Source organism: Arthrobacter sp. Ha26 (assembly GCF_059091705.1).
The window spans coordinates 1-57,038 of record NZ_JBNHGX010000009.1 but is presented as its reverse complement, the minus strand read 5'-3'; the positions used below and the strand labels follow the sequence as shown (position 1 = coordinate 57,038).

The 57,038-nt window shown below is 62.7% G+C and carries 52 protein-coding genes and 3 pseudogenes (1 of these 55 running past the window's edge); 37 read left to right on the top strand and 18 right to left on the bottom strand.

Features of this window, described 5'->3' with window-relative positions; genetic code table 11:
* The 9 genes from AC5RVY_RS18150 to AC5RVY_RS18110 form a co-directional block, all read left to right on the top strand.
* A protein-coding gene (locus AC5RVY_RS18150; RefSeq protein WP_493956091.1) for a cyclase family protein crosses the window boundary here: on the top strand, positions 1–370 show its end. 542 nt of this gene lie to the left of the window's left edge; 370 of the gene's 912 nt are visible here — the last part of the coding sequence; its start codon lies beyond the left edge, outside the window; the stop codon is at positions 368–370.
* Between the two features lie 40 nt (positions 371–410).
* Positions 411–1,190: an SDR family NAD(P)-dependent oxidoreductase gene (locus tag AC5RVY_RS18145; RefSeq protein ID WP_493956090.1), complete on the top strand. Its 780-nt coding sequence runs from the start codon at positions 411–413 to the stop codon at positions 1,188–1,190.
* Positions 1,191–1,280: 90 nt separating this feature from the next.
* Positions 1,281–2,462, top strand: coding sequence for an ABC transporter substrate-binding protein (locus AC5RVY_RS18140; RefSeq protein WP_493956089.1), 1,182 nt, complete (start codon positions 1,281–1,283; stop codon positions 2,460–2,462).
* Between the two features lie 26 nt (positions 2,463–2,488).
* Positions 2,489–3,253 carry an ABC transporter ATP-binding protein gene (locus tag AC5RVY_RS18135; RefSeq protein ID WP_493956088.1) on the top strand — a complete coding sequence of 255 codons (765 nt, stop codon included), beginning with the start codon at positions 2,489–2,491 and terminating at the stop codon, positions 3,251–3,253.
* 1 nt (position 3,254) lies between these two features.
* A complete protein-coding gene (locus AC5RVY_RS18130; RefSeq protein WP_493956087.1) occupies positions 3,255–4,025 on the top strand; it encodes an ABC transporter ATP-binding protein in 771 nt (256 codons plus the stop codon).
* Entirely contained in the window at positions 4,022–4,906 is an 885-nt protein-coding gene (locus AC5RVY_RS18125; protein WP_493956086.1) for a branched-chain amino acid ABC transporter permease, read from the top strand. The genes AC5RVY_RS18130 and AC5RVY_RS18125 overlap by 4 nt, the downstream gene beginning before the upstream one ends.
* Complete coding sequence (locus AC5RVY_RS18120) at positions 4,903–6,048, top strand: branched-chain amino acid ABC transporter permease (RefSeq protein WP_493956085.1); 1,146 nt, start codon at positions 4,903–4,905, stop codon at positions 6,046–6,048. The genes AC5RVY_RS18125 and AC5RVY_RS18120 overlap by 4 nt, the downstream gene beginning before the upstream one ends.
* A gap of 254 nt (positions 6,049–6,302) precedes the next feature.
* The gene (locus tag AC5RVY_RS18115; RefSeq protein ID WP_493956084.1) at positions 6,303–7,808 is read left to right on the top strand and encodes an NAD-dependent succinate-semialdehyde dehydrogenase; all 1,506 of its coding nucleotides are present in this window, start codon (positions 6,303–6,305) and stop codon (positions 7,806–7,808) included.
* A gap of 255 nt (positions 7,809–8,063) precedes the next feature.
* A complete protein-coding gene (locus tag AC5RVY_RS18110; RefSeq protein WP_493956083.1) occupies positions 8,064–8,582 on the top strand; it encodes an acyl-CoA thioesterase in 519 nt (172 codons plus the stop codon).
* A 405-nt stretch (positions 8,583–8,987) separates the two neighbouring features.
* Here the strand turns inward: AC5RVY_RS18110 and AC5RVY_RS18105 are convergent, their stop codons facing one another.
* Both AC5RVY_RS18105 and AC5RVY_RS18100 read right to left on the bottom strand, forming a co-directional pair.
* Positions 8,988–10,019, bottom strand: coding sequence for an SGNH/GDSL hydrolase family protein (locus AC5RVY_RS18105; RefSeq protein WP_493956082.1), 1,032 nt, complete (start codon positions 10,017–10,019; stop codon positions 8,988–8,990).
* 26 nt (positions 10,020–10,045) lie between these two features.
* Positions 10,046–10,975 (bottom strand): IclR family transcriptional regulator, encoded by a 930-nt coding sequence (locus tag AC5RVY_RS18100; RefSeq protein ID WP_493956081.1) that lies wholly within the window; start codon positions 10,973–10,975, stop codon positions 10,046–10,048.
* A 120-nt stretch (positions 10,976–11,095) separates the two neighbouring features.
* On the opposite strand from AC5RVY_RS18100, the gene AC5RVY_RS18095 reads away from it, so the two are divergent.
* From AC5RVY_RS18095 to AC5RVY_RS18055, 9 genes are all read left to right on the top strand, one after another.
* Positions 11,096–12,715, top strand: coding sequence for a flavin-containing monooxygenase (locus tag AC5RVY_RS18095; RefSeq protein ID WP_493956080.1), 1,620 nt, complete (start codon positions 11,096–11,098; stop codon positions 12,713–12,715).
* Positions 12,712–12,885 (top strand): hypothetical protein, encoded by a 174-nt coding sequence (locus AC5RVY_RS18090; RefSeq protein WP_493956079.1) that lies wholly within the window; start codon positions 12,712–12,714, stop codon positions 12,883–12,885. Before AC5RVY_RS18095 ends, AC5RVY_RS18090 begins: the two co-directional genes overlap by 4 nt.
* 192 nt (positions 12,886–13,077) lie before the next feature.
* The gene (locus tag AC5RVY_RS18085; protein ID WP_493956078.1) at positions 13,078–14,232 is read left to right on the top strand and encodes an acyl-CoA dehydrogenase family protein; all 1,155 of its coding nucleotides are present in this window, start codon (positions 13,078–13,080) and stop codon (positions 14,230–14,232) included.
* Entirely contained in the window at positions 14,229–15,197 is a 969-nt protein-coding gene (locus AC5RVY_RS18080; protein ID WP_493956077.1) for an acyl-CoA dehydrogenase family protein, read from the top strand. Before AC5RVY_RS18085 ends, AC5RVY_RS18080 begins: the two co-directional genes overlap by 4 nt.
* 115 nt (positions 15,198–15,312) lie before the next feature.
* Positions 15,313–16,077, top strand: coding sequence for an SDR family NAD(P)-dependent oxidoreductase (locus tag AC5RVY_RS18075; protein WP_493956076.1), 765 nt, complete (start codon positions 15,313–15,315; stop codon positions 16,075–16,077).
* Between the two features lie 74 nt (positions 16,078–16,151).
* The gene (locus tag AC5RVY_RS18070; protein ID WP_493956075.1) at positions 16,152–17,297 is read left to right on the top strand and encodes an acyl-CoA dehydrogenase family protein; all 1,146 of its coding nucleotides are present in this window, start codon (positions 16,152–16,154) and stop codon (positions 17,295–17,297) included.
* Positions 17,290–18,303, top strand: coding sequence for an acyl-CoA dehydrogenase family protein (locus AC5RVY_RS18065; protein WP_493956074.1), 1,014 nt, complete (start codon positions 17,290–17,292; stop codon positions 18,301–18,303). Before AC5RVY_RS18070 ends, AC5RVY_RS18065 begins: the two co-directional genes overlap by 8 nt.
* A 38-nt stretch (positions 18,304–18,341) precedes the next feature.
* Complete coding sequence (locus tag AC5RVY_RS18060; protein ID WP_493956073.1) at positions 18,342–19,241, top strand: amidohydrolase family protein; 900 nt, start codon at positions 18,342–18,344, stop codon at positions 19,239–19,241.
* A gap of 1 nt (position 19,242) precedes the next feature.
* A complete protein-coding gene (locus AC5RVY_RS18055) occupies positions 19,243–20,847 on the top strand; it encodes an AMP-binding protein (RefSeq protein ID WP_493956072.1) in 1,605 nt (534 codons plus the stop codon).
* A gap of 120 nt (positions 20,848–20,967) precedes the next feature.
* Here AC5RVY_RS18055 and AC5RVY_RS18050 read toward each other — a convergent pair whose 3' ends face one another.
* On the bottom strand, positions 20,968–21,759 hold the full coding sequence (locus tag AC5RVY_RS18050; RefSeq protein WP_493956147.1) for a FadR/GntR family transcriptional regulator: 792 nt from the start codon (positions 21,757–21,759) through the stop codon (positions 20,968–20,970).
* 201 nt (positions 21,760–21,960) lie between these two features.
* Between AC5RVY_RS18050 and AC5RVY_RS18045 the strand changes: the two genes are divergently transcribed.
* The 16 genes and pseudogenes from AC5RVY_RS18045 to AC5RVY_RS17970 form a co-directional block, all read left to right on the top strand.
* Positions 21,961–22,764 (top strand): SDR family NAD(P)-dependent oxidoreductase, encoded by an 804-nt coding sequence (locus AC5RVY_RS18045; protein WP_493956071.1) that lies wholly within the window; start codon positions 21,961–21,963, stop codon positions 22,762–22,764.
* Positions 22,765–22,766: 2 nt separating this feature from the next.
* Positions 22,767–23,747 (top strand): NAD(P)H-dependent flavin oxidoreductase, encoded by a 981-nt coding sequence (locus AC5RVY_RS18040; protein ID WP_493956070.1) that lies wholly within the window; start codon positions 22,767–22,769, stop codon positions 23,745–23,747.
* A 99-nt stretch (positions 23,748–23,846) separates the two neighbouring features.
* The gene (locus AC5RVY_RS18035) at positions 23,847–25,031 is read left to right on the top strand and encodes a thiolase family protein (RefSeq protein ID WP_493956069.1); all 1,185 of its coding nucleotides are present in this window, start codon (positions 23,847–23,849) and stop codon (positions 25,029–25,031) included.
* 84 nt (positions 25,032–25,115) lie between these two features.
* Positions 25,116–25,877 (top strand): 3-hydroxyacyl-CoA dehydrogenase, encoded by a 762-nt coding sequence (locus AC5RVY_RS18030; protein WP_493956068.1) that lies wholly within the window; start codon positions 25,116–25,118, stop codon positions 25,875–25,877.
* A gap of 26 nt (positions 25,878–25,903) precedes the next feature.
* Positions 25,904–26,686 carry an enoyl-CoA hydratase/isomerase family protein gene (locus AC5RVY_RS18025; RefSeq protein WP_493956067.1) on the top strand — a complete coding sequence of 261 codons (783 nt, stop codon included), beginning with the start codon at positions 25,904–25,906 and terminating at the stop codon, positions 26,684–26,686.
* A 181-nt stretch (positions 26,687–26,867) separates the two neighbouring features.
* Entirely contained in the window at positions 26,868–27,641 is a 774-nt protein-coding gene (locus AC5RVY_RS18020) for an electron transfer flavoprotein subunit beta/FixA family protein (RefSeq protein WP_493956066.1), read from the top strand.
* A 15-nt stretch (positions 27,642–27,656) separates the two neighbouring features.
* Positions 27,657–28,631: an electron transfer flavoprotein subunit alpha/FixB family protein gene (locus tag AC5RVY_RS18015; RefSeq protein ID WP_493956065.1), complete on the top strand. Its 975-nt coding sequence runs from the start codon at positions 27,657–27,659 to the stop codon at positions 28,629–28,631.
* A 71-nt stretch (positions 28,632–28,702) separates the two neighbouring features.
* Positions 28,703–29,638, top strand: coding sequence for a cytochrome b/b6 domain-containing protein (locus tag AC5RVY_RS18010; protein WP_493956064.1), 936 nt, complete (start codon positions 28,703–28,705; stop codon positions 29,636–29,638).
* 39 nt (positions 29,639–29,677) lie between these two features.
* Complete coding sequence (locus tag AC5RVY_RS18005; RefSeq protein ID WP_493956063.1) at positions 29,678–30,814, top strand: acyl-CoA dehydrogenase family protein; 1,137 nt, start codon at positions 29,678–29,680, stop codon at positions 30,812–30,814.
* A gap of 2 nt (positions 30,815–30,816) precedes the next feature.
* Positions 30,817–31,881 (top strand): enoyl-CoA hydratase/isomerase family protein, encoded by a 1,065-nt coding sequence (locus AC5RVY_RS18000; RefSeq protein WP_493956062.1) that lies wholly within the window; start codon positions 30,817–30,819, stop codon positions 31,879–31,881.
* A 57-nt stretch (positions 31,882–31,938) separates the two neighbouring features.
* Positions 31,939–32,850, top strand: coding sequence for a 3-hydroxyisobutyrate dehydrogenase (mmsB, locus tag AC5RVY_RS17995; protein ID WP_493956061.1), 912 nt, complete (start codon positions 31,939–31,941; stop codon positions 32,848–32,850).
* Complete coding sequence (locus AC5RVY_RS17990; RefSeq protein WP_493956060.1) at positions 32,847–33,623, top strand: enoyl-CoA hydratase; 777 nt, start codon at positions 32,847–32,849, stop codon at positions 33,621–33,623. The genes mmsB and AC5RVY_RS17990 overlap by 4 nt, the downstream gene beginning before the upstream one ends.
* A gap of 62 nt (positions 33,624–33,685) precedes the next feature.
* Complete coding sequence (locus AC5RVY_RS17985) at positions 33,686–35,185, top strand: aldehyde dehydrogenase family protein (RefSeq protein WP_493956059.1); 1,500 nt, start codon at positions 33,686–33,688, stop codon at positions 35,183–35,185.
* A gap of 2 nt (positions 35,186–35,187) precedes the next feature.
* Positions 35,188–36,438 (top strand): CaiB/BaiF CoA transferase family protein, encoded by a 1,251-nt coding sequence (locus tag AC5RVY_RS17980; protein WP_493956058.1) that lies wholly within the window; start codon positions 35,188–35,190, stop codon positions 36,436–36,438.
* Positions 36,435–37,256 (top strand): enoyl-CoA hydratase/isomerase family protein, encoded by an 822-nt coding sequence (locus tag AC5RVY_RS17975; protein ID WP_493956057.1) that lies wholly within the window; start codon positions 36,435–36,437, stop codon positions 37,254–37,256. The genes AC5RVY_RS17980 and AC5RVY_RS17975 overlap by 4 nt, the downstream gene beginning before the upstream one ends.
* A 368-nt stretch (positions 37,257–37,624) precedes the next feature.
* Positions 37,625–37,869: pseudogene (locus tag AC5RVY_RS17970) on the top strand (NAD-dependent succinate-semialdehyde dehydrogenase); the annotation flags it as partial.
* Here AC5RVY_RS17970 and AC5RVY_RS17965 read toward each other — a convergent pair.
* The 8 genes from AC5RVY_RS17965 to AC5RVY_RS17930 all read right to left on the bottom strand — a co-directional run bounded on the left by AC5RVY_RS17965 (position 37,869) and on the right by AC5RVY_RS17930 (position 45,004).
* Positions 37,869–38,192 carry a Gfo/Idh/MocA family protein gene (locus AC5RVY_RS17965; protein WP_493956056.1) on the bottom strand — a complete coding sequence of 108 codons (324 nt, stop codon included), beginning with the start codon at positions 38,190–38,192 and terminating at the stop codon, positions 37,869–37,871. The pseudogene AC5RVY_RS17970 and the gene AC5RVY_RS17965 overlap by 1 nt on opposite strands.
* A 435-nt stretch (positions 38,193–38,627) precedes the next feature.
* Complete coding sequence (locus AC5RVY_RS17960; RefSeq protein ID WP_493956055.1) at positions 38,628–39,950, bottom strand: glutamyl-tRNA reductase; 1,323 nt, start codon at positions 39,948–39,950, stop codon at positions 38,628–38,630.
* A gap of 420 nt (positions 39,951–40,370) precedes the next feature.
* On the bottom strand, positions 40,371–40,712 hold the full coding sequence (locus tag AC5RVY_RS17955; protein WP_493956054.1) for a hypothetical protein: 342 nt from the start codon (positions 40,710–40,712) through the stop codon (positions 40,371–40,373).
* Positions 40,713–40,795: 83 nt separating this feature from the next.
* Positions 40,796–41,530 (bottom strand): SDR family NAD(P)-dependent oxidoreductase, encoded by a 735-nt coding sequence (locus AC5RVY_RS17950; protein ID WP_493956053.1) that lies wholly within the window; start codon positions 41,528–41,530, stop codon positions 40,796–40,798.
* 244 nt (positions 41,531–41,774) lie between these two features.
* Positions 41,775–43,025, bottom strand: coding sequence for an NAD(P)/FAD-dependent oxidoreductase (locus AC5RVY_RS17945; protein ID WP_493956052.1), 1,251 nt, complete (start codon positions 43,023–43,025; stop codon positions 41,775–41,777).
* Positions 43,026–43,054: 29 nt separating this feature from the next.
* Positions 43,055–43,393 (bottom strand): 2Fe-2S iron-sulfur cluster-binding protein, encoded by a 339-nt coding sequence (locus AC5RVY_RS17940; RefSeq protein WP_493956051.1) that lies wholly within the window; start codon positions 43,391–43,393, stop codon positions 43,055–43,057.
* The gene (locus AC5RVY_RS17935; RefSeq protein WP_493956050.1) at positions 43,390–43,641 is read right to left on the bottom strand and encodes a ferredoxin; all 252 of its coding nucleotides are present in this window, start codon (positions 43,639–43,641) and stop codon (positions 43,390–43,392) included. The genes AC5RVY_RS17940 and AC5RVY_RS17935 overlap by 4 nt, the downstream gene beginning before the upstream one ends.
* 22 nt (positions 43,642–43,663) lie before the next feature.
* A complete protein-coding gene (locus AC5RVY_RS17930) occupies positions 43,664–45,004 on the bottom strand; it encodes a cytochrome P450 (protein WP_493956049.1) in 1,341 nt (446 codons plus the stop codon).
* Between the two features lie 425 nt (positions 45,005–45,429).
* Here AC5RVY_RS17930 and AC5RVY_RS17925 point away from each other — a divergent pair, with 425 nt between their 5' ends.
* Positions 45,430–45,693 carry a hypothetical protein gene (locus tag AC5RVY_RS17925; protein WP_493956048.1) on the top strand — a complete coding sequence of 88 codons (264 nt, stop codon included), beginning with the start codon at positions 45,430–45,432 and terminating at the stop codon, positions 45,691–45,693.
* A 742-nt stretch (positions 45,694–46,435) separates the two neighbouring features.
* Here AC5RVY_RS17925 and AC5RVY_RS17920 read toward each other — a convergent pair.
* Genes AC5RVY_RS17920 through AC5RVY_RS17905 form a run of 4 tightly spaced genes read right to left on the bottom strand, consistent with a single transcriptional unit; the run spans position 46,436 to position 50,678 of the window.
* Positions 46,436–47,572: a bifunctional 2-methylcitrate synthase/citrate synthase gene (locus AC5RVY_RS17920; protein WP_493956047.1), complete on the bottom strand. Its 1,137-nt coding sequence runs from the start codon at positions 47,570–47,572 to the stop codon at positions 46,436–46,438.
* Positions 47,573–47,598: 26 nt separating this feature from the next.
* The gene (prpB, locus tag AC5RVY_RS17915) at positions 47,599–48,504 is read right to left on the bottom strand and encodes a methylisocitrate lyase (protein ID WP_493956046.1); all 906 of its coding nucleotides are present in this window, start codon (positions 48,502–48,504) and stop codon (positions 47,599–47,601) included.
* The gene (locus AC5RVY_RS17910) at positions 48,505–50,025 is read right to left on the bottom strand and encodes an MmgE/PrpD family protein (RefSeq protein ID WP_493956045.1); all 1,521 of its coding nucleotides are present in this window, start codon (positions 50,023–50,025) and stop codon (positions 48,505–48,507) included.
* Between the two features lie 11 nt (positions 50,026–50,036).
* Positions 50,037–50,678 (bottom strand): GntR family transcriptional regulator, encoded by a 642-nt coding sequence (locus tag AC5RVY_RS17905; protein WP_493956044.1) that lies wholly within the window; start codon positions 50,676–50,678, stop codon positions 50,037–50,039.
* Positions 50,679–50,971: 293 nt separating this feature from the next.
* Here AC5RVY_RS17905 and AC5RVY_RS17900 point away from each other — a divergent pair.
* Positions 50,972–51,172 (top strand): annotated as a pseudogene (locus AC5RVY_RS17900) (aminotransferase); the annotation flags it as partial.
* Between the two features lie 1,209 nt (positions 51,173–52,381).
* Here AC5RVY_RS17900 and AC5RVY_RS17895 read toward each other — a convergent pair.
* Entirely contained in the window at positions 52,382–52,927 is a 546-nt protein-coding gene (locus tag AC5RVY_RS17895; protein WP_493956043.1) for a TetR/AcrR family transcriptional regulator, read from the bottom strand.
* Positions 52,924–54,894, bottom strand: a complete 1,971-nt coding sequence (locus AC5RVY_RS17890) for an MFS transporter (protein WP_493956042.1) — start codon at positions 54,892–54,894, stop codon at positions 52,924–52,926. Before AC5RVY_RS17890 ends, AC5RVY_RS17895 begins: the two co-directional genes overlap by 4 nt.
* Before the next feature lie 1,226 nt (positions 54,895–56,120).
* Between AC5RVY_RS17890 and AC5RVY_RS17885 the strand changes: the two genes are divergently transcribed.
* A complete protein-coding gene (locus AC5RVY_RS17885) occupies positions 56,121–56,585 on the top strand; it encodes a hypothetical protein (protein ID WP_493956041.1) in 465 nt (154 codons plus the stop codon).
* A 351-nt stretch (positions 56,586–56,936) separates the two neighbouring features.
* On the opposite strand, the pseudogene AC5RVY_RS17880 reads toward AC5RVY_RS17885, so the two are convergent.
* Positions 56,937–57,038 (bottom strand): annotated as a pseudogene (locus AC5RVY_RS17880) (IS481 family transposase); the annotation flags it as partial.

Here is a 57,038-nt window from a genome sequence, read left to right as displayed (position 1 = left end):
CCAGGGGATCCAGCTCCGTCGCGGTGACGCTGTCCTCATCCGTACCGGCTGGCTCGAGCTGTTCCTGGAGACCAACGAGATGCGCCTGGACCAGCCCGGGCTCTCCTTGGAGGCGGCACGGTTCCTGGCGGAGAAGGACGTCGCCATTATCGGCGCCGACAACACATCCGTCGAGGTCCAGCCCTGGAGTGAGGGCGTGTTCCTCGGCGTACACATCGAGCTCCTCGTCAAGCGGGGGATCCATCTGATCGAACACGTAGTGCTCAGCGGGCTCTCGACGGACAAATGCTACGAGTTCCTCTTCGTCACGGCTCCTCTGCGGATTGTCGGCGCCACTGGCAGCCCCGTCAGTCCGATCGCGATCGGCTGACCGGCAGCCAGCGGCTGAACCAAAGTTGGGAGAAACTGCAGTGCAACCTCATGGTGCAAGCTATCCGGAACTCGCCGGAACGACTGCGGTGGTCACCGGCGCTGCCCGCGGCATCGGCCAAGCACACACCATCGCCCTTGTGCGGCAGGGCGTCAACGTAGTCGCGGGGGACGTCAACCTCGAGTCAGTGTCCAAGACAGCGACGCGGATCAACACCGACTACGGAGACGTGGCATCTGTCATCCCGGTTCGCATTGACGTCTCTTCCCGGGAGGACCACACGGTCTTGGCCGAGCGCGCCCTGCAGGAATTTGGCCAGCTCGATCACTGGATCAACAACGCCGGCGTCTTCCCGCAGGGCCCCGTCCGGGAGATCACGGCACGGGAATTTGATACGACTGCGGGTATCAACGTCAACGGAGTTTTGTTCGGTGCCCAGGCTGCCTCGACGGCAATGGACGGCCGCGGCGGATCCATCGTTAATATGGCCTCCATTGCTGCCTTCACGGTCCGCAAGGGAAGCGCGGCCTATGCCGTGACAAAGGCGGCGGTGGATCACCTGACACGCTTTCTCGCCGTAGAGCTTGGACCCGAAGGCATTCGAGTCAACGCCATCGCTCCTGGGATCATCGAAACCCAAATGACGGCGTGGGTCCGCGAGAGCAAAAACGTCGAGGACGCTGTCCTGGAGACGATACCTCTGCGGCGCATGGGGCTTCCCGCCGATGTTGCTTCTGCGATGCTCTTCCTCGTGTCCGACTCCTCCCGCTTCGTCGCCGGCCACACGCTCGTCGTGGACGGAGGAGGACGACATCGGTAGGATTGGGACCTTCCATAAACGCTAATCATTATAATAATTAAGATATACAGTCTGCAGCATTCAAACTTACGTCGATGAGGACGGACGAAAATGAAAAAGAAGAGAACCCTGCACCAGATCATAGTGGGGCTGTCCGCCGCGGCACTGGTGCTGACGGGTTGCGCCAGCAGCACAGGGTCCGTTGCGGGCGGCGACAACAAGGAGATCGTTGTCGGGGCGCTCACGTCACTGTCGGGCGCAAACTCGCCCTCGGGCAAGAACTGGCTCGAGGGGTTCAAAATCGGGCTTGACCATGCCACCGGCGGAACGGGCAAGGTCAATGACACCAAAATCAAGGTCGAGGAGGTCGACGACGGCACTGACCCCAACAAGGCCATGACCGAGGCTACGGCCCTCGTCGGCCGCGGGGTAAAGATCCTTGCCGGCACCCAGAGCTCCGGCATCGCCCTGAGCCTGGCGAATTTCGCGCAGGAGAACGACATTCTCTACATCACCGGCAGTGCGAACTCCAACGCCATCACCGGGGTCAATAAAAACACCTTCCGCGGATCCCGCCAGGCCTCCCAGGATGTGGCAACCATCATCAATGGTCTCGGCGACACCGTCAATGGTGCGAAGATCGGCATCCTCGCGCATGACATCGAATACGGCAAGAGCCTGATTGAGACGACGAAGCAGATTGTCGGCGGCCGGGCGGCCTCCATCACCGAGGTGCTGGCCCCCTTTCCGACTGCCGATGTCGCCCCGTACGTCCAGCGCATTAAGTCCGGAGACTTCGACATCGTGATTCCGTTCTGGTCCGGCGACGTCACCCCGATGTGGCGGGCACTTAGCCAGCAGGCCGTCTTTGATCGCTCCAACGTCATCTCCAATATCGGCATGAGGCCCACCTGGCCGACGTACGCGGAGATCACCTCACCGAACTTGTCCCTGTTCACGTCCTACGTGGAAGGTGAAGTTGACAACGATGCCGCGAAGGCGCTGGATGCAGGCGTCAAGGCACTGGGTCATGAAGTGGACTATATCCATGCGGACGGGTTCCTCGCAGCCCAGATGGTTGTTCACGCCATCGGCCACAGCGGCGGAGATACCACCGCCAATATGGTCTCCGCTCTGGAGGACTACTCCTTCGACAGCCCCCGCGGAGCCACCACGATTCGTGCCAAGGACCATGCACTGATCGCCCCCATGGTCCTCATGCACTTTGATGCCGGGAAGGCCGTCGTGGACAAGGTTATCCCTGGCGAGGCCGTCGCCCCGTCCCTGCCGTAGTCCCGCACGTCAACCGAAGGAAAACAATGAGCCCCGTAACGACGGACCAGATTCTGGCGACGGACAAACTCTCGTGGAGTGTCGGAGGAATCGATATCATCCGCGGCGTTTCCCTCCGGATCCGTCGTGGCGAGTTCCTCTCGGTCATCGGACCGAACGGCGCCGGAAAAACAAGCCTCATCAACTTGATTTCCGGCGTCGTCCGTCCGACGGGCGGGGCCATCCACTTCGGAGGCACGGACATCACGCGGCACGGCCCTGCGACGCGGGCCAAATCCGGCATTGCCCGGTCGTTCCAGACGTCCAGCGTCTTCGCCGGGCGGACCGTCCTTGAAAACGTCAGGCTGGCCGCCCAGGCAAGGATTGGCGGCAGCGGATCGCTGATCCGCAGGCCCCGGCCCGATGACGAGGCAACCAGGCTGGCCTCGGCGACACTGGGGCGCTCCGCGCTTGGCCACGTGGCCGACAAGTTGGCGGGCGCGCTGACCCACGCCGACAAACGCAAACTGGAGATGGCCTTGCTGGCGGTCCAGCGGCCTTCCTTGCTGTTACTGGACGAACCGACCTCCGGGGCCGCGGCCGAAGAGATCGATGTGCTCATCGACATTGCACGCGACATCCACAGCGGAGGCAACACCGTGGTCATGGTCGAACACCACATCGAACTGGTGGCCAGCATCTCTGACCGCATTGCCGTCATGCACAACGGCCAGCTGCTGATGGTCGACACGCCGGACGTCGTCCTTGCCGACCCGTTGGTCAAAAAAGCGTATCTGGGAGAGGGACTGTGAAATGACAAGCAGCGAGACGTTGAAACCGCCTGTGACCGAAACGGCGGCCGCCCTCACGGTCAGGAACCTCGATGTTCACCGTGGTGAGGCCCATATCCTGCGCGATGTGTCTTTTGACGTCCCCCGAAACTCCGTGACCGCTCTCCTGGGCCGCAACGGGGCAGGGAAAACGACAACGCTTCTGGCCCTGGTTGGTCTCCTTGCATCCAAGGGCAGTCTCGTGATGGGTGGCGCGGACCTCCAGCCGCTCAAGGTCGATGAACGGGTCCGCCGCGGGATCGGCTACGTCCCCGAAGACCGCGAAATCTTCCCGGACCTGACGGTGGCAGAAAACCTTCGCCTGGCCATGCGGGGCCCGGACTCCCCGGACCGCCTGAAGGAAGTGCTTCGCCTCTTCCCCATCCTGTCTGAACGAGCCCAGCAACGAGCCGGAACGCTTTCCGGGGGGCAGCAACAAATGATCGCGGTCGGCCGGGCGCTGCTTAACGACAACGAAATCCTGCTGGTCGATGAGCCGAGCAAAGGGCTGGCCCCGGCCGTCGTTACAGAGGTTGTGATAGCCATCGAGCAGGTCAAAGCCGCCACAACAATTCTTCTGGTCGAACAGAACCTCGCTGTAGCCGCGAGGCTGGCCGATTACGCCGTCGTCTTGGACCAGGGGCGGGTTGTCTACACCGGGACCATGGAGGATTTCACCAGGGACACCGAAGCGACGTCCCGCTGGCTGGGCGTTGACATCAAACCGAAGTCCATAGAGGGCCGCAAACCATGACTGACGTAATTTCATTGTTGATCTCCGGGCTCGGACTGGCCGGCATCTATTTCCTCCTGGCCTCAGGCCTCTCGCTGATTTACGGCCTGATGAGGGTCCTGAACCTCGCCCACGGGGCAATCTTCGCAGTAGGGGCGTTCGTGGGTTGGGCGGTCCTCGCGTACCTGCCGATCGAACCTGACTGGCTGCGCTTCGTGGTCGCACTTCTGCTGGCGGCCGCCGTCGGGGCGGCTCTGGGTGTCCTCATCGAACGGGGGCTGCTCTCGCACCTGTATGGACGGCCTTACGCGCAGATGCTGATCACTCTTGGGCTGGCTTTTGCCGCGACGGCTTTCCTCGGAGGGTGGCTGGGCCACGATCCGCTGACGCTGCAGCAGCCGGTCTGGTTCGACCAGATCACAGTCATCGCCGGCAGCCGGGTCGTCAACAGCCGGCTGGTCATCGTGGCCATCGCCCTGGCGATCTTCCTTGCCACCGTGGTGTTCCTGCGGCGCTCCAAACATGGCCTGATCATCCGCGCCGGCGTCAACAACCGTTCCATGGTCCAGGCCCTGGGAATTAACGTGAACAAGTCGTTCACGCTTTTGTTCGCCATCGGCTCAGGGCTGGCCGGGGTCGGCGGGGTACTCGCCGGAGTGTTCTTCGGAAGCATCAACCCCGGTCTGGGCACCCACCAGTTGATCTTCGCCTTCATTGTGATCATCGTCGGTGGACTTGGCTCCCTTGAGGGGACGGCCCTGGCGGCGCTGGTGGTCGCCATCCTCCAGCAATTCGTCAACTACTACGGCCCGCCAGGTGCCGGTGACCTGATTACTGTTGCCCTGCTCGCCGTGATGCTTTTGGTCCGCCCGCGGGGCCTGCTTGGAAAGGTTGCGGCATGACACACACCATAGCCAGGTTTGCTCCGCTCACGGTCGTCGTGGCCCTCTTCATGGCCCTCCCGTTCCTGCCCGACCTCGTCATCCCCGTCATTCTCGATGGGCCGATGGGTTCTCCGGGAATCAAGCAGATCATCGCAATCGGATTGGTTTTTGCTGCCCTGGCAATGACCTTCGATCTGCTCTTCGGCTACTCCGGAATGTTGTCCTTTGGACACACGCTGTGGTTTGCGCTCGGGCTCTACTTGCCCGCGGTCTTCATGGTGCAGCTCGGTATGGGGTTTTTTCCCGCTGTTCTGGCCACATTGGCAGGCTGCCTGCTCCTGTCCCTCCTGGCCGGCGCCGTGGCACTGCGGACCTCGGATATCTCCTTCGCCATGGTGACCATGGCGTTTGCCCAAGCCTTCCTGATCTTCGTCGAGCGCAATCCGACCAAGCTGTTCGGGGGGGACGAAGGTGTGAGGGTCCCCGGTTCAATGTTGCCCGAATTTGCACGCGGGGTCGGCGGCATCGGCACGACGTACTGGGTCGCTCTGGGGCTCGCCGTAGGGGTATATCTGGTGCTGCGGCAGGCGGTTGGTTCCCGTGCCGGCCACGTCCTGCAGGGCCTAAAGGAGAACCCGCTGCGCATCGAACTCATGGGGCTGAAGACTTACCGCTTCCGGCTGATGTCCTTCAGCCTGTCCGCCGTTCTGGCGGCGCTGTCGGGTTGCGTCTACCTCCTGGTGGTGAAGTCCGCCAACCCGGGCATCGCGGGAACGGATTTCGCGCTGTTGATCATGGTCATGGTCGTGTTCGGCGGACCAGGCCGGCTGTGGGGCGCCGCAATGGGCGGATTCCTCTACGGCGTTGCCAGCATCCGCCTGGGCAGCATGAGCACTGCGTCGATAGGGGAGGGGATTCCGCAATGGATCGCTGGCCCCCTGCAGGAACCAACCTTTTGGATCGGTATCGCCGTGGTAGTGATGATGCTGCTGGCACCGGAGGGCCTGGCCGGGCTCATCGAAAAAGCGGGAGGACGGCTGTCTGCCCTGATCGCCGGTGCCCGTGGGGATACGCCGCGGGGACCCCGGCAGCCGGATCACCCGGTAGGTCCCGGAGCCCGCGGGGAATCGTTCGTTACCAGCTCAACCGGCGGCGGATAGCACCGGAAGGTGAGCGAGGACGGTGGCTCTTGCGCCCATGGGGCAGGTCAGCATTGCCCAAGCGCCGCTGTGGTAATGCAAGAACACCTCCGTCGCCCACTTTACAGCCGCACACTATGTCTCGATTGCTTCCTACACTCGCTAATCTGAACCACTAGCAAAATGCCAGCAGCTTACAGCTGCTTATTCAATCTCCTATTGTTTGGTCCAGATCAGGCTTCTGACACCCGCCAAAAAAGCTTAAGGACTCCTTCATGACCGCTTCAATTGCGCTCTCTCCTGCCGGCACGCCCGAGCGTGAAGCTGCATTCCTTGCCTCTGTGCCCACCGGTCTGCTGATCGGGGGGCAGTGGCGGGACGCGTCCGACGGCGGCACGTTCGATGTCCATGATCCCGCCACCGGGGAGGTGCTCGCCACCCTCGCCTCGGCGACCAGCGGGGACGCCGTCGCCGCGCTCGACGCCGCGGATGCCGCGCAGGCGTCCTGGGCGCGGACCGCACCACGGGTGCGGGCCGAGATCCTGCGCCGGGCCTTTGACCTGGTCACCGAACGCGCCGAGGACTTCGCCCTGCTGATGACCCTGGAGATGGGCAAACCCCTGGCCGAAGCCCGCGGCGAAGTCACCTACGGCGCCGAGTTCCTGCGCTGGTTCTCCGAGGAAACCGTCCGCGACTACGGCCGCTACCTCACCACCCCCGAGGGCAAAAACAAGATCCTCGTCCAGCACAAACCCGTCGGACCCTGCCTGCTCATCACGCCGTGGAACTTCCCGCTCGCGATGGCCACCCGCAAGGTCGCCCCCGCCGTCGCCGCCGGCTGCACGATGGTGCTGAAACCCGCGAAGCTCACCCCGCTCACCGCCCAGTACTTCGCGCAGACGATGCTCGACGCCGGCCTGCCCGCCGGGGTTCTGAACGTCGTCGCCTCCTCCTCGGCGTCCGGGATCTCCGGGCCGCTGCTGAAGGATTCCCGGCTGCGGAAGGTCTCCTTCACCGGCTCCACCCCCGTAGGCAAACGCCTCATGGCCGACGCCGCTCAGAACGTGCTCCGAACCTCCATGGAGCTCGGCGGGAACGCACCGTTCATCGTGTTCGAGGACGCCGACCTGGACAAAGCCGTCGAGGGGGCCATGGCGGCCAAAATGCGGAACATGGGCGAGGCCTGCACCGCCGCGAACCGGTTCCTCGTCCACGAATCCGTCGCCCAGGAATTCACGGCCAAGTTCGCCGCCGCCATGAGCGCCCTGAACGTTGGCCGAGGCACCTACCCCGGCACCCAGGTCGGACCCCTGATCGACGCCGGCGCCCGCGATGACGTCCACGCCCTGGTGGCCGCCGCCGTCGACGCCGGCGCCACCGCCCTCACCGGCGGCTCACCTCTTGACGGGGCGGGCTACTTCTACCCGCCCACCGTGCTCGCCAACGTCCCGAACGACGCCGAGATCCTCCGCCAGGAAATCTTCGGCCCGGTCGCTCCCGTGACCACGTTCTCCACCGAGGAGGACGCCATCCGGCAGGCCAACGCCAGCGAATACGGCCTCGCGTCCTACCTCTACAGCCGCGACCTCAACCGCCTCCTGCGGGTGGCCGAACAGATCGAATTCGGCATGGTCGGCTTCAACGCCGGCGTGATCTCCAACGCCGCAGCCCCCTTCGGCGGAGTCAAGCAATCAGGGCTCGGACGCGAAGGCGGCACCGAAGGCATCGCCGAATACACCACCACCCAATACATCGGCATCGCCGACCCCTACACGGACTAATCCGAAACCTGTTAGTCGCCGCCACGTGCGCGTAGGTATCGAGGGCTGCCAGGAATAGCAAGAGCTGTCAGACCTGTGGTCTGAGCAAGAAACAGGAGAAATCCTCGATGAAATATCCGGATTTGGCGGGAAAGTCCGCATTCGTGACCGGTGCGGCCAACGGGATGGGGGAATAGTGAGAGGGTCCCTTGACGACAAGCCTGCCCTCATCGATCAACAAGACCAACGAGAACGTGAAAGTTTAGGAGATGCCCATTGACGGCCAGGATCTTGACCAACCTTTCCCAACACCCGGAAGCATCCATATCTATAGAGCTACGCGTTGATGACGTCAATGTGGCGGGTCATGTCGGGAACACCTCTTTGCTCCGGGTCATCGATGAGGCCCGCAATCGATTCCTCGGATACTCCGCCACCGGGCGCTCCGGCCGGGGCGGTGGGGTACTCGAAGGCCTTGGAAAATCAGTCCGGAATGTGATTGCTCAACAGACCATCGAGTACCGGACCGAAGTCTGGTACTCACATCACCCTGTGGTTGCCAATATGTGGATTTCGCATATTGGAACAAGCAGTTTCGCCCTTGCAACCGCCATCTACGCGGACGAGGATGAACCAGCCGTATTGGGCGAAGCCACATACGTACTGTTAGCGGCCTCGGACGGCCGTCCCTGGCCCATGGATAGAGTCACAAAGGACCGTCTCTCTCTGTTCGCAGGCCAGCCGCCCCAGCTCCGGCAGCGCCGCTCAGCGGCCGCACATACTGTGGTCAGTTGATCAGCCCGTCCTGCAATCCTGGACCTAAGTAACCGCCGCGACGAGCACCCGCCGCTGGGCGTTTTCAGGACCGCAACTTATGCGCCCTGAAGCACGCGTAAGTTGTCGCTTTAGCTAGGGGCCGCTCCCCCTGCCCGGATTCAATCGCCGCTAATGGATCCTAGGTAGTCCCTGCAGCGTGAGTTCTAAAGGTGTGCTGAGTCGGGGTCCGCCCGTGATCTCCGGCGACCGTAAGGATGCGTCGCGGGACACCCCGGCAGCCGGATCACCCGGCGGGCCCAGGAGGCCGGCGGGGGAATCGGCCGTTCCAGCTCAACCGGCGGCGGATAGGACCGGGAAGGGGACTGGCCGGCGTGACTGCCCGGGCGGAAGCAACGACGGCGGATCTCCCTGCCGCTGCTCCTGTCAGCTTCGCTCGAGCGCCGCTGTGACCGCCCGGGCCATTGCCTGCGCTATCACGGCATGACCCTCATCGCCGGGATGAATCCCATCGACCAGCTGGTCTTCGGAGACAAGGTCCTTGCCTGGGACCAGGTGCAGCCGGGATCCGCCGGGGCACTCGGCGTAGTTCATGACCGCCTGCTCGAGGGCCGTTCGCAGTTCGGCAAGGGTGGCGCCGGCGGCATTCGGGGTGGACTCCGCTCCGGGCCGGATGATGGGACTGAGTACAACAATGGGAATCTTCGGCTGCCCCCCGCTCACCGTATGAAGGAACAGCCGCATGAGTTCGGCAATGTAAGGTCCGTCCATAGGGATCTGGGACCAGCAGTTCGTGCCCCAGGCCAGCGATATGACGTCGGCCTGGGTGGAAGCCACGAAGGAGGCAGCAGGCAGCTCGCCGCGGGCGGCGCCGGCGAAGCCCAGGTTACACACCTCCAGGTCCGCCAGCCGGCCGGCGGCAGCCGGCCACGCACGGCCGGGATCGGATGCGCTCCAGCCCTGCGTTATCGAGTCACCATATGCCACCCAGCGACGTTGCGCCGGGGCCGGACCGATCTTCCCGTCGACCGGCTCGATGCCGAGCAGTTGGGGTGTATAGCGTTCCGGCACATATACCTGGACGCGCGCTGACGGGTCCCGCACGGGCAGGGGGATGCGCGCAGTCCCCTTCCAAGAGGCTTCCACCGAGACCGCACCGTAGTGGGTTCCGTCCACCCACACCGAAAAACATCCGTCCTCCGCGGGTGTGGCCAACGGATGAGCCGTCCCTGTCGCGAATGACACCTCGACAGCTTCGGCGTTGCCGGTAAACTCAAGCCGCACCCCGGCGGGAACCTGTGCCGCGAACGAGGTGTCGCAGGCAAACCTTTCCATGGCCTCGAGGGGGACCCGGGATGAGGGTACGCCGGATGGGCGTGCGCTGCCATCGGAAATCGGGGCGGCAGCCGGGTCCTGCGGTCCAGGTGCGAACCCGCGGGTCAGGGTCGTGATGTGCATGGCTGGTGTTCCTTGGGTTCAGGGGGTTAAGTGCTGGCTGCCGAATAGGTGTCCGCTGCTGCGTTGGCCCCGAACGCTGGCCAACGTCCTCCGATGTCGCGGGTGACCGCCCTGCTGGACACCAGCATTTCCGCACAGAGGCGCTTGAGATCATCGCCGTGGATACCGTCAATCCCATACAGCGTCATGGCGAAGACCACCTGCCCGTCCGGGCCGAAGACCGGGGCAGCCAGGTTGGCCACGTCATAGCTGGAGTCCGGATCGATCTCAGCCAGCGAATAATTCTCGGTTTGTTCAGGAATGGTGCTCTGCAGCCGTAGGTGGAACTCCTCGTCACGGTCGGCCCGGTGAGCGGATTCGTTGATCAAGGAGATAACCGCGTCGACGGCGCGGCTTCGGAGCCCTACTGCGACGCCGCGGTCCCGCACACGGTCCAGGGATGCGCGCAGCCCGGGCCCGTGCTTCAGCGCGCCGGCCGCCCCGAGTCGATCCGCCCAAGCCGCTATCTCCTGATCGGTCGCCCAGGCCAGAAAAACCTGACCAAAGGGTGGTATCAAAGGAATCCGCTGCCCGATCCAGGCCTCACGGGACTGGCCCGACGGCCGCCCCTCGATCGAAAGGATCAGGATGTCGTCACCCACGGCAGCACTGCCGATGCACTCGCTTCCGAGGGCAGCCAGGCGCGTGAGCTCGGGCCGTGCGGCCTCAATGACGGGGTGCCGCTGCGAGGCCGCGTGTCCGGCGGCAACAATGGCGGGTCCCAAGGCATAGGTGCGGTGACGCCGGTCCCGCACCAGATACCCGGACTCGGACAACGCCAGCAGGATCGAGGACATCGACGCCGGGCTCACGCCCAGGACCTTGGACAACTCGGAGAGCGTGAACGTCATCTGCGGGTGCCCCGTCATGTGGTTAACAACGGACATGGCACGAGCAGCAGCTGGGGCCGCCTTCATTTTCACTCACAATCACTAAGGGATATTGACTAACTCTATATATAGCACTAGCTTTTTTCTATGTCCTTTTATATTTCGATATATCGAAATTCTTTTTGATCCACCGAACGGGAGAGTGTGATGGGATGGAAACGCAACGTGGCATCACCGCGGATTGCCATTATCGGAGCGGGGTTCGCGGGCATTGCCGCCGGCGTCCGGCTCCGGAAAGCCGGGATCACGGCCTTTACGATCTATGAGCGGTCGGCCCACGTGGGCGGAACCTGGTGGGACAACCGGTATCCCGGAGCTGAGGTGGACACTCCCTCCGTGCTGTATTCCTACTCCTTCGCGCCGGCCCGGTGGAGCCGGACCCACGTCCGGCAAGCCGAATTGCTGGAATACCTGGATGGCATCGTCGATTCGTACGGTCTGCGGGATCACGTGCAGCTCGAGACCGAGGTGAGCCGGGTCGAGTGGAATGAAGCCACCCAGCGCCATGCTGTCGATTTCGCCGATGGTAGCCGCGAACGCTTTGACATCGTCATCAGCGCCGTGGGCCTCCTCAATGACCCGCGGTACCCGGACTGGCCGGGCATGGAATCTTTCCGTGGAAAAAAGTTCCACACCTCCCGCTGGGATGCCAGCACAGATCTGGCAGGCAAGACCGTCGCCGTCGTCGGCTCCGGATCCACGGCTGCGCAAGTCGTTCCAGCCGTGGCCGAAACTGCCGGCAAGGTGCTGATGTTCCAGCGCGAGCCCGGGTGGCTGCTGCCCAAGGGTGGGCGCGAATTCGCGCCGAACGAACTCGAGGCTCTTGGGTCGGCGACTGCCCAGCGGATTGTGCGATGGCTGATGCTTTATCGCCGCGAAAGGTCGCAGTATAAGAACGCCGCGTGGCGTCCCGGAACGCACCAAAACATCGCCGCGGAGTCCGCCGCAAGGGCTTACATCAACGAGACTTTCGCAGACCGCCCCGATTTGCGTGAGGCTGTCACGCCGTCGTACCCGTACGGAGGCAAGCGGCCGATCCTGACCGACGATCTGTACCCGTCGCTACTGCGCGACAATGTCGAGCTCGTGCCGCACGCCGTTACGGGCATGACCGAGCATGGCATCGTGGATGCCCGAGGCGTCCAGCACGACGTCGACGTGCTGGTCATGTCGACCGGGTTCAAGTCCGAGTTCATCTCCACCTTCGAGGTCGTGGGACGGGATGGCCGAATGCTGCATGAGGTCTGGAACGGTGAGCCTCAGGCTCTGCTGGGGATTCTCACCCCTGGCTTCCCGAACTTCTTCATGATGTACGGGCCGAATACCAATGGCGGGGCGATCGTAACGCACCTCGAATCGCAGGCAGCCTACATCACCTCGGCAGTTCGCCACATTGCCTCCGGTCGAGCAACCTCGATCGAGGTCCGGGAGAGCGCTTCCGCGGCGTTCAATTACATTCTTCAGCGGCGACTGGCCGGGACATCCTTCCAGACCGCCAACAACTACTACAAGAGCGCAGCGGGCCGGGTAGTGACTCAATGGTCCGACGGTGCCATCGCCTATGGGGCCCTTACCAAGCTACTGCGCCGTGTGGCATGGAAGACGTCGAAGGTGGTTACTGGCACAGGTGTCGCGGCCGCAGTGTTGGCGGGTGGGGGCTTGCCTGTGACGGTGTCAAGGCCCCCGCGCCCGTCAGCGCCTGCAGATCCGCGGGATGACGACCTGGAGAAGCTGCTGGTCGAGACGGGCGCAGGAACAAGCAAATGAAAGGGTCAATTGTGGAAAAGAAACTGGGACTTGTCATGGCAGCCGCGGCTTTGGGGTCGATGCTTGGGGTATCTGCCGCCGCCAAAGTGGTGCGTGTATGGAGAGCGGCATTAACCCTGGACCGTGTCGATACCGGCTCGGTGTTCACCCCCGGCAAGATCGACAACTGATCCGGTCCCGCTCTGGATGACGCCTGCGTCCCTTTCCGTGTGTCAGCACACTTCTAGGGGTGCAGGCGGGCCTACGTGGCCCGCGGCCGTGCCCGCCGGACGTGAGCGAAAAACCTGCTCGCCGCGCTATCCCATCTATCATTATTATGATAGAAAGAATTAACAGTAGTAACCAATTAATAGGGAGTCGAGATGCTTGATTACGCGGAAGACCAGAAGGTCATCGACCTGCGGTCAACCTTGCGGGAGCTGGTGGCTGAGCATATTCCGGCGGACTATCTCGGTGCATTCACAGACGATCCCGGCGACCTTGAAATCGCACAGAAGTTCTGCCGCACGCTCGGTGACCAGCGCCTCTTCGCACTGACATGGCCGGAGCAGTTCGGTGGAGGTGGGGCAAGCAGCTGGGAGCAGACGGCACTTCGCGAGGAAATGTGGGCAGCACATGAGCCCCGGGGCGCCCAGTACATGGGGCTGAACTGGGTGGGCCCGGTGTTGATGCGGCACGGTACCGACGACCAGCAGAAACGTCACCTCCCGCAGATCGCGGCGGGTGATGTCCTCTGGTGCCAGGGCTTTAGCGAACCGGATGCTGGCTCAGATCTGCCGGCTCTTCGGACACAAGCTGTCCGGGACGGCAACGGGTGGCGTATTCATGGGCAGAAGGTCTGGACCTCGTACGCGCAGATGGCCCGCTGGTGCTTCCTGCTGGCCCGGACCGGTCCGGCGGGCAGTCGCAAGGAAGGAATCACGATCTTCTTGTTGGACATGCAGCAGCCGGGAGTTGAGGTACGCCCGATCCAGTCCATGCTCGGCCGTCACCATATCAACGAGGTGTACTTCGACGGCGCCTTCGTGCCCGATGCGGATGTTCTTGGTGACATTAACGGTGCCTGGCCGATCGTTACGGACGTCATCGCTTTCGAGCGTATCGGTATTGCCCGCTACTCGCGCTGCGACAAGCTCCTGTCCGCCGCCCCGGCTGCATTGGGGGATGAATGGGAACAGCTGCCGGCCTCCTTGCGCGAACGCTGGGCCAAAGCCCTGGTTCAAAGCCGCCAAACACGTCTTCTGGCCTATAAAGTCGTGAACGCCCAGGACGACGGGAACCTGGACCCCGCTGATGCTGCCACGTACAGAATCGCAGTCACCCTGCTCGACCAACAGGTTGCGGAGGTGCTGATGGACATGGTCGGAGGCTGGGGGCTGGGCACCACCGACACCCAGCGCATCTTCGAACGGGCCGTCGAGGACCATTGGCGATATGCCCAGGCCTCGACTGTCGCATCAGGAACATTGGAAATGCAGCGCATTGCGCTTGCCCAACGGATGGTAGGCAAGAAATGAGAAGCCAGCTTTCATACGAGGCAGAGTCGCTCGGCTCCGTCATCGAGGAAACCTTGGAAGCCGCTGGCGGCGTGGACCTCACCCGACGAGCCGAAGCAGATCCTGCCGGCAGGCGCAAAATCACGGAAGAACTCTTGGACCCACTCGGGCTTTGGGAGATCGACCCCTTCGAGGACCAGGTCCAGCTCGAGGCCGCCGGGGCGGCGTGCCGGGCGGCCGGCCGTCATGCTCTGGCCTACCCGATTGCCGAACGGTTGGCGCGTCCGGTTGGATCCGAAGCCCTACTGTTTGCTCCGAACTACGGCCGCAAGGTAGCTGTCCATGCTGACCTTCCCTTCGATTGGGCAGCGGTCGATCTTACCGGGCGGAGGTTGTCGGTCCAGGTGGTCGGAGGCTCCGAAGACACCAAGCTGGGACACTTCATCGGAGAAATCGTCGTGGCCGGATCGGAGGGCACCCTCCCGCGGAACGCGGCACTGCTCACCACGCTCCAGATGTGGTGGCTGCTCGGAGTGCTTGAACGCGCTACCTCCGACACGGTGTCCTACGTTCAGGAACGCGAACAGTTCGGGCGCACGCTCTCAAAATTCCAGGCAACCCAGTTCCGCCTGACCGACCTCGCCGTCGCGGTTCAGGGGTTCAACGAGCTTGCCAAGTACACGCTCTGGTCACTGGCCCAGGATGAGCGCTCCGAGGTGTGGACCGTTGACTCCGTCGGGTTGCGACTGGCAGGCCTGGAAGCAGCCGACACGGTACTGCGCGGAGCCCACCAGCTCCACGGTGCCACGAGCTTCGCCGACGAAACGAACATCTCATGGTATTCGAGAACCAGTCAGGCCGTCCGCCGGGTGCCCGCCGGTTTGAGTCAGACCGGGACGCTGCTGGCCGAGTTGTCCGCAGGCGGACGATTCACCAACCTGTTTACCCCGCTGCCGCCCCAGGCCGCCGGCACACCGCATCACTAGCCGGTCCGGATCCAGGTCCTGCACAATCCGGAACAGGGCCTGCTGCAGCTCCTGAACTGTTTATTGTTGAAAAGATGGCCGGCATTTTCTTCGGCCGGTATGAAGGAGTACAACGATGTCACCCACCCCACAGTTTTCCCTCGAAGGGAAAACCGCCCTCCTGACCGGCGCTTCGGCCGGTCTCGGCCGCAGATTTGCTGAGGTTCTGGCCGGGGCGGGAGCCACGGTCGGGATCGTTGCCCGCCGCGGTGACGTACTCGAGAGGACTGCGAAGGAGATCGACGGCCTCGTGCCGCTTCCGGCGGATTTGTCCGATCCGGCGGAAGCTGACGAACTGGCGCGCGTTGCACTGGAGAAGTTGGGGCCTATCGACATCCTGGTCAACAACGCCGCCTACATCGCCGGAGGCGTCAAGGCCGAAGACGAGAGCCTGGAGCAGATTCTGACGACGCTCAATGTCAATCTGGTCGCCCCCATACGCCTGGCTCAGGCCCTGGTCCCGTCGATGAAGGAGCGCGGCTCCGGTTCGATCATCAACGTAACCTCGATCGTAGCCAGCGTCGGCATCGGGCGGTTTCCGCAGGCGGCGTACTCCGCCTCGAAGGGTGGTCTGGAGGCCATCACCCGGGAATGGGCGGCCCAGTGGAGCCGCCACGGTGTGCGCGTCAATGCCATTGCCCCCGGGTTCTTCGAAAGTGAGATGACCGGCGAAGTCCTTGCCGTGGACAAGATCAAGGAATGGGTTGGCAGTAACACCCTCATTCCGCGTCACGGGCAGCCGAACGATTTTGACGGGGCCCTGCTGTATCTCGCCAGCGACATGGGAGCCTACGTGACCGGCCAGACGCTGACCGTCGACGGCGGCTGGACGGCGCACTAGCCACCTGCACGATGCCCCTTGAAGATCCTCGGCGGAGGGGCCCGGAATTTGAATCGATGGAAGGAAAACACCACATGCCAGTGCCGGCAGCAGCCCCGCCAAACTTTCTTGCGTGGCTAACGCAAAACCTCGAAGATCTCCATGACTGCATCCCGCGGCCAACTGATCCGCTCGAGCAGCGTGTGGACCGGAGCCTGGAACTGATGGCTCGGCTGGATGCCGCCGGGCTGACCGGCTGGGGCTGGCCCGAGGAGAGCGGGGGCCGCGGCGGGAGCCCCGAGCTCCGAGCCATGCTCTACGATGCCTTCATCGAGGCCGGCATGGGCATGCCCGAGCAACTCGGGGCCCTGGAGGTGCTGGGCTCCGCACTCACCCAACACAATCCGCAACTCGCCGCCCGCCACCTGCCACGGCTGCTGGCCGGCCAGGAAATCTGGTGCCAGGGATTCTCCGAGCCCGAGGCCGGCAGCGACCTCGCAAGCCTCAGGACCAAGGCCACGCCGTCCCAGGATGGCTGGAGTATCACCGGCCAAAAGGTCTGGACGTCCCTGGGCCACCGTTCCGACTGGTGCGGAGTACTGGCACGGACCGGTGCGCCCGATTCCCGGCACCGCGGACTGACTCTCTTTTGGGTCGACCTGCGGGCCTCCGGCGTCACCGTTCGGCCGCTGAAGACGCTCTCCGGCGAGGAGGAGTTCTCCGAAGTTTTCCTCGACAGCGTCCAGGTCGGTCACGACGCCGTGATCGGGCCTGTCAACGGCGGATGGGGCGTCGCCATGGACCTGCTGCAATACGAACGCGGCATGTGGGCCTGGCAGCGTCAAGCCATCATGCATTCGGCCCTGGACCGCTTGACCGGTACCGCCGTGCCCGGCGACGAAATCGCCGCGGCAACCCTCGGGAACGCCTACGTCAGCCTCGAGTCACTGCGGATGCGAAGCAGGGACACCGTGCGCCGCCTGGCTGCTGGTGAACAGCTCGGCCCCGAAGTTTCCATCGACAAGATCCTCCTCAGCCAGACGGAGCACCTGGTCAACGACGCCGTACGCGAACTGCACACCTCAGGGTTCACGCTGGGCGACGGGGCAGGTGAGGAGTACGAACGCAGCGAGTGGTACTACTCACGGGCGTCGTCGGTGTATGGGGGCGCAGTAGAAGTCCAGAAGAACATCGTGGCCGAGCGTGTGCTTGGACTGCCGAGGGAGTTGAAGCATGGTTAAGGATCTCGCTGTCGCAGACGATGTGGAAGACGCCGTCAGGGAGGCCTCACGTTCACTGATTGATGCCAGCCCGCAGGGTGTTGGCTGGGAGGATCTCTCCGGCATGGGCTGGTTCGAGCTGGATGCCGAGGATTCCAGGATGGCAAACAGCGCGTTGTTCGGTGAACTTGGCCGCCACGCCGCAACCTCCAGGGCCCTCGATGCTACCACCGCCAGCGCCCTTGAACGGGCCGGCGCTGAGCTGACCACCCAGGCGGAGCTGGGGTTCGTGTACCCCGTTCCTGGCGGACCGTCGCTTGCTGGACGGCTGTCGACTGAGGGCACGGCGGACGTGGACGGAATCCTTTTCGGCGCAGATGTCCCGGCTCGATCCAAAGTGCTCGCTTACGTGGTCGGCCCGGACGATCGGACGGCGCTGGTTGCCGTGGAGACGGCGCCAGGCTGTGAGATACAGGAAGTCGACGGAGTCGACCCGAGCCTGGGCCTGGGTCGCCTGACGGGCCGTGGTCTTGCCGTGTCACGGACGTTCCCCCAGGAGCTGGCAGACCTGGCCCTGGCCACCGCCCGCCGCTCCGTCGCCTATGAATCCGTCGGACTCGCCGGGGAGATCCTGCGCATCTCCATCGCACATGTCACTGAACGTCACCAGTTCGGGCGTGCAATCGGCTCCTACCAGGCCGTCCAACACCGTCTGGCCGACGTCCAGGTGGCGATCGGAGCGGCCCAGGCCGCACTTGAGGAGAGCTGGAAAGACGTCCCGGAGCAGGAACTGACCGTTCTGATCGCCAAATCCCTTAGTTCGCAGGCACTTGACCTGGCAGTGCGCCATGGGCTGCAGGTATGCGGCGGGATGGGATTCACTGAGGAATTCCCTCTGGCTCCATTGGTGAGGCGGGCGCTTTTCCTGGCGCCCTTTTTGGGCTCAGGTCCCGCCCTTAACCGCGAGATCGGCCGCCGGCTGGTTTCCCGCCGCTCGGTACCCAGGATCGCCAGATTCCATGCGTAAGACATTGGTGGACAGATCAGGCTCAGAAGGAGACAACATTGAATGAGGATGCCGGGAATCAGCCGGGCCGGTTGAGGGTCATCGACGCGTGGATCCAGCCCTGGACTGCCGAGGTGGTCCAGGCGTTACCCGAGCGCACAGCGAATGTGTTCCGGCGGTACGGAGAAGAACGCGTGAAGAACGGCATTTCGCTGGAGTCCATGATGGAGGAAATGGAGGCCTCCGACGTCGACGTTGCCCTCGTATCCGGCGGACCGACCGTCCCGAACTCCTTAGTTCTCGAAGCGCTCGAGCGGTGGCCGGAGAAATTGATAGGTGTGGTCGCCGTGGATCCAACCGATGGCGTAATGAGGGCAGTGCGCGAACTGGAGACCCTCGTGAGGAACTATCGGATCTGTGCCATGAAACTGGAGCCGTTCTATTTCTGGAAGGACCCAACTGACCGCGTCTTTTACCCGCTCTATGCCAAGTGCGAGGAGCTCGGCATCGCAGTGCAGACGCAGGTCGGCGGCACCGGGCCGCTATACCCATCCCGGACGGGCCAACCTCTGCACATTGATGACGTTGCGTTGGACTTCCCGGACCTGACGATAGTTTGCGGCCACGTGGGTTCGCCCTGGGTGGAAGAAATGATCCACGTCGCCTGGAAGCACGAAAACGTTTACATCGACACTTCGGCCCGGCCCGCCAAGCACTTCGAAGCCCCGTTCTTGAAATTCCTTTCCAGCTACGGCCAAGACAAATGCATCTACGCCTCCGACTGGCCTCTCCTGGACTTCACCAGGCCGCTGGCCGAAGTCCGGGCCCTCGGACTGAAGCCGGAGGTAGAAGCTAAATTTCTGGCGGGCAACGCCGTACGGGCCTTCGGGCTGGACCGTTTCTTCGGCGCTGACCCGGTGGTCGCTTCCATCGCCAATCAAAATTCCAAGGAGCAATAGCGTGTCAACCACTGAGGAGGCCGGGGGCTACCCCGCCCCGGGAGTCACCACCATCGCAGCGGCCGCCGAGTGGGCGCGACGCGAATTTCGCGACCGGCCTGCACTCGTCGAAGGCAAACGAACACTTTCCTTCAGCCAGTATGTCGAATATTCTCGGGCCGCAGCACGTGGACTGATCGCCGCGGGCGTCGCCCACGGCCAACGAGCGGCTATTTGGGCACCTAACTCCGCCGATTTCGCGGCTCTGGCACTGGGAACCCATATTTCCGGGGCTGCTCTTGTGCCGGTGAACACGCGCTACACGGTCCGCGAAGCCGCGGATATCTTTCGCCGCTCCGGTGCCCGGATCGTCTTCACCGTTGACTCCTTCCTTTCACGCTCCTATGCGGCCGCCCTGCGGCAGTTCCACCTCGAGAACCCGGAACTACTGCCGGACCTGCCTCGCGTTGTCATTATCGGAGGCACCGGCACGGACTCCCTGGCCGGCTTCCTGGAAGCAGGTCAATTGGTCGCCGAGGAGGACCTGGATGACCGGTCCAGAGCTATAAAAGAGGATGACATCGCGACGGTGCTTTTCACTTCGGGCACAACCGGGCAGCCGAAGGGCGCCATGCTTGGCCACGGGGCGTTACTGCGGTCCTACTGGACGTGGGGCGGGCTGCTGGGCGCAGGACCGACGGACCGCGTGCTGCTCAGCAACCCCTTCTTCCATGCCTTCGGTCTTAACGTCGGCCTGCTGCTCAGCCTCGTCCGGGGCATCACCGCCTACCCGATGGCGGTTTTCACAGCGCCCGCGGCCTTGGACCTCATCGAGAGACACCGGATCACGTACTACCCAGCCCCTCCAACGGTCTTCCAATCGTTGCTCGCAGATCCGTCGCTGCCGGATCGCGAAATTTCTTCCCTGCGGATTGCTGTCACCGGTGCCACTTCCATTCCGCCAAAACTCATCCACGACATGTACGACGTTCTGGGTTTTGAAGAGGTCTTTTCTCCCTACGGGTTCACCGAAGCGACGGGCGTTGCGACCCTCACAAGGCAAGGGGACAGCCGTGAAACCGTTGCCACGACGGCCGGTCGCGCCGTGCCCGGCGTCGAAGTGCACGTCCTTGCCGCCGGAGGGGTACCAGCCGCACCTGGGGAAACAGGGGAGATTGTCGTCCGTGGGTACAACGTAATGCGGGGCTACCTGGGCTCGGAAGCTGTGGTCGTCGACGACGACGGCTACCTCCACAGCGGCGACCTCGGCCAGATCGACGAACAGGGCAACCTTCGGGTGACGGGGCGGATCAAGGACATGTTCATCGTGGGCGGCTTCAACGTCTATCCGGCCGAAGTTGAGGCTGTGATCCATTCCCACCCGGCGGTGCTTTCCGCGGCGGTGACCGGGATCAAGGACGACCGGCTAGGGGAAGTGGGCATGGCCTGCGTGGTCCTCAAGCCTGGCCAAGTACTGGATGCGGGCGAGCTCACCGCATGGTGTGCCGAGCGCTTGGCGAACTTCAAGTGCCCGCGCACAATCCACTTCGTCCGGGAGTTGCCCGTGAACGCCAGTGGGAAAATCCTCAAGGGAAACCTGCAGGGCATGGTTGCCGCACTGGGATAAATGCCGGGTCAGGAGGCCGGCATTTCTCTCTGGCGCAGAGTCCTAGCTCCTGATCGGGGGCCGGAGGTCCGGACGTAACCGCACACTGCGTCCTCCTTAGCGGGGAATACGCGCTTGCGTTTAGTCGGCAAGCAGGTGGCGGCGGGCACGTGCCGACGAGGCGTCCACAACGCGGTCTTCAATCTGGGCCAGAATCAGCGCCTGGGTGGCCTCGATGTGCTTGCGGGAATAGGATTCGGCCTCGTCGGCATCCCCGGCCTCGATGAGGTCCACCAGTTTTGAGTGGGCTTTGGCCGCATGCGCACGCGCCTCCTGCCCGGGATAGCCGCCTTTCGAGCTGACGGTCTCCGCCCATGCTTCTTCTTGGGCGGTCCACAGGCGAACCAGGCCGCCGACGATCAGTTGGATAGGGAACTCTCCGCATAGGTCAACGACCGCCGCGTGAAAGTCACGCGATGAACGTGTGAAGCCAACGCCCTCATTGTCCTCCTCGGCGGCTGCCAGTAGGGAGCGCAGCTTGGGCACGATGACCGTGGCACGGCGGGGGTGCGCGGCACACAGCCCGGCGCAAATGGGTTCAAGGCGGGCTAACGAACGCGCAAGCTCGTCGGCCCTGGTTCCGGCCGATTGCAGCGCGATGCCAAGGGAATAGCTGAAACGTCCTTCCCCTGGAGGATGCACCGATGCCCCGCCAACGTTACCCCGGCGGACCGTTACGAGACCCTCGGTTTCCAGGATTCGTAGCGCCTCCCGCAGGGATGGGTGGCTGATCCCGTACTCGTCACGTAGTTCGTCCTGTTTGGGAAGCATCCCACTTGAGAAGTCCCCGCGCAAAATGCGCCTGCGTAGCTCCGCTGCTACAGATTCTGCAACCCGCACCTGCTGGATCTGGGACACTGCATTGCTCCGCATCGTCATGGACTCTGACACAAGGACCTCCGGCGGTTCTGTGGTTCAAGGATGTTGCTCAGGTAATTAAGACTAGCGAGGGCTTGTCCTTTGTACTAATTCTATGTTTACAATCATTTAATAGATAGACAGGAAACGGGATGATGAACCGCGAATCCAGCAGTTCGTATGACGTCGTACTCCCCAGGAAAGTAGAGGCACAGCATGTCCACGCAAGATGCGGGTCAAGAGCGGGACTACCGCGAGGCGTTGTCGCTTGAGGGCCGGAGCGTGGCGGTGGTGGGGGCCGGCCAAGGGATGGGTCACGAGTCCGCCCGCGCGGCTGCCTCGATGGGAGCCAGGGTGGTGTGCATTGACCGGGACCTCGAGTTGGCCCGGAAGGTCGCCGAGGAGGTCAGTGGAATCGCGATTGCAGCTGACGTCACCGATCGCGAGGCAGTGCGTGCCGCTTTTGCGCAGGTCATGGACGAGTATGAGTCGCTTCATGCGGTCATCGACGTCGTTGGTGCCGCGGAATGGCATGACGTCCTGGAAACCGCAGACGAACTGCTGGAACGTGCGTTCGCACTCAACTACCGGCAGGCTTTGTACGTGTTGGAGGAGGCGGCACCTCTGATCCGGCTTTCCGGCGGGGGGGCGTTCGCCTTCGTATCGTCCGTGTCCGGTGTTCGAGGAGCGCAGCGCCACTCCGCCTATGGTTCGGCCAAGGCAGCCCTGATCTCGCTGGTGCGGTCGGCGGCGGTTGAACTGGCACCGCACGGGATCCGGGTCAACGCCGTCGCTCCGGGCGTCATCCTCACCCCGCGCACACGGGAGGGGCTTTTCCAGGACGGCGATTTTGTCCGCAACCAGGCATCCAACGTGCCACTGGGCCGGTTTGGCGAAACCTCGGACATTTCAGGGATGCTCACGTTCCTGGTCTCCCCGGCCAGTGCCTACGTGACAGGGCAGAACATCATCGTCGACGGCGGGGTCGACGCCAAGTTCCCGCACATGATCAAGGAGTAGCTGTGATTTCCAACGCCTTTACCGAGATTTTTGATATCGACCATCCGATCGTTTGCGGCGGAATGACCGGGGTCGGTACCGCGGAATTGATCGCCGCTGTCGCCAACGCCGGGGCTCTGGGCTTTTTGTCTGCGTTGACCCAGCCCACGCCCGCGGCATTGGATGCTGAAATAAAACGGTGCCAGCAGCTCACCGAGAAGCCGTTCGGGGTTAACCTGACCATACTTCCGACACTGCACCCCGTCCCGTATGAAGAGTACCGGCGGGTGATCATCGAAAACGGGATCAAGGTTGTCGAGACGGCGGGCAGCAGCCCGGAGCCGCATATGGCGGCCTTCAAGGACGCCGGAATCAAGGTGGTCCACAAGGCGGTGTCCGTGCGCCATGCCATCAAGGCCGAGCAGCTAGGCGTCGACGCCGTCAGCATCGACGGCTTCGAGTGCGCGGGCCACCCCGGAGAGGACGATATTCCTGGGCTGATCCTTATTCCTGCGGCGACACGGAAGCTCAGTATCCCTGTCGTAGCATCAGGCGGCTTCGCGAACGGCGCCGGTCTCGTGGCAGCTCTCGCATTGGGAGCCAGCGCTATCAACATGGGTACCCGCTTCGTCGCCACCGAGGAAGCAGCAGTGCACCGCAACGTCAAGGAGAAAATTGTCGCCAACGACGAGCGAGCCACTGTGATTGTGTTCCGCAAGTTTAAAAACTCTGCCCGTGTTGCCCGCAATTCAATCTCCGAGGAAATCCTCGAGATCCAGAACCAAAACGGTACCGGGTTTGATGCCATTGCCCATCTTGCTTCGGGTGCCCGGGGTCGCGAACAGGTCCTCAAAAACGGAGACATGGAGGGCGGTCTGTGGTGGGCGGGCCAGACTCAGGGCCTGATCCACGAGATTGCGAGCTGCGCCGACGTCGTGAATGGAATTGTCGACGAGGCGGAGAAGATCATCCGCCAGCAGCTGGTCCTGCAGATCAGCGACTAGGTAAGAGCAATATCTGCACAAACGCTGGGTCTCGTCGCGGTTCAATGCATCAGAACGACAAATGCCTCTCTTGGCCCCCGGAAACCAGATCGGTGAACAATGAGTAACAACGAAAAGATCGTCCTCCTCGACGGGGCACGCACGCCCATTGGTAGCTTTGGCGGCGCCTTCAGAGACGTGCCGGGGTACGAGCTCGGTGCCACAGCCGTGAAGGCTGCGCTGCAGCGCTCCGGCGTAGATGCATCAGAGGTCGATGAGGTCGTGATGGGATGCATCGGGCAGGTGGGGCCCGATGCCTACAATGCCCGCAGGGTGGCCATCGCCGCGGGACTGCCGGAAAGCACCCCTGCCTACACCGTGAACCGTCTCTGCGGCAGCGGGCTTCAGGCTCTCTGGTCCGCCGCGATGCAGATGCGTTGGAGCGGGGTGGACTTCGCAGTGGCAGGCGGAAACGAATCCATGACGCGGATGCCGTTCTATGACTTCGGCGCGAGAAGTGGCTATAAGCTCGGCGACAGGTCGCTCGTCGATGGCACCGTCGCCATCCTGACGGACCCGTTCAGCGGAAAACACATGGGTGTGACCGCGGAAAATGTGGCTCGTCGGTACAACGTGTCGCGCCAGGAACAGGACGAGTTTGCCCTGGAGTCCCAGCGCCGGACCGCCACTGAGGCCGCACGTTCCGCTTTTGCCGAGGAAATTACCCCGGTGCAGATCGGGGGCCGTAAACCAATGATTGTCGAAACGGACGAGCACCCCAAACCGTTCACCACTTTGGAGGTTCTGGCAGGACTGCGGCCGGTCTTCGAAGCCGATGGCACCGTCACGGCGGGCAACGCTTCGGGCATTAACGACGGCGCCGCCGCCGTCGTCCTCGCCCGGGAGTCCGTCGCCGCCGAGCGGGGCCTGACGGGCCTGGTCACCTTGGAAGCGGTAGCCACCGCGGCCATGGCGCCAGAGCTGATGGGCTACGCCCCTGTCCTGGCACTGCGGAAGCTTTTCGAACAGACAGGTACGACCCCGGCGGACATTGACACGATCGAGCTGAACGAGGCCTTCGCCTCGCAGGCCGTCGCCGTTATCCGCGATGCCAAATTGGACCCGGACAAAACGAACCCCTACGGCGGCGCCATCGCCCTCGGACATCCCGTGGGAGCGACCGGAGCGATTCTGAGCCTGCGGGTCGCCAAGGACCTGGCCCGCCGCGACCTGGAACTGGGCATCGTCACCATGTGCATCGGCGGCGGCCAGGCCCTCGCCGCCCTCTTCCGCCGGGTTTCCTAACGCTCTGCCGCATGGAGAACGCGGGGCCCCAGACGGCCTCGTCTCTTTCACCACTGCTGATGCAATATCGAACTAGGAGTCATTTTGGACATCACTAACAAGACAGCTCTCGTCACCGGCGGGGCTTCGGGCCTGGGTCTGGCGACGGTCCGCCGTTTCGTGGACGCGGGTGGATCTGCGGTCATTGCGGATCTTTCTTCATCCGATGGGGAGCTCATCGCCAAGGAATTAGGCGATCGGGTGAGATTTGTGCCGACCGATGTCACAGACCAAGCTGAGGTTCAGGTGGCCGTGGATGTGGCCTCGGAACTTGGTGGTTTTCATGTCGTGGTGAACTGTGCAGGCATTGCCACCGGGATCCGCGTCGTTGGGAAGAAGGGTCCGCATCCTTTGGCCGATTTCCGAAGGGTCATCGAGATTAATTTGATCGGGAGCTTTAACGTCATCCGGCTGGCGGCAGCGCGGATGATCGAGGAGCCGACCGACGCGGAGGAACGCGGCGTCGTGATCAACACCGCGTCGGTGGCAGCCTTTGACGGGCAGGTTGGGCAGGCGGCCTACTCGGCCTCTAAGGCTGGCGTCACCGGCATGACGCTTCCCATCGCACGCGACCTCGCCCAACACAAGATCCGGGTCATGACCATTGCCCCCGGACTATTCCACACCCCGATGTTCGATTCGTTGCCGGCCGAGGCCATTGCCTCCCTCGGCTCCCAGACCCCCCATCCATCGCGGCTGGGAAGAGCGGAAGAATACGCAGCCCTGGCCGTTCACATCATCGAAAATCCGATGCTCAACGGTGAGACTATCCGCCTTGACGGTGCCATCCGCATGGCCCCCCGCTAACCACTACTCAGCAGCGAAAGAACGCAATGAACTTTGACAGCATAAAGGCGGAGCGTGACGGCGCGCTCATGTGGCTCACACTGGACCGGCCCAACGAAGCCAATGCCCTTAGCATCCCGCTGGCCCGGGAATTTGCAGCGGCCCTCGCCCTGGCGGAGTCAGACCCGAGCTGCCACATTCTTATTCTGCGGGGATCCGGGAAATACTTCTGCGCCGGCGGCGATGTGGCTGGGATGGCTGATTCCGAAAGCAAGGGCGGGTACCTGCTGGATCTCGCCGGGGCAATGCATGAGGTGATCCTCAGACTGGCTCGGTCCCGGCTTATAATCATCGCGGCAGTCCACGGTCCTGCAGCAGGGGCAGGACTCGGACTGGTGCTTAATGCCGACTTTGTGCTGGCCACTCCTGAAGCGACTTTCCTGAGCGCTTACGCGGGGGTGGGCCTGACGCCGGACTGCGGTGTCTCGTACCTGCTGCCACAGATCGTTGGTCCCCGACGCGCCGCCCAGATGTGCCTTGATGGCCAAGTGGTTGCGGGTCTGGACGGCCTTGAATGGGGGCTCGTCAGCGAACTGGTCGAAACGCCCAAACTGCACCGGCGGACCCGGGAGCTGGCCGAGAGCCTGGCGGCCGGCGCGACGCAGACACTGGGGCCGACCAAGCGACTATTGACCTCAGACCGCCTGTCGGCTTACGCGGATCATCTCGAGGACGAGCTCACTACCATCTCCTCGCTGGGGCAGGATCCGGACACCATGCAGCGCATCGCCGCATTCGCCGCACGAGGACGTGTCAAAAGCCGTCTCTAAGAGGTGCCCCTGGCGGTCTCCACCTTCATGGCGTTGTGCAGACCAAGGGACCGCCACGGTTCCACACGGTCTCGCCCGAAACCGCTCTATCGATACTAGGAAGCCCTAGTAAATGTTAGGACCTCCTAGCAAATTGTTTATCGACGTTTCTATTGAAAATATCCCAGCAGAGGAAAGTCACATGAAAATTATTGTTCTGGTGAAGCAGGTGCCCGACACCGAGGAAGAGCGCAGGCTCGACCCCGTGACGGCTGTGCTTGACCGCGACGCCAGTGAGAGCGTCGCCGACGAAATCAACGAGCGTGCCCTCGAGGTGGCGCTGCGCCACAAAGATGCGAACAAGGGAAGCGAGGTCGTGGCGCTGACCATGGGGCCCGCCTCCGCAACGCAGGCCCTTCGCAAGGCGCTGTCCATGGGGGCAGACTCTGCGGTGCACGTGGAGGACGACCGCTTGGATGGCGCGGACATCGCTATGACGGCCGCCGTCCTGGCCGCGGCCGTGCAGCGGACCGGCTTTGACCTAGTAGTGGCGGGAAACGAGTCGACTGACGGCCGCGGCGGCGTGGTGCCGGCCATGGTGGCCGAGCACCTCGGGCTGCCGCTGCTTTCCTCGCTGAACACCGTGGATCTCACTTCGGGCACGGTCGCCGGCGAGGTCACCGTGGAGTACGGGAGCCTGGCGGTGAGCGCGGAACTGCCGGCCATCGTGTCGGTAACCGAGCGATCCGCCGAGGCCCGCTTCCCGAACTTCAAGGGCATCATGACCGCAAAGCGCAAGCCCCTGGCCACCCTGTCCCTGGCGGACCTGGGCCTGGACCCGAGCGTGGCGGGCCGCGCGTCAACCGTGCTCACTATTTCCGAGCGACCGGCACGAACTGCCGGCAAGAAAATCGTCGACGACGGAACCGCGGCCGGGGAGCTCGCCGAGTTCCTGGTCGCCGGCCGTCTGATCTGACCCGAGGAGACTGACATGACCAACGTACTAGCACTGATTGAAACCACGCCCGCTGGCGCCATTGCCACCAGCGCGCCGGCTCTGATTGCTGCGGCCGCCAAACTCGGCACGCCCGTGGCCGTTGTGGCCACGCAGCCAGGAGAGGGCGCCCCCCTGGTGGCGCAGCTCGGGGCCCTCGGCGCGCAGCAGGTATATCTCGCGGAGAGCGCACAGGTGGGCCGGCTGTTGGCGGCCACCCAGGTCGAGGCGCTCACGTCAGCGGCCCGGGCGCTGGAACCGTCCGCCGTCATCGTGGCGAACTCGGTCGAAAGTCGTGAGGCGGCGGCCCGCTTTGCGGTCCGCGCCGGCGGCGGGCTGCTGGCCGACGTCGTGGACGTCCGCGCGGCCGAGGACGGGACCGCCGTCGGCGTCCACTCGGTGTTCGGAGGCGCCTACACCGTTGAAGCGACGGTGCCGTCCGGCCCGACCGTCATAACCCTGCGCCAGGGTGCCCTGGATGACCGTGCCGCCGCGGCAACCCCTTCGGTCACGACCGTCCCGCTGGACATCGAATCCGGGAACGCCGCCAGGATCGACAAGGTGCACCCCGCGGGCTCCGGTTCGGGACGGCCGGCGCTGCGGGGGGCGACCAGCGTGGTCTCCGGCGGACGCGGTCTGGGCTCCAAAGAGAACTTCGTGCTCGTCGAACAGCTCGCCGACGCGCTGGGCGCCGCCGTCGGCGCCTCCCGGGCCGCTGTGGACGCCGGATACATCGAACAAAACTCCCAGGTCGGCCAGACCGGCATCACCGTGTCCCCGCAGCTGTACGTCGCGCTGGGGATCTCCGGTGCCATCCAGCACCGAGCCGGCATGCAGACCGCCAAGACCATCGTGGCCATCAACAAGGACGAAGACGCCCCCATCTTCGACGTCGCCGACTTCGGCATCGTAGGCGACGTGTTCACCGTCGTTCCCCAGCTGATCGAAGCCATTCAGGCCCGCTCCAACTAACCGCTCGCGACCGGTCTTGCCATTGGCCAGGACACCAGCGGAGCCCCGCCCTCAGGAAAGGACAACCCGTCATGTCGACGACTACCAGCAAAACGGCAACGAAACCCGGGAATAAGTGGGCCCGACTGGCCGTGGCGATCACCATAGCCGTGGTGGCACTGGCGGCTGTTGTGCTCTTCGCCCAGTGGATGCGGACACTCCCTGCGATCCAGGACTTCCTGACCACCTACCCGGGACAGGTCGAACTGCCCGCGACCGCCCCCGTGGGCCTGCCGGCCTGGCTAGGCTGGCAGCACTTCCTCAACGCGTTCTTCCTATTGCTGATCATCCGATCCGGGTGGTTGGTGCGGACCACGGCGAGGCCCAAGGAGCACTGGACCCGGAACAATACCGGGCTGATCAAGACCAAGGGAAAGCCTGCGAAGATCAGCCTGAACCTATGGTTTCACCTAACTCTGGACGCGCTGTGGGTGCTCAACGGGATTATCTTCGTCATTTTGCTACTGGCCACCGGGCAATGGATGCGGATCGTCCCGACCAGTTGGGAAGTCATTCCCAACGCCCTCTCCACCGCCCTCCAGTACGCCTCGCTGAACTGGCCAACTGAGAACGGCTGGATTAACTACAACTCTCTGCAAGTGCTGGCCTATTTCTCGATTGTGTTCATCGCGTCGCCGCTGGCCCTCGCCACTGGCTTACGGATGAGTGGGGCCTGGCCAAAGGATGCCACAACGCTGAATCGGATCTACCCGGTAGAGCTGGCCCGGGCTATCCACTTCCCGGTCATGCTGTACTTCGTATTCTTCGTGATCGTGCACGTGGCACTCGTATTCACCACCGGCGCACTCCACAATCTGAACCATATGTACGCCTCCAGCGATGGGGCCGGGTGGACCGGGTTCTGGATTTTCGCCGCATCACTGGCCGTTATGGTAGCCGCCTGGTTCCTGGCAAGGCCCCTTTTCCTGCGGCCCGCGGCCTCACTCACTGGCAAAGTCAGCAAGTAGCTATGTTGGGGTCAGAATCTACACTTCGGAGGACTTAGCATGTTTGAACTAACCCAGGACCAGCAGGCGCTGGTCGGGATGGTGCGGGACTTCGCCAACGACGCCCTTGCACCCAACGCCGCAAAGTGGGACGAGACCAAGCACTTCCCGGTGGATGTGCTGGCCGAGGCCGGCGCCTTAGGCATGGGCGGCATTTACGTCCGGGAGGAGTTCGGCGGCTCCGGACTCACACGCAGCGATGCGGTGCTCATCTTCGAGGAACTGGCCAAAGCCGATCCGACGATCGCCGCCTACATCTCCATCCACAACATGGTGGTGTGGATGATCGACTCCTTCGGCAACGATGAACAGCGTGCACAGTGGGTTCCGCAGCTGGCATCGATGGAGGCGCTGGGCAGCTACTGCCTCACGGAGCCGGGCGCCGGCTCCGATGCTGCCGCGCTCAGCACCAAGGCGGTGCGCGACGGCGACGACTACGTGCTCAACGGGGTTAAACAGTTCATCTCCGGGGCAGGGTCGTCCAGCTGCTACATTGTGATGGCCCGCACCGCCGACACGGGAAACCGCGGCATTACGGCCATCGTTGTGCCTGCGGATACGCCGGGTCTGTCGTTCGGTGCGAACGAGAAGAAAATGGGGTGGAACGCCCAGCCGACCCGCCAGGTGGTCCTCGAAAATGTCAGGGTTCCGGTGGCCAACCGGCTTGGTGAGGAAGGCAGCGGTTTTGGAATCGCGATGAAGGGCCTCAACGGCGGCCGGATCAACATGGGGGCCTGCTCCCTAGGCGGCGGCCAGACGGCCCTGGATAAATCCGTGGCCTATCTCAAGGAACGTCAGGCGTTCGGCGGCCCACTGATCAACCAGCAGTCACTGCTCTTCCAAATCGCAGACATGGAAACCGAGCTCGTGACCGCGCGGACCCTGCTCTGGCGGGCAGCTGATGCGTTGGACCGCGGAGCTCCGGACGCGGTTAAGCTCTGCGCCATGGCCAAGCAGGTTGCCACGGACGCGGGGTTCAATGTCGCCAACAGTGCCATCCAGCTCCATGGAGGCTACGGCTATCTATCTGAATATGGCCTGGAGAAAATCGCCCGGGATTTGCGGGTCCATCAGATCCTTGAGGGCAGCAACGAGATCATGCGGATGGTTGTCGGACGCATCGTGGCCGGGGCCTAGTTATGGAAAACGACGATATCCTGCTGCGCCGGGACGGCCGCCTGGGACACATCATCCTGAACCGGCCCAAGGCCATCAACGCCCTGACACATGAAATGGTCACTAAGATTGCCGTGGCCCTGGATGAGTGGGAGCATGACGACAGTGTCGGCACGGTTCTGCTGACCGGCGCGGGAGAGCGCGGGCTATGCGCCGGCGGTGACATCGTCGCGATCCACCGCGACGCGGTGAACCACGGGACCGAGACCGAGCGGTTCTGGGCCGACGAATACCGGCTTAACGCCCGGATCGCGAACTACCCGAAACCTTACGTCGCCCTGATGGATGGCCTGGTGCTCGGTGGCGGCGTCGGGGTCTCAGCCCACGGCTCGCTGCGCGTAGTGACGGAGCGGACCAAGGTAGGAATGCCGGAAACCGGGATCGGTTTCGTTCCTGACGTCGGTGGAACGCATCTGCTCTCCCGAGCCCCGGGTGAGCTCGGCACGCACGTGGCCCTGACGGCCGGCACATTCTCCGGCTCTGATGCCATCGCGATGGGTTTTGCCGACCATTTTGTGGACAGCAGCGCACTCCCTGATCTGGCTAAGGCGTTGGCTTGGGAGGACGCTGCGGAGGCTGTCAGGTCTTTCGCCCGGGACTACTTCCCGCCGGGGGCCTTGGCTTCCGAGCGGTCCTGGATCGACGCTTGCTACGCCTTCGACACCGTCGAGGAGATCCTTTCAGCCCTGCAGGGCTCCAAGATTCCCGCCGCGCAGGCTGCCGCAGACAGCATTCTGGCGAAGTCGCCCACGGCACTGAAGCTGACGCTGGAATCCCTGCGCCGTGCGCGGAATACGGAGAGCCTGCTGGAGACGCTGGAGCGGGAGTACCGGGTCTCGCTGCACTGTTTCGCGGCACCCGATTTGGCCGAGGGGATCAGGGCCCAGGTAATCGGCAAGGACCGGCGCCCGCAATGGTCACCGGCCACCCTGGAGGCCCTATCGGCCGCCGACGTCGCCCGCTACTTCGCCGATCTGGGGCCCCGGGAACTGCGCCTTGCCACAGCGGCTTCCAGCCCGACCCCCTAAACGCCACACACGAGTCACACCTGCGCAACGCAACCGCGCAACGAGAAGGAGTTTTTGATGGGTAAGAAGATAGCTTTCATTGGCCTGGGTCACATGGGCGGCCCGATGGCGGCGAACCTGGTCAAGGCCGGGCACAGCGTGTCCGGATTCGACCTGGCACCCGAGGCTCTGAACCAGGCCCGCACCGCCGGCATCGAGGTCGCGGAATCTGCCGCCGCGGCCGTCGTCGGCGCCGACGTCCTCATCACCATGCTCCCGGCGGGACAACACGTGCTCGGCGCCTACCAAGGCGAGGACGGGCTCTTAGCCGTGGCCGGACCGGGAACCATCTTCCTGGAATGCTCCACCATTGCGGTCGAGGACGCGCGCGCCGCCCACGAACTGGCGGTCGCGGCCGGGCACCGAAGCCTGGACGCCCCCGTCTCCGGCGGCGTAACCGGGGCTGAAAACGGCACGCTGACCTTCATGGTGGGAGGCAGCGCCCAAGACTTCGCGGAGGCCGAGCCGATCCTGGCCGCCATGGGCGGCCGGATCGTGCACTGCGGCGGACCCGGCGCCGGGCAAGCCGCGAAGGTCTGCAACAACATGATCCTGGGCATCTCCATGGTCGCCGTGTCGGAGGCCTTCGTCCTGGGCGAGAAGCTGGGCCTCTCCAACCAGGCCCTGTTCGACGTCGCCTCGGCCGCCTCCGGCCAATGCTGGGCCCTGACCACCAACTGCCCGGTCCCCGGCCCGGTCCCTGCCAGCCCCGCGAACCGCGACTACCAGCCCGGCTTCGCCGGGGCGCTAATGGCAAAGGACCTCGGCCTGGCCGTCCAGGCCCTCGAATCAACAGGCGTCCAGGCCCGGCTCGGTTCCCTGGCCGAGGAAATCTACCGGCAATTTGCCCAGGGCGAGGGTGCGGACCGGGACTTCTCCGGCATCATCAACGAAATCCGTGCCAACTCAAGCGTGGAGGCACTGGCATGAGCGATTACCAGACCATCCTGGTCAAACAGGAAGGACGTGTCGGTGTCATCACGCTCAACCGTCCCGAGGCGCTCAACGCCCTCAACGTCCAACTGGGCAACGAGGTGCTCGCCGCGGCCAATGACTTCGATACGGACCCGGAGATCGGGGCCATCATCATCACGGGTTCGGACCGGGCCTTCGCCGCCGGAGCGGACATCAAGGAAATGGCACCCCGCAGCTACATGGACATGTACACGCAGAACTGGTTCGCCGGCTGGGATGACCTGGCCAGGGTCCGCACGCCGCTGATCGCCGCCGTCGCCGGCCACGCTCTCGGCGGAGGGTGCGAGCTGGCCATGATTTGTGACTTCATCATCGCCGCTGACAACGCCAAGTTCGGACAGCCCGAAATCAAGCTCGGCGTGATCCCGGGCATGGGCGGATCGCAGCGGCTGACACGGGCGATCGGAAAGTCCAAAGCCATGGAAATGGTGCTCACGGGCCGGACCATGGGCGCAGAGGAAGCAGAACGCGCCGGGCTCGTGGCGCGCGTGGTCCCGGTCGCCGGGCTCATGGCGGACGCGATGGCCACCGCCGCGACGATCGCGGGCATGTCCAAACCCATCGCCCTGCTGGCCAAGGAAACCGTCAACGCCGCCCACGAGATGTCCTTGGCCGACGGTGTGCAGTTCGAGCGCCGACTGAACCACTCCTGCTGGGCCACTGAGGACCAGAAGGAAGGCATGGCCGCCTTCATCGAGAAGCGCGCCCCGGAATTCACGCACCGCTGAACCCAGCCCGAGCCCGCCACGGCACGCTTCGCGGCCCACCACATTTTAAAGGACGAGGAACCATGACCGAAGTAACTGCTGACTCCCGGACCGGCGTCATCCTGGGCGGATTCGAGCAACTGATGTGGATTGACGGCGCACGAATGGAGGCCCGCAGCGGCGAGTGGCGGGAGGTGAAGAACCCCGCTGTCCGCGAGCAGGTGATCGCCCTGGTGCCCTCCGCGGGAGTTGACGACGTCGACCGCGCTGTCGCCGCGGCACGGCGCGCGTTCCCGGGCTGGCGTTCGGTGCACTTCACCGAACGCGCCCGTGCGCTGGCGAAAATCGCGGACGACATTGAGGAACAGGCTGAGGAATTCGCCAGGCTGACCGCCCTGGATACGGGCAACGCCCTGCGTACCCAGGCGCGCCCCGAGGTTGCCACGCTGGTTGCGCTTTTCCGTTACTTCGCTGGCGTCGCAGGGGAGGTCAAGGGCGCCACGCTGCCGGCGGGGGATAATCAGCTGCAGTACACCCGGTTGGAACCGCTCGGCGTCGTGGCATGCATCCTTCCGTGGAACTCACCTTTGATGATTGCCGGGTTCAAGGTCCCTGCCGCGCTTGCCGCTGGGAACACCGTGATCCTGAAGGCGGCCGATGACGCCCCGCTGACCATTTTGCTGCTGGCCGACATCTGCAACCGTCATCTCCCGGCCGGCGTCCTGAACGCGCTGACCGGCCGCGGCAGCGTGATCGGCCAGGCGCTGTCCACCCACGCGGGCGTGGACAAGGTCTCCTTCACAGGGTCCACCGAGGTCGGCCGCGGCGTCGCCCGTCAGGCCAGTGAACGGCTGGCCCATGTATCGCTGGAACTCGGTGGCAAGAACCCCTCCATCGTGTTCCCCGACGCCGTCGACGACGACCTGATCGACGGACTCTTGGCCGCTTCACGTTTCACCCGGCAGGGCCAGAGCTGTACTGCCGGGTCCCGTTTGTTCCTGCACGAGGACGTCTACGACGAGGTGCTCGAACGCCTTGTTGTCAGGCTCGGCGCGCTCAAGGTCGGTGACCCGCTGGATGAGGCGACCGACATGGGCGCCATCATCAACGCCAGCCAACACCGCCAGATCAGCGCCTACCTGGACGAGGGCAGGTCCAACAAGGACCTGACCGTTGCCCTCGGCGGGAACGTCCCTACCGAAGGACCGCTGACGGAGGGCTACTACCACGTGCCCACCGTCTTTGGCGGGGTCCGCAATGACTTCCGGCTGGCACAGGAGGAGATCTTCGGCCCGGTCCTGGCAGCCATCCGCTGGAAAGACGTCGACGAGGTGGTCGCTATGGCCAACGATTCCCATTACGGTCTCGCGGCCTACGTCTGGAGCCACAACCTGGATAACGCCCTGAACACTGCACACCGCGTCGAAGCCGGCTGGGTCCAGGTAAACCAGGGCGGGGGACAGCTCGTGGGCCAGTCCTACGGCGGCTACAAGCAAAGCGGCATCGGCCGGGAGGTCTCCCTGGAAGGCATGCTGGCCGGGTTCACCCAGACCAAACAGATCAACGTCAAGCTGAGGGGCTGACCATGGACGCAACGACAAGGACCACAACGACGGCGACGGCGGGTCCGCTGGCCGACGTGACCGTGCTGGATCTCAGCCGTGCCCTGGCCGGCCCGTACGCTACGGCGCTGCTTGCTGACATGGGAGCGACCGTGATCAAGGTCGAGTCCATCAAGGGCGGCGACTCGTCCAGGTCCTGGCCTCCGTTCGAGAACGAGCACAGCCTCTACTTCGACTCGGTCAACCGCGGAAAGTCTTCGGTTGCCGTCGACTTCTACACTCCCGAGGGCAAGGAGCTGCTGCGGAACCTGGCGCTGGAGGCGGACGTGCTGATCGAGAACTTCCGGCCCGGAGTCCTGACCACCATGGGCTTGGACCCTGAGGAGCTTCGGGCCGCCAACCCCGGACTCATCATCGCCTCTGTCACCGGGTTCGGCACCACCGGACCGCTGGCCCTGACCGCAGGCCTGGACCAGGTCGCCCAGGGCATGTCCGGACTCATGTCCGTGACAGGCCAGGACGCGGACCACATGGTCCGCTTCGGCGTGCCGATCGTGGACATCTGCACCGGGATCTTCGCCGCCTACGGAATCGCTTCGGCCTTAGCCGGCCGAGCCCACACCGGGGCAGGACTGGACATCTCCACCTCGCTGCTGGAATCCGCACTGGCCCTGTCCGCATTCCAGGGGCAGCGCTATCTCAGCAACGGCGAAGTCCCGGTGCCGCAGGGCAACGACCACCCAGTCCTTGCACCCTACGGGGTCTTCAAAACCGCAGACATCCGCGTGATCATTTCCGTCGGCAATGATAAACAATGGCTCCAACTCTGCGGTCTTGTCGGCGATCCGGCTCTGGCCCAGGACCCGGACTACACAACGGGACGGGACCGCTCGACCAACCGGGCCGCCCTGGCCGTCCGGCTCGAGGAACTCCTGACCGTCCGTCCGGGCCTGGAATGGCTCGATGCCTTCCGAGCCGCGAAAATCCCCTGCGGCCCGATCTACAACTACGCAGAAGCCTTCGCCGACCCCCAGGTCGAAGCCGTTGACATGATCCGCACCGTGAACCGCTACGACGGCACCGAACTGCCTCTGCTCCGCGGCCCGCTATCCGTCAACGGCGAACCCAGCCCGGTCCGGAAAGCGCCTCCCGCCTTGGGCGAGGACACCCGAAAGGTCCTCGAAAACATGGCACTGACCCCGGCACAGATTGACACGCTCATCGCCTCCGGCATTGTGCGCGAAACACCCGCCCTCGCAGAGGTACGGGCATGACCAGTACAGCGGAGGAAATCATGACAGCTTCCCTGCGGGTCGAACAATCCGGTGCGGTAGCGACTATCGTGATCGACAATCCCCGGCGCCGCAACGCGCTGAACCAGGACATGTGGCAGCAGTTCGCCCCCCTGCTGGAACGTCTCGGAGCGGACGTTTCCGTCAAGGTGGTCGTGGTGCGCGGGGCCGGCGGGAACTTCTCCGCCGGCGCCGACATTTCCGACCTGAAAGCCATCCTGCGCGACCCCGAAAGCGGAGCGCACGACGGCGGCCACGTCACCGCCGGTGAGAACGCGCTGGCCAGCTTCTCCAAGCCCACCATCGCGGCGATCGATGGCTATTGCATCGGTGGTGCCTGGCAGATCGCCGGTGCCTGCGATATCCGCATCGCGGCCGACAACGCGACCTTCGGCATCACCCCTGCCAAAGTCGGCATCGTCTACCCGCTCTCCGGCATCGAACGCCTCGTACGCCTCGCCGGCCCCGCCGCCGCAAAATACTTATTGCTGACGGGAGACTTCATCACCGCCCGCGAAGCACATGATCTTGGCCTGCTCAGCAAAGTAGTCTGCGCGGACGGGTTCCGGAAAGAGATCAATCAATTCGCCGACAGGCTCGCCAACCGTTCCCAGCTCTCCACCCAGGCCATGAAACAGATAGTCGACGCTATTGCCGTCAGCGATCCCGCACTCCCGCGAATCAGCAAGTACTGGCAGGACCAGATGGCTGCCAGTGGGGAACCAGAAATTGGGATCCGCGCCTTCTTGGCGAAGGAGACCCCCGCATTCAAGTGGACTAAACCCCAGGCGTTGGACTAAATCGGGAAACGCGTCTCGGCGAAGTCGCCGGCGCTGTAGCGGAACCGGCCAAGCACCTCATTTAGCCGGTCCACTTCTGGGGCGCGGAAGCCCGGCCTAGCGAATACTTGAGCATTTAAGTCGAGCGTGGCTTGTGCCACCAAAGCCCGGCCCTGCGGGGTGATCTCGACCAACTTGGTCCGGCCGTCGTCTGGATCAGCGCCGCGCTGGACAAGGCCGGCGTTCTCCAACCGGTCGGATCTGCGAAGCGAGCGATGCTTTCGCCACTCGCTTAGACATCTTCACTTGCTCTCATCCGAAGCGCTGACCGCGCAAGAGGTTGAGTTGAGCCGCCGCCAGTTAAGTGACCCCACCTTAAGGATTTTTGCATGACGCTTACATCTGCGCTCTTCCCCGCCGTCCCGCCCACCAACGGTCTCACCTGAGCGTGAGACCGCTCTGCTTGCATCCGTGCCCACCGGTCTGTTGATCGGCGGGAAGTGGGTGGATGCGTCCGACGGCGGCACGTTTGACGTGCGGATCCCGCCACGGGGAGGTGCTTGCCACCCTCGCTTCCGCCACGAGCGCGGACGCGGTGGCGGCGTTGGACGCGGCCGACGCCGCGCAGGCGTCCTAGCTGAGCCTGCCCAGAGGGGCAGTTATTTGAAGGTCACCCTCTGTGCCATTGATTTCCCACAAGAAATTAGTACCGCGGGATGTTCCGCCGCGGTGATGCACCGAGACCGCGACAATATCGGTGAGCACACCACTTACCACTATCTGGTCGTCAAAGTCCCTTGTCCGGACCTCCTGGGTCTCCGTTACGACGCAAGTCGGACGACGCGTCACCAGTGTCGCAGAGACCTCTCTGAACTCGCCCAGGACCCAGCACAGCGCATCGATAGTGTGGCCGCACGGGATCGTCAGCACCCTCGCACCGTTGGCCCGGCCGTTCAAGAAGAATCATCGTCTGACGTTCCGTTCCGCCAATGCTGTTGCTGAATCGTACAAGTGTCGTGGACAACACCACACCCACCCACGTAGCCATCGCGATCAGGTCTCGGACGTAGCGAAAGGTCGGTGCGGATCGAGCCTGCAAGCCGACTGCGGTACGAATACCGAGCTCGCGTGCCCGCTACGCCATCGCCTCAACCCTTTTATGCGCCTCGAGGGTTGCATCGACGAACTCCCGGTGATGGGGAACCTTCACGGGGACAGCAACGAGGTCGACGCCGGGTCGGCGGCGCCAACCCTTACTGCTGGCTCAGTCTGGCTACTTACCTCAGCATTCCGAAACGCTAGGTGGCCCCTCTCAGTGCGGTGGAGGAAGATTGATATGCAACCGTCAAAGCATCAATGTTGCAGTTCCCTGCCGCTTGCCGAACGGGTTGGTCAAGCGCTTGTGCGGCCGCGGTGGTCCACCCTGCATTCCGTGTGCGCGGTGGGGGTGGGGGCCGCCGGCAGCTCTATTGTGATGCCGTACAGAGCCTCCAGGGCGGCCAGGTAGTCGTCCTGGAGGCCGATGGCCGCAAGCTCCCGGGCACGAACGGTGGGCACGTGGAGGAGCTGTTTGACCATGCGGCGGAGTGCGAACTCCACTTCCTCCGCGGCGGCTGTGCAGCCGTGGAGGGCACGGACTTTTTTCATTTCCGCGTCGAGCACCTTCATGGTGTGCCGGCGCAGGGCAACGATGGCGGAATCTACGGACCGAACCTCGCGCTCGTGCTCGAAGGCGTGGGCGGCGCCGCTGACGATGCTGCTTGCCTGGGACAGGGATTCAGCCTGTTCCTGCGGGGTAGCGCGGCGCACTGAGTCCAGGGTGATGAGTTCAACGCCGTCCAGGTCACCCACTCCTGGGTCGAAGTCGTGGGTGAGCGCAAGGTCAACGGCGATCAGCGGCTGCGGGGAGTTCGCGCGGACGTCGGCCAGTTCGTCGGCCTCCACCCTGGTGTCGGAACCGCTGCAGCCGATCATCACATCTGCGACAGCCACTGCCGGCCGGAGCGATTCAGCCCTGAGCGCGGTGCCGCCGCGGGTGGCGACGAATCCTTCGGCGCGGCCTGACGAGGAAAAGACTGAGATGTCGGTGCAGCCGCGTTCGCGCAGGAGCGCCATGGTGGCGCCGGCGTAGGCTCCGGTGCCGAAGACAACGACTTTCTTGCTGGACCAGTCCGGATTCTCGGAGACGTCAGTTGCGAGGTCCAGCGCGACTGAAACGATGGACAGGCCCCGGGAGCCAAGGGCGGTCTGCGCCCCGACGTCCTTTGCGGTCTTTGAGGCGGCCTGGAACAGCCGGATCAGGCCTGAGCTTGCTGTGCCCTCGCGCTGGGCTGTGATGAGTGCCCGCCGGACCTGCCCTGCGATTTCGCGTTCACCAACAACGGCGGAATCCAGTCCGGCGCTGACGGCAAAGAGGTGCCGGCTTACTTCAGGGCCGGTGCGAGTGCTGAGCGACCGGGAGACGAGGGGCTCGCTGAGCCCGCTGGCTTCGCTGATTTCTGCTACAAGCGCTGCGCGGGCAGCCTCCACATTATTGGAGTGGGGGGCTTCGCCGTAGATTTCATAGCGGTTGCAGGTGGCAAGGACCACTACGCCAGTCACCTCTGCCGATCCGGACAGGGCGGAGGCTGCAACCTTGGAGAAACCGTTGCTCAACTGAGCAACGGTCTCAAGATCAATGTCGGCGTGTGTAGCCACCAATGAAAAAATTATCACGTTAGTCCCCTCTCAGTACCCGACAACCCATAGGTTCCGCCATACCGCCGCGGTGATAGAACCTGCTCGACCTTTGGCCGACAGGATGATGTACCCTTCCTGCACATCTCCCCGCTACCTCAGCTGGGAGCAGGGTACTGAGATGGCTTGACACTGCCGATTACACAGCTGGCGTGCACTTATTCTCGGTTTACTTCTAGTAATCGGCCGGCCCTTGGCAGTGCGGTTCAGATTGAGAACACGTCTGAGAACTGGCAGAAGAGGACCAGCCCTCCCCACGAATGGTTTGCTCCGGGCAGCCCAGGGGTTTCCCCGACAAGTGCTGTCATCCTGAACGATCCGCTCAGCTCGATGGCGTCTGCCACCCCGTGACCTCATTGGAGGCAATGATTGAGGGAGAAGGTAGGAGCCTGGAAAGGCCTATCCGGTGTGCGAAATTTCCACAAGGAAGCGTTCCAGTTCGTCTTTAGAATGCATTTCAAATTTAAGTTCGGCGTCGTAAGTTCCGTCTTGTTCAAAGTACATACCCGCCCAGGGAGAGCAGGTGATCCGTCCAGAGCCAAAGGCATCGGATTCAGCCTCCGACTTTTTCAGAGGAACTACAGTAGGCCGTTGCTCCTCTTGAATTGAGCTGGCGACCAGAACTTCGGAGCCGACAAATTGATTAGTTGCGGCGCAGCGCTTGGCAGTCTGGTAACTGCTAGGTCGGGGATGGCGGGAACGACATAACGCGAGGGCAAATATACGGCTAACGGTGCTCATGGTTACTCCTCAGGTAAAGGCGGACGCCTCGTGATGTTTCCTTGTAACTTGCTACTCAGTCAGCGCTATCGGTTTCTTTGCTTTTAGAGCTTCATCATTCCTCCGTCTACAATTACCGTTTGTCCAGTCATGAACCTGCCGTCCTCGCTGCTGAGAAAAAGAATAGGGCCGACTATGTCATTCGTTTCCGCAACTCTTTTAATCACTTGCGACTCCGCGATCTGTGTCATGAATTCGTCCGGCATACCACTCGTTCCGGGCGTGCGCGTGATTGCCGGTCCGACAGCATTGACAGTTATGCCAAATTGCCCGAGTTCATTGGCAAGTCCCCTAGTGAAGCCAATGACTCCCATCTTGCTGGCCATATAGGGCGACAATCCTGGCAGATTCATTACAATCGAATTCGACGTTATGTTGATGATCGCCCCCCACTGGTTTTCCTGCATAAGCGGAACAAATGTTTTGGCTGCGAGGAACTGGGAGTCCAAATTGACACGTAGGACCTTGGACCACAAGGCGTAGTCTAGGCTTTCCCAGGCGGCGTAGGGGTAGATGCCAGCGTTGTTGATTAGGATATCTGCACGACCGAACCGCTCGCGGACCCGTTCGGCCATTCCATTCCACGCTGCTGGTTCACTTACGTCGATCTTTTCCACGAGGACCTCGGCGCCCTCGAGCATGTCTAGCGTTTCTTGACATGTCGCAATATCGATCAGAACGAGCTTTGCGCCCTGCTCGGCAAGCCGCACAGCTGTCTGCTGTCCTATGCCATTGGCGGCACCGGTGACGATTGCAACGCGATTTTCGTGGCTTTTCATATTTTTCCTTCGGTTGATGATGGAACGTTAATTTACGGATGGGTCGTCGGCTAAGAAGCGTCGAGTCAGCCTGAATAGACGACGGACGGAGAGCCCGGGAAAATCTTCGGCTAGGAGTCTCGCCCCTTAGGAGTGGCAAGCTAACTAACCGAACGATCCTGGAGCCCGGTTCATCTGCGAGAGACTCTTCGCATCGTTTTGAGGGACTTGCTCAAGTCTGGCAGTTCGAATTTTGAGCGCTGAGTCAGAGTGATTGGGATGTATTTGAGTGAAGTACTAGTTCCCGCAGTGGCCGTTCGGGATCCGCCAAGATGTCGGCAGCTACCTGGACGCGCTGCTTTATCAGAGCACTTCCCTGCGCGAAGTCGGCAGGGTTGTTGACGGCGTCGATGGCCACGAGCCGACCCGCCGAGAGGTAAAGGACTGAAAAGACATCGTTATCGCTATTGCCGCGAACGACCACCTGATGGTGTCCCGCTACTAGACCTGCGGTCTTGAGCTTGACATGGTACTGGTCGGACCAAAACTTGGGGACTTCGTCGGTCGCCGCGGGGACACCAAGCAGATCCGAGGCCACAACCTTGGCCTGTTCGTTCGCGTTCTGAACTGATTCCAAGCGCATTCGTCGGTCTGGGGCGTACGGATTGAGCTGACTGGTGCAGTCCCCGATTGCGGAGATGGCGGATAGGCTAGTCCGGCACAGCTCGTCCACCTCAATACCGTTGCTGCAGACTGCCCCGGCCGCTGCTAGGACGTCAGTGTTGGGGACGAGACCGACTCCGACGATGACGACGTCGGCGGGAACCACGCTGTCAGCAAGGACCACCGACGCCACGCGTCCGTCCCGCTCGGTGAACTCCTGCACGGTTGCGTTCAGCCGGATGTCCACACCAGCCTTCCGATGCACCCGCTGGAAGTACTCAGAAATCTCTGCGGAGGTCACGCGTTCCAGCACACGGCCGGCGGCTTCGATGACCGTCACGTCATGCCCCAGGCCGCGGCAAGCGGCGGCTGTCTCAAGACCTATGTAGCCACCACCGACGAACACCACCTTGGAGGCTCGCCGAAGCTCTTCCTTGAGTGCGATTACGTGGTCCAATGTGCGGACGACGTGCACCCCCGGGAGCCCGCTTCCAGGGATTGCGAGGGAACGGGCGCTGCCGCCAGCCGCCCAGACGAGGCGACCGTACGAGAGCTCCCGGCCGGTGGCGGTGAGGACTTTCCGTTCACTTGGCAACACCTTGATGACGTCGGTCCCCAATACGAGTTCTACTGGCGAGCTGGCCCAATACTCTGCGGTCCTCAGGGGTAGGGACTCCAAGGACTCTGCGCCGAAAAGGAACCCTTTGGACAACGGAGGCCGCTTGTACGGCAGGGTAGTTTCGGCGCTAACCAGTGCGACGGACCCTTGGTAGCCGCCCTTCATTAAGTAAGCGGCCAGGTTGACCCCTCCGTGGCCGGCCCCCACGATCACAACATCGTAGTGTTTATTCACGCTTCGGTCCTTTGCTGAACTGTTGGGAATCACCTGAGTGTCTCTAGTCGATAAGGAACCGTTACGGAGAGGCCGTCGAGCTTCGGGTCCACCTGAATTTGGCAGCCGAGCCTGCTGTTCGCGCCGACGGTGCCGACGACGAGGACTTCGATCAGCTCGGCCTCGTCATCGCTAGGTGCTGGCACGCGGTCGATCCACTCTGGGACGACACGGACGTGGCATGTGCCACAGGCCATCTCACCGCCGCATTCACCCTCTATGCCCGGAATATCATGGTTCACAGCCACCGTCATCAGTGAGTCTCCCGCCGAGGCCTCGACGGTCCTTTCAGCTCCGCTCTCACCGACGAAGATTATTCTCGGCGTCATTGTGGCCCTCCCATAGCTTCGTGAGTGGATGGCAGGTCGCCGGCAGGATCCGCGTGGCGCACCACGGAAATGGCCAGGTTTGGGCATTCCGCTGCGGCCCTCTCCGCTTGCTCTTCCGTCAGGCCCATAGGGTCCGTGACTTCAGCAATACCTTCATTGTTCAGCTTGAACGACTCCGGGACGAGGAAGGTGCAGCGCTGCGCCCCCATGCACAGGCCGGGGTCTATCTCTGTGAAGAACACCGTCATGAAACTATCTCCTCGGTGCGAGTTAGTGTTGTGGCAAAGTTTGGTAGGCGTCCACACCCGCTCTAGGAAGCACACTTGTCGGGTCCCAACGCACCGGAACGTACTCGTATCCATGGATGATCATGAGTTTGTTCCGCCGGGGCTCATCCTCGGGATCAAGTTCCAGCGTGGGGATCCGCGCGAACAGCGAAGAGAACGCCAGGTTCATCTCCTGGCGGGCCAGCGAGTTGCCAAGGCAGGAGTGGGGACCTTTCCCGAACGACGTATGCTTTTGCAGCTCCGTGCGCTCCCGGTCAATCCGGAATGTTCGGGGGTCGCTGAAGACGTCATCATCCATGTTGGCCGAGGCGAAAACGACACGAACTTTCGCTCCTTTGTCCAGAGCCGTACCGCCGATCTCCGTCTCGCTGGCCGTAGTGCGAAAGAGCCCCTCGACCGGAGCCATGTACCGTAGGATTTCTTCGACGGCGGTCTTCATTAGCTCCGGCCGCTCTTCCAGCTTGCGACGTTCACCTGGGTTGGCGCATAACAGGTAGACGCCGTTTGTAATCGCGGTGGCAGTCGACTCGAAGCCTGCGGTGATCAGCTGGGCCAGAGCGTTTACCACTTCCTCTTGGCTGAAGTACGAGCCGTTCTCGTCAGGGGTGGTGAGCAACATTGTTAGGGCGTCTGTAAGTTCCTCCCCCCGTTCGACCGCCGCAATCCGTTCTGGACCAATTTCCGCCACGAACTGGCCGATTTCGGCTATGGCTTTCGTCCCGTGCTCAACGGCCGCATCATCGCCGCCCCAGATGGATAGGATGGCGAACGCCCAACGCTGCAGATCCTCCGCCCTCTCTGTGGGTAGCCCTAGCAAGTAAGTGATCATTCCGCTGGTCAGCGGAAGCGCAAAGTCGTGCATTACGTCCATGCGGCCCTGGTCCGCAAACCCATCGATTAGTTCGTCGATGCGGTTCTGCAGCATGGGGGTAAGAGGCGCGATGGCCCGGGGTGACAGCGCAGGTTGAGCGATGCGGCGAGAGCGTTTGTGCGCCTCCCCATCAGCCCAGACTAGTGTTGCCCCGCCTTCCGGAGGGCGCATGCGTTCAGGGCCCGAGCCCTCAATGTTGAGGAACATCTCCGGATTCTGCAGGGCGTCCTCTACGTCCCGGTAGCGCAGCAGGGAAAACATTTCGTCGACCCGGCCGGACACAAACGGGTTGTCGTTGAAACTCTTGATTTGGTCATCTGAAAACTTGTGGTGGTGCACCGGGCACTTGCCGCGCAACTGCTCAAAATGATCCTCCACTTTTGGCTTCACCGCCGGGGAGCATGGGTCATAGGTCTGGGAATCGTATTCGTCTGCGGACGCTGTAAAGCTCATAGTGATTACCTCCGAGGTTGTAGAGGGAGATTAGGAGTTCGGTCAGGAGGTCAGGCCGTCGGGACGCATAGAAGTAGTCCGCCTCCCAAACGGTCGCCTTCGGAGAATGCTCGCGGACTAGTCGAAGCCTGCGGGCCTTCGCCGCCCTCCAATGTTATAACGATAGTAACAATAGAAGTGATTGGAATCACCCTAGAGAAGGTCAGGTCGAGAGTCAAGGCTGCGCGTTGACTCAGGGGAGGGACCGCGGGGCCGCATACGTTGCTTCATCTAAGAAGGGTCCGGGAAGAACCGGTCGCGGACGCTCATAATCCACGGAATGACGGGGCACTGAGCGGAGCGCTTCGGTTGTCACCATGGCTGCCGTCGAACGGTTCGAGCCACGAACGTCATCGCCGGCGACTCGACCGCTCAGATAGAGGTCCGTGCGGGCGATATGGACGTGTGGCGGGACCTCAAGCGTCGCGTCCTCGCGTGCTTCGAAGGCGGCCATCGCCACCGACTACACGTGGACGCACCGGCAGACCGAACACCCCTACGCCCCCATCGGCACCCACTCCGGGCTGGGCGAGCCATGGGACGCCAACATGGAATCCGTTGACCGGCCCGTGGACACTGCGCCCATTTTCGGCGGCGGGTCCTCGGGCATGGGCAACGTCTCCCAGGTGGTCCGCCTTACGGGTCATTGAGCAAGGACATCATCGCTCGCCACGCAAGCCAGGGCTGGGGGAGGGGAATCATCAGGCGGCTTGCCGCCGATCTTGCGGTTCCTTTCCCGGCATGAAGGGGTTGATGAGGAGTTTTGTTATGGCGCCCATGCTTTGTGACATCAAATTAAACAAGAAGAGGGGCGAATAGAATGCGCGCCTTTGGTAGCAGTCACAGCTGTGGGCGCCAGCGTCATGGCAACATCGTGAGGATAGAATTTACAACGGCGGGCGCCTGCCGAACCTCCCCGGGAGATTTCCATCCTCAGCGTGGCGGACGCCGTGGTCGTACATAAATAGCGCTTAATGCTGCGGCTGTCTAAACGTGGCCAGAGAACCATCGACTGTTAGTTCGCCAGAAGGGAAGCGCTGCGTTTGCGAGGGGGGAGGCGGTGGCTCCCACGGATAACGGGAGTAGACCTCGTATCCCTCGACTCTCTCCACCATCTGGCGCGGAAACGCTCCACCTGCTGAGATCCGAAGTATGGACTGTTTGGCATAACGTCTTCAACCGTTCCTGTTCGAACGATTTCACCGTAACGTCGTACTTCCACACGTTGTCCTGGCGTGCGCTGCAAGTGAAGATTCACAAATTTCTTTCGTTTCGACATAGCAAAAAGTACTGAGACTGAAGCGGTGAGGCGCTGAGAACGTTGCGATAGTTGATGGTCCGGATGACCATCGAGCGCCCCACCGCGGCTAATGGGGGCCGGCAACAGACCGGCTACAGGGATCGCTGCTCTACGCCGTTGTAGGCGCTCAGAGGGCGGATCAGGGAGTTGGATGCCGATTGTTCCATGATGTGGGCGGTCCAGCCGGTGATGCGGCTGGCGACGAAGATCGGCGTAAAAGTGGGAGTGTCGAAGCCCATGAGGTGGTACGTGGGCCCGGCGGGGTAGTCGAGGTTGGGTTTGATGGCCTTGGTCTCGCCCATGGCTTTTTCAAACCCTTGGTAGAGGCCCAGGAGTTCCGGCCGACCGTAGTGGGCGATCATCTTGTCCAGGGCTGCCTTCATCGTGGGTACCCGGGAGTCGCCGTGCTTGTAGACGCGGTGACCAAAGCCCATGATCTTCTTCTTCTGGGCAAGGGCATCTTCGATCCAGACCTTTGCCCGGCCGGCTGCCTCCTCGAGGGATTCCTCAGGTCGGATGCCGATCTCATTGAAGGTGTGCATGACGGCTTCATTGGCACCGCCGTGCAAGGGCCCCTTGAGCGCTCCTATGGCGGCCGTCACCGCTGAATGAAGATCGGACAAGGTTGACGTCACCACTCGAGCCGTGAAGGTGGAGGCGTTGAACGAGTGCTCCGCGTAGAGGATCATCGAGACGTTGAATGCCTCGATGACCTCGTGCAGGGCTTCCTCGCCGAAGGTCATCCAGAGGAAGTTGGCTGAATAGCCCAGGTCCTCGCGGGGTTCTATGAGGTCCTGGCCGCGCCGGCGGCGCTGGTCGTACGCCACCACTGCCGGCATGGCGGCCCACAGGTCGATGGCCTTGTTCATGTTGGCCTCTTGCGACGAGTCCTCCGCCAGCTCGTGGCGTGCTCCGAGCACCGAGGCCGCTGTCCGGCAGATATCCATGGGGTGGGCGTCTGTGGGCAATGCGTCGATGATGGCCTTGAGCGCAGGATCGAGTGCACGGCCGGCCTGTTCCCGCGCCGTGAACTCCGCCAGCTGGTCCGGGGTGGGCAGTTCCCCGTTCCAGAGCAGGTAGGCGACCTCTTCGAAGCTGCAGCGGGCGGCCAGCTCCTGGACGGGGTAGCCGCGGTACAGCAGCGAGTTAGTTTCTGCGTTGACCTTTGAGACGGCGGTGTAGTCCACCACGACGCCTGCAAGGCCCTTTTTAATCTCTGTGTCAGTCATGCTGAACTCCTTCGTTGCAGCCCTTACTAGCGGGTGTGGGGGATCTGGAAGTTAAAGATGCCGGAATCAAATTTGTTGTACGACTCGTAGTCCACGAGGTCATAGAGACGGGCCCTGGTGAGCATCTCAGGAACCCGTACTTCTTGGGTTCCCAGACTCTTTAGCGTGTCCAAGACTCGTTCAGCTGCCCCCATGGCGCTGCGGAGCAGGGTGACCGGGTAGATGACCATGTTGATGCCCACGGCCTGCAGCTCTCTCGTCGAGAAGAGGTCGCTTTTGCCGAATTCGGTCATGTTGGCCAGGATGGGCACCGTGACAGCGTCGCGGATGGCCTGGAATTCGGCGAGGTCCTTCATGGCTTCGGGGAAGATGGCGTCCGCGCCCGCGTCCACCAGGGCTTTGGCGCGATCCTTGGCCGCTTGAAGTCCGTCCGTTGCGCGGATGTCGGTGCGGGCCATGATGAGGAAGTTCGGGTCGCGGCGGGCGTCGGCGGCGGCGCGGATGCGCTTGGTGGCGGTCTCCAGGTCCACCACGTTCTTGCCGTCCAGGTGGCCGCAGCGCTTGGGGTTGAACTGGTCCTCGATGTGCAGCCCGGCGAGGCCTGCGTTCTCAATTTCCTGGACGGTACGGGCCACGTTCATGGGCTCGCCGAAACCGGTATCGGCGTCCACGATGGCCGGCAGGTCCGTCATCCGGGCGATCTGCCCGGCCCGGGTAGCCACCTCGGTCAGGGTGGTCAGGCCGATATCGGGCAGGCCAAGGTCGTTGGCCAGGACGGCGCCCGAGATATAGACCCCCGCGAAGCCCTTCTCCTGGATGAGCCGGGCCGAGAGCGGGTTGAACGCGCCAGGGAACTGCGCAATGGTCCCCGACGCCAGTAGCTCGCGGAACCGGACCCGCTTCTGCTCAGGAGTGACTTTGGAGTACAGCATCTAGAACAGCCCCTTCGGTGCAGCGTCCACGTTAATGACACCAGGGGCGGCGGTAATGTTCAGCTGGTCCAGCTCGCCTGCCGCGAGTTCGGGCAGGCGTTCGACGGCGACGAGGAACCGCTCGATCTCTGCCTCCTCGACAAGCCCTGCGGCGAGGGTGCGGAACTTGTGGACGTACTGCTCCCGCGCGAACGGCCGGGCACCGAGCGGGTGGGCGTCCGCGACGGCGATCTCATCGGTGATGACTGTCCCGTCAGCGAGGGTGATCTCCACCGAGCCGCCGAACGCCTTTTCGTTGATGTCCAGGGAGTGGTAGCGGCGGGTCCACTCCGGGTCCTCCTCGGTGGACACCTTCTGCCACAGCTCCACAGTGTCCGGCCTTGCTGCCCGGGTGGGAGAGTAGGAGTCCACGTGGTGCCAGGCCCCGTCCTGCAGAGCAACCGTGAAGATGTACGGGATCGAGTGATCCAGTGTCTCCCTCGAAGCGGTGGGGGAGTACTTCTGCGGATCGTTGGCGCCGGAGCCGATGACATAGTGGGTGTGGTGGCTGGTCCTGATCAGCACGGACTTTACGTTGGCCGGGTCGGTGGCTTCGGGGTGTTCGCGGTTGAGCTTCCGGGCGAGGTCGATCCATGCCTGCGCCTGGTACTCGGCGGAGTGTTCCTTCGTGTACGTGTCCAGGATGGCGCGCTTGGCTTCGCCGGGCAGGGGAAGCGGCACCTCGTAGGAGGCGTCCGGTCCGTCCAGCAGCCAGGCGATCACTCCGTCTTCGCCTTCGTAGATCGGGACGGGGGAGGTTTGGCCGCGCATGGACCGGTCGACTGCTTCGACGGCCATCTTTCCGGCGAAGGCCGGGGCGTGGGCCTTCCAAGTGGAGATCTCGCCCTTGCGCGACTGACGCGTGGCGGTGGTGGTGTGCAGGGCTTGGCCGACGGACTGGAAGATCGTCTCGACGTCCAGGCCCAGCAGGGTGCCGATCCCGGCAGCTGCGGAGGGGCCAAGGTGCGCGACATGGTCGATCTTGTGCTTGTGCAGGCAGATCGCTTTCACCAGGTTCACCTGGATCTCATACCCGGTCGCGATGCCGCGAACCAGATCCCGGCCGCTTGCACCTGTGTGCTGGGCGACTGCCAGGATCGGGGGGATGTTGTCCCCGGGGTGGGAGTACTCCGCGGCGAGGAAGGTGTCGTGGTAATCCAGTTCACGCACCGCCACACCGTTGGCCCATGCCGCCCATTCCGGCGAGACGCGGTCATCAATGCCGAAGACCTTGGCGCCCTGACCGCCTGTACTCGGAGCATGGGTCAATGCCTGGGTCCGTGCCGCGACAATGGGTGCACGGTTCAGAGAGGCGATTGCCACGGACGCGTTATCGATGACGCGGTTGATCACCATCTCCGTCACCTCGGCACTGACGTCAACGGGGTCGGCAGCAACCTGGGCGATCTTGTGCGCCAGCTGGTCCTCGCGGGCCAGGTTTTCCTCGCTCTTATAAACGCGGACGTTATGTTCCTTAACCATGGGTCTCCTAATTATCGGGGTGTGTGGGTGGCCTTGAAATGAGAAAGACTGCGGTGCAGATGAAGAGTGGTGGCCGCTTGCGCCAGGCGCGAGTTTCCGATGGCGATGGCCTCGGCAATGGCAGCGTGTTCCGCCGCTGCGGCTGTGAGCCGGGCGGCATCGTCGGCGGCCAACCGCCGGACCCGGACAAGATGCACCCGCAAGCTCCGCATGGCCTGTTCAAGGTAGGAGTTGGAGATAGCGGTATCGATGGCCTCATCGAGCCGCGCAACAAGCCCGTAGTAATCGTGGCGCCCAGGATCGGCACCGCTGATCAGCCCAGGCGCCGCCAACAGATGTTCGTGCAGCGCCCAAAAAACTGCTGAGTCGCCCCGCTCGGCAGCCAGCGCTGCCGCCTTCCCCTCGAGTGTCTCGCGGAGCTCGAACAGTTCATCGACATCCTCAAGTGAGATATCAGTGACGACGACGCCGCGACCCCCGGCAGACCGCGTCAGTCCTTCGGCGCCCAATCTGCCAAGCGCCTCCCGCAGCGGAGTTCGGGACACACCAAGCCGCTCAGATTGTTCGACTTCGGCCAAAAACGTCCCCGGCAGGAGACGCCACTCCAGAATCTCTTCACGGAGGGTTTGGTAAGCCCGTTCACTAGCGCGCACACACCAAATGTATACACAGACAAAGACTTAGGCAAGAAATAGGCTGAAAACGCCACCGGTGTATACACGTTGCCCGGACTGCAGCATTCCGGAATCTGGGCGGAACGCCACGAACACCAGCGGGAAGGAAACGGCACGGCTCGCCCGTGCCTTCAGCGAGCCCAGGACCGCCAGGTGGTGGCCGGCATGAACTTTGGCCTGGAGAATACCGATCACCCCGTCAACGGGTTCCGGCTGGACCGAACCCCGTTCATCAGGCGTGACCTGGATCAGGTCCTAGCCGTTCGGCCGCGGAATACTATCCCGACAATGACGAGAAGTTTGTCCTGGACCTCCTGTAGGAACACGAAGTTTTGGTATCCCACGGCACGGCCTTCAACTGGCCCACGCCGGACCACTTCCGCTTCGTGAGCCTCCCTTCCGTCCTGGACATCGAGGAAGCCGTCGAGCGGATCGCAACGTTCCTGGCCGGCTACCGCAGCCACCAGGGCGCCTCACCGGCAGCTACATCTCAGGCGCCACGCCAAGGCGGACCGGAAAACAACGCCAGGTCGCTGTATCTACGGGTAGCTAACGGCACGAAGCCCAAGGCGCAGTATTACCACTGAGCTTGCACGAGCAGGCCAACAACTTCAACCGGAGTGGCGCCGGCTGTAGCCAGTAATGAAACAAGTCGCGTGATTTCCAGGGACGCCCACTGCTGCCAACCCTTTCGAATCTTTCACCGTCGTTCTACTCAAAGGCGACTTGAGCTTTCGCCAACTTGCGGCCGAGCGGCAAAAGAACTCTTGGTGCCGTCCAGAGCCGACGACATCATCCGCTGAGCTTGTCAGGTGCGGAAACATGAGTTTTCGCCGTGGAACGGGAATTCTTGCAGCTGCTTCTACTCCCGTGCTTTAAGGGCCGATAGCGGATATTCCGTCAACCTGCTTCGGCCGGGCAAACCCGTGCTTGCTGATCACGCGGCCGTAACTGGCGGCGAGTCTGATCCGTCCATGGTTGGGGTCAATTCAGGTTATCCACGGCTGGAGGTAGGAACCGTTAGGGTAGCTCCCTGGCAGCGGTAGCGGTGGACCTATGAGAATTGTCCCCGGCTGTGGGCGGGGGACCGGACCTCTCGTTCAAACGTAGGTCAGTATCGATTGTTCCAAGGACCAGGCAAGGATCCGAGTGTCAGCTTTGGGTGTGGCCCAACTCGACGAACCTCCGCCGCATGAGGCCAGGTGCTCCGGACCCGAGGAGTCCCGTTCCACAAGGGGCCGTGATCGCCAAAACTTTGAACTGGCCAGCCCGAAGCGCTGTTCAGAAGGTACGAATGGTTCCAAATTGAATACGCACGCCTACCAGTAAGCTAAGGTCGGGAACGGCTAGATCGGGCACTCAGGCGTCGTCGAGGCAATGACTTATTCCTACGAGGCCGTGTAGGGGTCTGCGATGCCGATGTACTGGGTGTAGAGGTATTCCTGATGCCTTCGAGGCCGCCCTCACGGCCCAGGCCTGACTGCTTGACCCCAACGGCCTTCAGTCACGCTACGGCCGCGGCGGCTACACCTGGCTAAGACGTTATCGGCGTTTCCTCACTGACGTTAGTTGCTAATAGACTGAGAGCATTCCGCGGCCGGGCTGTCACTGAGTTGCGAGGTCTTTCGGCTGCAAAAACAGCATTCGCCGCCGTCCTGCGAACGTCGTTTTCGATGCAACGCTTATCTTGCTGCCGTGCATGCGTCGACCTCGGCCTGAACGATTGCGCCGTAATGGGCGACTAGTTCGTCAAAATTCCAGTCGCCAAACATGCCCAAGGTTCGGACGCTCTCACCGAGTCCGATCATCAAGGCAGTCACGGTTGCGGCGAAGCGGCGATCGGCTGAGCCGTCGCCGATGAGATGTGCAATGGCGGCGAGGTACCGTTCGCAGGTCTCTGCGCGGGCAGCCTCGGGGTCCGGGGAGTCGAGCACCGCGAAAGGAATGTTGGCCCAGGGCTCCTGCATGCCGCGTTCGCGGCGGATGAGCACGCGGAACACCAGGGCCCTGCCGAGCTCTGACGGCGGGACGTCCAGTTCGGCGAGCAGTGACTCGTCCGGTTGCACCGCGGCAAAGAGTTTTTCCTTTGAAAGAAACAGTTTCATGACCAGTGCCGCCGAAACGCCGGCCTCGGCGGCAATGTCACGCACTGTGACGGCGCGATATCCGCGTTCCCCGAAAAGGTGTGATGCGGAGCGGAGGATCGCGTCGCGGCTCGGGCCGCTCACGCTCCCACCGGCTCTTCGGAACTTTGCTCCACAGCTGGCGCGGCGAAGTCTAGGGTGACCGAACGGTTGTCCACCGCGAGCTTCTGCGCCATTGCCTGCTCCGTCACCGGAGTAAGCATGCTCACCACGTAGCGGCCCGCGGGGGGCAGCGGAAAGGCATACACGCCCTCTTCGTCCGTCCGGGTGGTGGCAATATAACCACCGCCGGCCTCGAGCAGGGTCACCACCGCCCCGGCGATCTCGTGACCGCCCGCGCTGGCTGTCCCGCTGATCATCAGCCGGTCCCGGAGCTGGAAGTTATGCTCCAGGGTGCGGCCGTCGAATTCGAAGACCTCGGCCATCGGCGTCCAACCGGCCGTGTTGGCCACCATGAGGTACTTCCCAGCGCCAGGCAGGGCTACGGAATAGTTTCCCTCTGCATCCACGCGGCTCCAGTCCACCGGCTCACCACCAGTGTGAAGGACCGTAACCACGGCGGGGGTGAGGGGCCTCCTGTCGGGGGCCAGGACACGTCCTCGGACGACGAGCTCACCAGCAGCGACAACGGGGGCGGGCGGCCGCTGGGCGGCAGCAGCACGTGGGATAAAGACCGCCGCCAGGATGGATGCTGCCGAAGCAAGGGCCGCCACCCAGAACACGTCCTTGAACGCGTCGAAGGCCGGCAAGCGCTCAGCCCCGATCGTCATGGTGACAGAGGTGAGAACGGCGGCAACTGCAGCGCTGGACGTCGAGGTACCGATGGACCGGACCAGGCTGTTCAACCCGTTCGCGGAGGCAGTTTCCGTGATGGGCACCGCACCCATGATCAGCGTCGGCATAGAGGCGTATGCGATAGCCGTGCCCACACTCACCACCGTTGAACCGATGATCACCCAGGCTATGGAATCGTAGAGGAAGACGCGGCCCACATAGCCCACAATCATGACAACTGCCCCGGCCATCAGCGCTGTCTTCCCGCCGAAGACCCGGATTATCCGTCCCGAGATGGGTGCGAACAACACCATCGCAAGACCGGACGGGACCATACACAGGCCGGCGCTGATTACACTCAACTCGAAACCGTACCCGGTGGAGGCTGGCAGCTGCAGCTGCTGGGTTGTGAGGAGCATGTTGGCGAACATGGCGAAGCCGATGAGCAGCGACGCCACGTTGGTCATCAACACCGGGCGGCGCACTGAGGTCCGCAGGTCAACCATCGGCTGGGTGACCCTAAGCTCATAGGGCACCCATACGGAAAGAAGTATGGCGGCTGTGAGGAACAGCAGCAGAACAGGCTCCGAGCCCCAGCCCCAGGAACCGCCCTTTGATATGGCCAACAACAAGGCGGCCAAAGCCGCTGACAACACCAACGCGCCCGCAAAGTCGAAGCGGCCAGGCGTACGGACCCTGGATTCAGGGACCACCAGCACCACGGCAACGAGCAGCAAGGTGCCAGCGGCAGCGGCCACCCAGAATATCGATGCCCACCCCAGACTCTGATACAGGACTCCGGCAAGGGGCAGGCCCATGGCACTGCCGATTCCCAGGGTTGCGCTCATCAACGCGACCGCCGTACCCATCTTCTCCTTCGGCAGCTCATCGCGCATGATGCTGATGCCCACCGGAATCAGGGCAGAGGCGAAGCCTTGGAGCGTCCGGCCGATGATCAGCCACACAAACGAGCCGCCTACGGCCGCCACCACCGAACCTGCCACCATGATGGCGAGGCAGGCCACCATCATCTTGCGTTTGCCGTACATGTCCGCGCTACGCGAGACGATCGGAGTTGCCACGGCGCTGGCAAGCAAGGTGGATGTGACCAGCCAGGAAGCGTCGTCGGCACTTACGCCCAGAATTCCGGGGAAATCCGGAAGGAGCGGAATCACCAACGTTTGCATCAGCGCAACGACGGTGCCACTGAGGGCCAGGACTGCGGTGATGGCAGAGGAGGATGGGTGTCTCGGTGTCAAGGCGCTGGAGCGCGGCATCTTTCGCTTTCGGCTGTGGCAGGTTCTACCGTCGGAGGAGTGAACGCTCGTTCACCCCTCCACCAGAAAATCACGATCCACCCTCAGGAACAAGACTTTTCTGCTGGCCGGTATGTCACGGCTTTCAACCGCCCCATGCCCAAATCGCTAGTTTGGGGAGTGCTACGGACCCTCACTCGTACGGGCAGTGAAATTTAAGGGGAGCTCAAAAAAACATATAAATTCGGGAAGCGAGCTCGTCGCGCGCGCCGACTTGAATAGGGGCCACTCAGCCGCCGATCAGCGCGCTTCTCCCACGAATTCCGCAGATTCCCAACGCCATAACGGACGTATCGCCAGCTCTCGTCCGCGGGGCGTCACGCCGTCTTCCGCGAGTAGGGCAGCGAGGCCTGAAAGAAGACGCGCACTCCGCACGGGTTCACGACGGATGGCTGCCCAGCGCCGTCGGCCCCTTGACCTTGCTTTCCTAGACAAAATTCCCCCCGTGAGCAGCTCGCTTCGAAAACGGTTTGAGTCTCCGGATTTAGAGGTGAAAAGGCCAAGCTCAACGCCAAGCACGGTTCCTTTCGGGCATTCCCCCGTCGATTTTGGACTGCCATAATGCCCCTTCCGTCAACCTCCGGGAGTGGCGGCTGAGCAGGGGAGCGGTGACTAGTCTTCCTTCGCTTCTTCAACTGTCCGTTCTCATCTAACTTGACGCAGTACCAGGTCTCTGACCTGCGGTGCAACAACTGAAGTGACACGCCTGAGTCGCCCAACATCAACCCCGGCTTCCTTGGCCAGCCAGACTCGCGGAGGTCTGCGTCGTTGCTCTGACCGACAGATGTAATGAACAATCGATGAGGATGCGTCAGATGTAGTGACACTCGGCAAGTTGATGGAAGCGGACAAACAGCCCCTTTTGCAGGCCCTCCCCGCTCATTTTGAAACGCCGATAATGGAGATTCTGTAAAGCTGGCAACTTAGCGCAGAATTGAGCCCCTTCCTAGGGGTGGTCGGGCAACCAGTCCTGAAGACAACCCGATGCGAGAGTCGCAGAGATGCGAGCCCTTCGCTGCTATTCAGGCTCGACATCAACTCCTGCGCGAGATGCATTGGCAACCAAAAAATGAAAGAACGCGTACCTAAATTCGGCTTGCTCATCATCGGTCTGGCAGGCGGGAGAAGGCTTGTATAGACGACGGATGTGAGGTCGAGGATTGCATCCCCATGAGAGCATCCCAACTATGGATACAGACGAACTCGCTTTGGCGGTTTCAGCCCTTGGCTTGGTTGTGGCTTTTGTGGCGTTGCTAGTGGCCATTCTGGACTGGCATCAGGTGGGTCGAGAGGAACCTTGGAATCTGACAAAGGTCCAGGACGACATATGGGTTCTAGAACGAGTACATCGTTCGCCCGTCGTAATCACACACCTGATGAACTTTCATGGCAGTGAGGTTAAGGTTCTCAACGATGCAGGAATGCCTGCCGCTCATTTCCGCCGGGGCCGGAAGGAAGTCCTGCAAATCCGGCCAACACCGGGCACAAATCTTACTGTCTTTTCGAAGCCTTACCCGCTGCGCCTGAGAGTTTGGGATCGGCTTTGTCGGATACCTGGGTTTAACAGGGTGCGAGTGGATCGCTTCGCCCATACACGCCTGGACGTATCCGAGGCGATGAAGGGTTCGCAGTGGAACACGCCGATCTACTAGGACTCTAGGTAGATCCGTCGCATAGGTCCCTGGCGACATCAGGCGCAGATATGGGTCCGCCCATTGGGACGACGCCAAGGGAAGTTTTTGGCTGCTACTTGTCCTCTATATTGAGCTGCACTTGCAGCGTCTTAAGGCACTCGGTTGCGGGCCCGTGACCCAACTCGGAGGCCTGTCCAAGCAGCCTAAGTGCTTCGGGGTAGTCCCCACGTTCGGCTGCAACTATGCCGAGCTTGGTGATCGCATGAGGCTCCTCCAAGCTCGCTGCCTGCTCGAATAACTCCGTCGCCTCATTAGGTTTCCCCTTGTCTTCAAGGTCTTGGGCTAGTAGGAATATCGCCAACGGCAGGCCTAGATGTACTGCCCAGGCAGGTTGGTTAATCGGCTGATGGGCGGGTGGCCTCCGATTGCGGTGTGGGGTCTGTGGTGATTGTAGTGGTGTAGCCATGCCGG

Excerpts from the sequence above, each read along its gene's own strand:
- AC5RVY_RS18140 (WP_493956089.1), top strand. The coding sequence starts at position 1,281 with ATGAAAAAGAAGAGAACCCTGCACCAGATCATAGTGGGGCTGTCCGCC.
- AC5RVY_RS18135 (WP_493956088.1), top strand. The coding sequence starts at position 2,489 with ATGAGCCCCGTAACGACGGACCAGATTCTGGCGACGGACAAACTCTCG.
- AC5RVY_RS18130 (WP_493956087.1), top strand. The coding sequence starts at position 3,255 with ATGACAAGCAGCGAGACGTTGAAACCGCCTGTGACCGAAACGGCGGCC.
- AC5RVY_RS18125 (WP_493956086.1), top strand. The coding sequence starts at position 4,022 with ATGACTGACGTAATTTCATTGTTGATCTCCGGGCTCGGACTGGCCGGC.
- AC5RVY_RS18120 (WP_493956085.1), top strand. The coding sequence starts at position 4,903 with ATGACACACACCATAGCCAGGTTTGCTCCGCTCACGGTCGTCGTGGCC.
- AC5RVY_RS18115 (WP_493956084.1), top strand. The coding sequence starts at position 6,303 with ATGACCGCTTCAATTGCGCTCTCTCCTGCCGGCACGCCCGAGCGTGAA.
- AC5RVY_RS18105 (WP_493956082.1), bottom strand. The coding sequence starts at position 10,019 with ATGCACATCACGACCCTGACCCGCGGGTTCGCACCTGGACCGCAGGAC.
- AC5RVY_RS18100 (WP_493956081.1), bottom strand. The coding sequence starts at position 10,975 with ATGAAGGCGGCCCCAGCTGCTGCTCGTGCCATGTCCGTTGTTAACCAC.
- AC5RVY_RS18095 (WP_493956080.1), top strand. The coding sequence starts at position 11,096 with ATGGGATGGAAACGCAACGTGGCATCACCGCGGATTGCCATTATCGGA.
- AC5RVY_RS18090 (WP_493956079.1), top strand. The coding sequence starts at position 12,712 with ATGAAAGGGTCAATTGTGGAAAAGAAACTGGGACTTGTCATGGCAGCC.
- AC5RVY_RS18085 (WP_493956078.1), top strand. The coding sequence starts at position 13,078 with ATGCTTGATTACGCGGAAGACCAGAAGGTCATCGACCTGCGGTCAACC.
- AC5RVY_RS18080 (WP_493956077.1), top strand. The coding sequence starts at position 14,229 with ATGAGAAGCCAGCTTTCATACGAGGCAGAGTCGCTCGGCTCCGTCATC.
- AC5RVY_RS18075 (WP_493956076.1), top strand. The coding sequence starts at position 15,313 with ATGTCACCCACCCCACAGTTTTCCCTCGAAGGGAAAACCGCCCTCCTG.
- AC5RVY_RS18070 (WP_493956075.1), top strand. The coding sequence starts at position 16,152 with ATGCCAGTGCCGGCAGCAGCCCCGCCAAACTTTCTTGCGTGGCTAACG.
- AC5RVY_RS18065 (WP_493956074.1), top strand. The coding sequence starts at position 17,290 with ATGGTTAAGGATCTCGCTGTCGCAGACGATGTGGAAGACGCCGTCAGG.
- AC5RVY_RS18050 (WP_493956147.1), bottom strand. The coding sequence starts at position 21,759 with ATGCGGAGCAATGCAGTGTCCCAGATCCAGCAGGTGCGGGTTGCAGAA.
- AC5RVY_RS18045 (WP_493956071.1), top strand. The coding sequence starts at position 21,961 with ATGTCCACGCAAGATGCGGGTCAAGAGCGGGACTACCGCGAGGCGTTG.
- AC5RVY_RS18035 (WP_493956069.1), top strand. The coding sequence starts at position 23,847 with ATGAGTAACAACGAAAAGATCGTCCTCCTCGACGGGGCACGCACGCCC.
- AC5RVY_RS18025 (WP_493956067.1), top strand. The coding sequence starts at position 25,904 with ATGAACTTTGACAGCATAAAGGCGGAGCGTGACGGCGCGCTCATGTGG.
- AC5RVY_RS18020 (WP_493956066.1), top strand. The coding sequence starts at position 26,868 with ATGAAAATTATTGTTCTGGTGAAGCAGGTGCCCGACACCGAGGAAGAG.
- AC5RVY_RS18015 (WP_493956065.1), top strand. The coding sequence starts at position 27,657 with ATGACCAACGTACTAGCACTGATTGAAACCACGCCCGCTGGCGCCATT.
- AC5RVY_RS18010 (WP_493956064.1), top strand. The coding sequence starts at position 28,703 with ATGTCGACGACTACCAGCAAAACGGCAACGAAACCCGGGAATAAGTGG.
- AC5RVY_RS18005 (WP_493956063.1), top strand. The coding sequence starts at position 29,678 with ATGTTTGAACTAACCCAGGACCAGCAGGCGCTGGTCGGGATGGTGCGG.
- AC5RVY_RS18000 (WP_493956062.1), top strand. The coding sequence starts at position 30,817 with ATGGAAAACGACGATATCCTGCTGCGCCGGGACGGCCGCCTGGGACAC.
- mmsB (WP_493956061.1), top strand. The coding sequence starts at position 31,939 with ATGGGTAAGAAGATAGCTTTCATTGGCCTGGGTCACATGGGCGGCCCG.
- AC5RVY_RS17990 (WP_493956060.1), top strand. The coding sequence starts at position 32,847 with ATGAGCGATTACCAGACCATCCTGGTCAAACAGGAAGGACGTGTCGGT.
- AC5RVY_RS17985 (WP_493956059.1), top strand. The coding sequence starts at position 33,686 with ATGACCGAAGTAACTGCTGACTCCCGGACCGGCGTCATCCTGGGCGGA.
- AC5RVY_RS17980 (WP_493956058.1), top strand. The coding sequence starts at position 35,188 with ATGGACGCAACGACAAGGACCACAACGACGGCGACGGCGGGTCCGCTG.
- AC5RVY_RS17975 (WP_493956057.1), top strand. The coding sequence starts at position 36,435 with ATGACCAGTACAGCGGAGGAAATCATGACAGCTTCCCTGCGGGTCGAA.
- AC5RVY_RS17955 (WP_493956054.1), bottom strand. The coding sequence starts at position 40,712 with ATGAGCACCGTTAGCCGTATATTTGCCCTCGCGTTATGTCGTTCCCGC.
- AC5RVY_RS17950 (WP_493956053.1), bottom strand. The coding sequence starts at position 41,530 with ATGAAAAGCCACGAAAATCGCGTTGCAATCGTCACCGGTGCCGCCAAT.
- AC5RVY_RS17940 (WP_493956051.1), bottom strand. The coding sequence starts at position 43,393 with ATGACGCCGAGAATAATCTTCGTCGGTGAGAGCGGAGCTGAAAGGACC.
- AC5RVY_RS17935 (WP_493956050.1), bottom strand. The coding sequence starts at position 43,641 with ATGACGGTGTTCTTCACAGAGATAGACCCCGGCCTGTGCATGGGGGCG.
- AC5RVY_RS17930 (WP_493956049.1), bottom strand. The coding sequence starts at position 45,004 with ATGAGCTTTACAGCGTCCGCAGACGAATACGATTCCCAGACCTATGAC.
- AC5RVY_RS17920 (WP_493956047.1), bottom strand. The coding sequence starts at position 47,572 with ATGACTGACACAGAGATTAAAAAGGGCCTTGCAGGCGTCGTGGTGGAC.
- prpB (WP_493956046.1), bottom strand. The coding sequence starts at position 48,504 with ATGCTGTACTCCAAAGTCACTCCTGAGCAGAAGCGGGTCCGGTTCCGC.
- AC5RVY_RS17910 (WP_493956045.1), bottom strand. The coding sequence starts at position 50,025 with ATGGTTAAGGAACATAACGTCCGCGTTTATAAGAGCGAGGAAAACCTG.
- AC5RVY_RS17890 (WP_493956042.1), bottom strand. The coding sequence starts at position 54,894 with ATGCCGCGCTCCAGCGCCTTGACACCGAGACACCCATCCTCCTCTGCC.
- AC5RVY_RS17885 (WP_493956041.1), top strand. The coding sequence starts at position 56,121 with ATGGATACAGACGAACTCGCTTTGGCGGTTTCAGCCCTTGGCTTGGTT.